58 protein-coding genes (1 of these 58 only partly in view) are annotated in these 56,079 nt (G+C 71.8%); 21 read left to right on the plus strand and 37 right to left on the minus strand.

Annotated features, from left to right (window positions below):
* Both ABZS77_RS27750 and ABZS77_RS27755 read right to left on the minus strand, forming a co-directional pair.
* Positions 1 to 497: endo-1,4-beta-xylanase (locus tag ABZS77_RS27750; protein ID WP_354828761.1), on the minus strand; the 497-nt coding region annotated here is incomplete at its 3' end.
* 303 nt (positions 498 to 800) lie between these two features.
* Entirely contained in the window at positions 801 to 2,585 is a 1,785-nt protein-coding gene (locus ABZS77_RS27755) for a family 43 glycosylhydrolase (RefSeq protein ID WP_354828913.1), read from the minus strand.
* Positions 2,586 to 3,194: 609 nt separating this feature from the next.
* Between ABZS77_RS27755 and ABZS77_RS27760 the strand changes: the two genes are divergently transcribed.
* Positions 3,195 to 3,956: a hypothetical protein gene (locus ABZS77_RS27760; protein ID WP_354828764.1), complete on the plus strand. Its 762-nt coding sequence runs from the start codon at positions 3,195 to 3,197 to the stop codon at positions 3,954 to 3,956.
* A complete protein-coding gene (locus ABZS77_RS27765; protein WP_354828916.1) occupies positions 3,953 to 4,027 on the plus strand; it encodes a hypothetical protein in 75 nt (24 codons plus the stop codon). The genes ABZS77_RS27760 and ABZS77_RS27765 overlap by 4 nt, the downstream gene beginning before the upstream one ends.
* A 69-nt stretch (positions 4,028 to 4,096) precedes the next feature.
* On the opposite strand, the gene pdxY is transcribed toward ABZS77_RS27765, so the two are convergent.
* Positions 4,097 to 4,948: a pyridoxal kinase PdxY gene (gene pdxY, locus ABZS77_RS27770; protein ID WP_354828766.1), complete on the minus strand. Its 852-nt coding sequence runs from the start codon at positions 4,946 to 4,948 to the stop codon at positions 4,097 to 4,099.
* A 307-nt stretch (positions 4,949 to 5,255) separates the two neighbouring features.
* Between pdxY and ABZS77_RS27775 the strand changes: the two genes are divergently transcribed.
* A complete protein-coding gene (locus ABZS77_RS27775) occupies positions 5,256 to 6,449 on the plus strand; it encodes an endo-1,4-beta-xylanase (protein ID WP_354828769.1) in 1,194 nt (397 codons plus the stop codon).
* Between the two features lie 46 nt (positions 6,450 to 6,495).
* Here the strand turns inward: ABZS77_RS27775 and ABZS77_RS27780 are convergent, their stop codons facing one another.
* Positions 6,496 to 6,825: an NIPSNAP family protein gene (locus ABZS77_RS27780; protein ID WP_354828772.1), complete on the minus strand. Its 330-nt coding sequence runs from the start codon at positions 6,823 to 6,825 to the stop codon at positions 6,496 to 6,498.
* A 102-nt stretch (positions 6,826 to 6,927) separates the two neighbouring features.
* On the opposite strand from ABZS77_RS27780, the gene ABZS77_RS27785 reads away from it, so the two are divergent.
* Entirely contained in the window at positions 6,928 to 7,785 is an 858-nt protein-coding gene (locus ABZS77_RS27785) for an endonuclease/exonuclease/phosphatase family protein (protein WP_354828774.1), read from the plus strand.
* 14 nt (positions 7,786 to 7,799) lie between these two features.
* Here the strand turns inward: ABZS77_RS27785 and ABZS77_RS27790 are convergent, their stop codons facing one another.
* From ABZS77_RS27790 to ABZS77_RS27820, 7 genes are all read right to left on the minus strand, one after another.
* Positions 7,800 to 8,399, minus strand: a complete 600-nt coding sequence (locus ABZS77_RS27790) for an LUD domain-containing protein (protein ID WP_354828777.1) — start codon at positions 8,397 to 8,399, stop codon at positions 7,800 to 7,802.
* Entirely contained in the window at positions 8,396 to 9,841 is a 1,446-nt protein-coding gene (locus ABZS77_RS27795) for a LutB/LldF family L-lactate oxidation iron-sulfur protein (RefSeq protein ID WP_354828780.1), read from the minus strand. The genes ABZS77_RS27790 and ABZS77_RS27795 overlap by 4 nt, the downstream gene beginning before the upstream one ends.
* Positions 9,838 to 10,587 (minus strand): (Fe-S)-binding protein, encoded by a 750-nt coding sequence (locus ABZS77_RS27800; RefSeq protein WP_354828782.1) that lies wholly within the window; start codon positions 10,585 to 10,587, stop codon positions 9,838 to 9,840. Before ABZS77_RS27800 ends, ABZS77_RS27795 begins: the two co-directional genes overlap by 4 nt.
* Before the next feature lie 24 nt (positions 10,588 to 10,611).
* Positions 10,612 to 11,361 carry an SDR family oxidoreductase gene (locus tag ABZS77_RS27805; protein ID WP_354828785.1) on the minus strand — a complete coding sequence of 250 codons (750 nt, stop codon included), beginning with the start codon at positions 11,359 to 11,361 and terminating at the stop codon, positions 10,612 to 10,614.
* A complete protein-coding gene (locus ABZS77_RS27810) occupies positions 11,358 to 12,209 on the minus strand; it encodes a fumarylacetoacetate hydrolase family protein (protein WP_354828788.1) in 852 nt (283 codons plus the stop codon). Before ABZS77_RS27810 ends, ABZS77_RS27805 begins: the two co-directional genes overlap by 4 nt.
* A gap of 100 nt (positions 12,210 to 12,309) precedes the next feature.
* On the minus strand, positions 12,310 to 13,194 hold the full coding sequence (locus ABZS77_RS27815) for an MHYT domain-containing protein (RefSeq protein WP_354828791.1): 885 nt from the start codon (positions 13,192 to 13,194) through the stop codon (positions 12,310 to 12,312).
* A gap of 166 nt (positions 13,195 to 13,360) precedes the next feature.
* A complete protein-coding gene (locus tag ABZS77_RS27820) occupies positions 13,361 to 16,156 on the minus strand; it encodes a DEAD/DEAH box helicase (RefSeq protein ID WP_354828794.1) in 2,796 nt (931 codons plus the stop codon).
* Between the two features lie 86 nt (positions 16,157 to 16,242).
* On the opposite strand from ABZS77_RS27820, the gene ABZS77_RS27825 reads away from it, so the two are divergent.
* The gene (locus ABZS77_RS27825) at positions 16,243 to 17,013 is read left to right on the plus strand and encodes an HAD-IA family hydrolase (RefSeq protein WP_354828797.1); all 771 of its coding nucleotides are present in this window, start codon (positions 16,243 to 16,245) and stop codon (positions 17,011 to 17,013) included.
* Positions 17,014 to 17,021: 8 nt separating this feature from the next.
* Here the strand turns inward: ABZS77_RS27825 and ABZS77_RS27830 are convergent, their stop codons facing one another.
* The 3 genes from ABZS77_RS27830 to ABZS77_RS27840 all read right to left on the minus strand — a co-directional run bounded on the left by ABZS77_RS27830 (position 17,022) and on the right by ABZS77_RS27840 (position 19,062).
* Positions 17,022 to 17,420 carry a hypothetical protein gene (locus ABZS77_RS27830; protein ID WP_354828800.1) on the minus strand — a complete coding sequence of 133 codons (399 nt, stop codon included), beginning with the start codon at positions 17,418 to 17,420 and terminating at the stop codon, positions 17,022 to 17,024.
* Complete coding sequence (locus ABZS77_RS27835; protein ID WP_354828802.1) at positions 17,417 to 17,725, minus strand: hypothetical protein; 309 nt, start codon at positions 17,723 to 17,725, stop codon at positions 17,417 to 17,419. Before ABZS77_RS27835 ends, ABZS77_RS27830 begins: the two co-directional genes overlap by 4 nt.
* Before the next feature lie 128 nt (positions 17,726 to 17,853).
* A complete protein-coding gene (locus ABZS77_RS27840; RefSeq protein WP_354828805.1) occupies positions 17,854 to 19,062 on the minus strand; it encodes an MFS transporter in 1,209 nt (402 codons plus the stop codon).
* 298 nt (positions 19,063 to 19,360) lie between these two features.
* On the opposite strand from ABZS77_RS27840, the gene ABZS77_RS27845 reads away from it, so the two are divergent.
* A complete protein-coding gene (locus tag ABZS77_RS27845) occupies positions 19,361 to 20,278 on the plus strand; it encodes an EamA family transporter (RefSeq protein WP_354828919.1) in 918 nt (305 codons plus the stop codon).
* Here the strand turns inward: ABZS77_RS27845 and ABZS77_RS27850 are convergent.
* From ABZS77_RS27850 to ABZS77_RS27875, 6 genes are all read right to left on the minus strand, one after another.
* Positions 20,241 to 21,164: a diacylglycerol kinase gene (locus ABZS77_RS27850; RefSeq protein WP_354828922.1), complete on the minus strand. Its 924-nt coding sequence runs from the start codon at positions 21,162 to 21,164 to the stop codon at positions 20,241 to 20,243. The two genes, ABZS77_RS27845 and ABZS77_RS27850, sit on opposite strands and share 38 nt — an antisense overlap.
* A gap of 137 nt (positions 21,165 to 21,301) precedes the next feature.
* Positions 21,302 to 22,252, minus strand: coding sequence for a twin-arginine translocase subunit TatC (gene tatC, locus ABZS77_RS27855; protein ID WP_354828808.1), 951 nt, complete (start codon positions 22,250 to 22,252; stop codon positions 21,302 to 21,304).
* 18 nt (positions 22,253 to 22,270) lie between these two features.
* Positions 22,271 to 22,582: a Sec-independent protein translocase subunit TatA gene (gene tatA, locus ABZS77_RS27860; RefSeq protein WP_139584298.1), complete on the minus strand. Its 312-nt coding sequence runs from the start codon at positions 22,580 to 22,582 to the stop codon at positions 22,271 to 22,273.
* A 157-nt stretch (positions 22,583 to 22,739) separates the two neighbouring features.
* Positions 22,740 to 22,985 (minus strand): hypothetical protein, encoded by a 246-nt coding sequence (locus ABZS77_RS27865; RefSeq protein ID WP_354828810.1) that lies wholly within the window; start codon positions 22,983 to 22,985, stop codon positions 22,740 to 22,742.
* Between the two features lie 10 nt (positions 22,986 to 22,995).
* The gene (locus tag ABZS77_RS27870; RefSeq protein ID WP_354828812.1) at positions 22,996 to 24,051 is read right to left on the minus strand and encodes a YafY family protein; all 1,056 of its coding nucleotides are present in this window, start codon (positions 24,049 to 24,051) and stop codon (positions 22,996 to 22,998) included.
* Positions 24,048 to 25,046, minus strand: coding sequence for a WYL domain-containing protein (locus ABZS77_RS27875; protein ID WP_354828815.1), 999 nt, complete (start codon positions 25,044 to 25,046; stop codon positions 24,048 to 24,050). The genes ABZS77_RS27870 and ABZS77_RS27875 overlap by 4 nt, the downstream gene beginning before the upstream one ends.
* A 130-nt stretch (positions 25,047 to 25,176) precedes the next feature.
* On the opposite strand from ABZS77_RS27875, the gene ABZS77_RS27880 reads away from it, so the two are divergent.
* The gene (locus ABZS77_RS27880; protein WP_354828818.1) at positions 25,177 to 26,184 is read left to right on the plus strand and encodes a cation diffusion facilitator family transporter; all 1,008 of its coding nucleotides are present in this window, start codon (positions 25,177 to 25,179) and stop codon (positions 26,182 to 26,184) included.
* 62 nt (positions 26,185 to 26,246) lie between these two features.
* The gene (locus tag ABZS77_RS27885) at positions 26,247 to 27,332 is read left to right on the plus strand and encodes a DUF3866 family protein (RefSeq protein WP_354828821.1); all 1,086 of its coding nucleotides are present in this window, start codon (positions 26,247 to 26,249) and stop codon (positions 27,330 to 27,332) included.
* A gap of 22 nt (positions 27,333 to 27,354) precedes the next feature.
* Here ABZS77_RS27885 and ABZS77_RS27890 read toward each other — a convergent pair whose 3' ends face one another.
* From ABZS77_RS27890 to rfbA, 4 genes are all read right to left on the minus strand, one after another.
* Positions 27,355 to 27,549, minus strand: a complete 195-nt coding sequence (locus ABZS77_RS27890; RefSeq protein WP_354828824.1) for a hypothetical protein — start codon at positions 27,547 to 27,549, stop codon at positions 27,355 to 27,357.
* A gap of 68 nt (positions 27,550 to 27,617) precedes the next feature.
* The gene (gene pafA, locus ABZS77_RS27895; RefSeq protein ID WP_354828827.1) at positions 27,618 to 28,976 is read right to left on the minus strand and encodes a Pup--protein ligase; all 1,359 of its coding nucleotides are present in this window, start codon (positions 28,974 to 28,976) and stop codon (positions 27,618 to 27,620) included.
* Positions 28,977 to 29,044: 68 nt separating this feature from the next.
* Entirely contained in the window at positions 29,045 to 29,668 is a 624-nt protein-coding gene (gene rfbC / locus ABZS77_RS27900; RefSeq protein WP_354828830.1) for a dTDP-4-dehydrorhamnose 3,5-epimerase, read from the minus strand.
* Positions 29,665 to 30,555 carry a glucose-1-phosphate thymidylyltransferase RfbA gene (gene rfbA / locus ABZS77_RS27905; protein WP_354828833.1) on the minus strand — a complete coding sequence of 297 codons (891 nt, stop codon included), beginning with the start codon at positions 30,553 to 30,555 and terminating at the stop codon, positions 29,665 to 29,667. The genes rfbC and rfbA overlap by 4 nt, the downstream gene beginning before the upstream one ends.
* A gap of 87 nt (positions 30,556 to 30,642) precedes the next feature.
* Between rfbA and rfbB the strand changes: the two genes are divergently transcribed.
* Genes rfbB through ABZS77_RS27935 form a run of 6 tightly spaced genes read left to right on the plus strand, consistent with a single transcriptional unit; the run spans position 30,643 to position 35,925 of the window.
* The gene (gene rfbB / locus ABZS77_RS27910) at positions 30,643 to 31,644 is read left to right on the plus strand and encodes a dTDP-glucose 4,6-dehydratase (RefSeq protein ID WP_354828836.1); all 1,002 of its coding nucleotides are present in this window, start codon (positions 30,643 to 30,645) and stop codon (positions 31,642 to 31,644) included.
* A complete protein-coding gene (rfbD, locus tag ABZS77_RS27915) occupies positions 31,641 to 32,528 on the plus strand; it encodes a dTDP-4-dehydrorhamnose reductase (protein ID WP_354828838.1) in 888 nt (295 codons plus the stop codon). Before rfbB ends, rfbD begins: the two co-directional genes overlap by 4 nt.
* Positions 32,525 to 32,896: a DUF2304 domain-containing protein gene (locus tag ABZS77_RS27920; protein WP_139584287.1), complete on the plus strand. Its 372-nt coding sequence runs from the start codon at positions 32,525 to 32,527 to the stop codon at positions 32,894 to 32,896. Before rfbD ends, ABZS77_RS27920 begins: the two co-directional genes overlap by 4 nt.
* Complete coding sequence (locus tag ABZS77_RS27925; protein WP_354828841.1) at positions 32,889 to 33,590, plus strand: glycosyltransferase family 2 protein; 702 nt, start codon at positions 32,889 to 32,891, stop codon at positions 33,588 to 33,590. Before ABZS77_RS27920 ends, ABZS77_RS27925 begins: the two co-directional genes overlap by 8 nt.
* Complete coding sequence (locus tag ABZS77_RS27930) at positions 33,587 to 34,900, plus strand: polysaccharide biosynthesis protein (protein WP_354828844.1); 1,314 nt, start codon at positions 33,587 to 33,589, stop codon at positions 34,898 to 34,900. The genes ABZS77_RS27925 and ABZS77_RS27930 overlap by 4 nt, the downstream gene beginning before the upstream one ends.
* On the plus strand, positions 34,897 to 35,925 hold the full coding sequence (locus ABZS77_RS27935) for a glycosyltransferase family 2 protein (RefSeq protein WP_354828846.1): 1,029 nt from the start codon (positions 34,897 to 34,899) through the stop codon (positions 35,923 to 35,925). Before ABZS77_RS27930 ends, ABZS77_RS27935 begins: the two co-directional genes overlap by 4 nt.
* Before the next feature lie 53 nt (positions 35,926 to 35,978).
* Here ABZS77_RS27935 and prcA read toward each other — a convergent pair whose 3' ends face one another.
* The 7 genes from prcA to ABZS77_RS27970 all read right to left on the minus strand — a co-directional run bounded on the left by prcA (position 35,979) and on the right by ABZS77_RS27970 (position 42,800).
* On the minus strand, positions 35,979 to 36,809 hold the full coding sequence (gene prcA, locus ABZS77_RS27940; protein WP_354828849.1) for a proteasome subunit alpha: 831 nt from the start codon (positions 36,807 to 36,809) through the stop codon (positions 35,979 to 35,981).
* 58 nt (positions 36,810 to 36,867) lie between these two features.
* Positions 36,868 to 37,707, minus strand: a complete 840-nt coding sequence (prcB, locus tag ABZS77_RS27945; protein WP_354828851.1) for a proteasome subunit beta — start codon at positions 37,705 to 37,707, stop codon at positions 36,868 to 36,870.
* Positions 37,626 to 37,889 (minus strand): endonuclease VII domain-containing protein, encoded by a 264-nt coding sequence (locus ABZS77_RS27950; RefSeq protein ID WP_354828925.1) that lies wholly within the window; start codon positions 37,887 to 37,889, stop codon positions 37,626 to 37,628. The genes prcB and ABZS77_RS27950 overlap by 82 nt, the downstream gene beginning before the upstream one ends.
* A 141-nt stretch (positions 37,890 to 38,030) precedes the next feature.
* Positions 38,031 to 38,246, minus strand: coding sequence for a ubiquitin-like protein Pup (locus tag ABZS77_RS27955; RefSeq protein ID WP_088948111.1), 216 nt, complete (start codon positions 38,244 to 38,246; stop codon positions 38,031 to 38,033).
* A gap of 90 nt (positions 38,247 to 38,336) precedes the next feature.
* The gene (locus ABZS77_RS27960) at positions 38,337 to 39,599 is read right to left on the minus strand and encodes an acyltransferase (protein ID WP_354828854.1); all 1,263 of its coding nucleotides are present in this window, start codon (positions 39,597 to 39,599) and stop codon (positions 38,337 to 38,339) included.
* 77 nt (positions 39,600 to 39,676) lie between these two features.
* Complete coding sequence (dop, locus tag ABZS77_RS27965; protein ID WP_354828857.1) at positions 39,677 to 41,194, minus strand: depupylase/deamidase Dop; 1,518 nt, start codon at positions 41,192 to 41,194, stop codon at positions 39,677 to 39,679.
* Positions 41,195 to 41,231: 37 nt separating this feature from the next.
* Positions 41,232 to 42,800 (minus strand): DUF2142 domain-containing protein, encoded by a 1,569-nt coding sequence (locus ABZS77_RS27970; protein ID WP_354828859.1) that lies wholly within the window; start codon positions 42,798 to 42,800, stop codon positions 41,232 to 41,234.
* Positions 42,801 to 43,010: 210 nt separating this feature from the next.
* On the opposite strand from ABZS77_RS27970, the gene ABZS77_RS27975 reads away from it, so the two are divergent.
* Complete coding sequence (locus tag ABZS77_RS27975; protein ID WP_354828862.1) at positions 43,011 to 43,361, plus strand: GtrA family protein; 351 nt, start codon at positions 43,011 to 43,013, stop codon at positions 43,359 to 43,361.
* 61 nt (positions 43,362 to 43,422) lie between these two features.
* On the opposite strand, the gene arc is transcribed toward ABZS77_RS27975, so the two are convergent.
* Positions 43,423 to 45,207 (minus strand): proteasome ATPase, encoded by a 1,785-nt coding sequence (gene arc / locus ABZS77_RS27980; RefSeq protein ID WP_354828865.1) that lies wholly within the window; start codon positions 45,205 to 45,207, stop codon positions 43,423 to 43,425.
* 178 nt (positions 45,208 to 45,385) lie between these two features.
* Here arc and ABZS77_RS27985 point away from each other — a divergent pair, with 178 nt between their 5' ends.
* Positions 45,386 to 45,679: a ferredoxin gene (locus tag ABZS77_RS27985; RefSeq protein WP_139584278.1), complete on the plus strand. Its 294-nt coding sequence runs from the start codon at positions 45,386 to 45,388 to the stop codon at positions 45,677 to 45,679.
* A gap of 50 nt (positions 45,680 to 45,729) precedes the next feature.
* On the opposite strand, the gene ABZS77_RS27990 is transcribed toward ABZS77_RS27985, so the two are convergent.
* The 3 genes from ABZS77_RS27990 to ABZS77_RS28000 all read right to left on the minus strand — a co-directional run bounded on the left by ABZS77_RS27990 (position 45,730) and on the right by ABZS77_RS28000 (position 48,531).
* Positions 45,730 to 46,302, minus strand: coding sequence for a hypothetical protein (locus ABZS77_RS27990; protein ID WP_354828868.1), 573 nt, complete (start codon positions 46,300 to 46,302; stop codon positions 45,730 to 45,732).
* A gap of 76 nt (positions 46,303 to 46,378) precedes the next feature.
* Positions 46,379 to 47,332, minus strand: coding sequence for a tRNA (adenine-N1)-methyltransferase (locus tag ABZS77_RS27995; protein WP_354828927.1), 954 nt, complete (start codon positions 47,330 to 47,332; stop codon positions 46,379 to 46,381).
* Between the two features lie 44 nt (positions 47,333 to 47,376).
* Positions 47,377 to 48,531, minus strand: coding sequence for a M50 family metallopeptidase (locus ABZS77_RS28000; RefSeq protein ID WP_354828871.1), 1,155 nt, complete (start codon positions 48,529 to 48,531; stop codon positions 47,377 to 47,379).
* 77 nt (positions 48,532 to 48,608) lie between these two features.
* Here ABZS77_RS28000 and ABZS77_RS28005 point away from each other — a divergent pair, with 77 nt between their 5' ends.
* The 4 genes from ABZS77_RS28005 (at position 48,609) to ABZS77_RS28020 (ending at position 54,051) form a co-directional block, all read left to right on the plus strand.
* Positions 48,609 to 49,523 (plus strand): PD-(D/E)XK nuclease family protein, encoded by a 915-nt coding sequence (locus tag ABZS77_RS28005; protein WP_354828874.1) that lies wholly within the window; start codon positions 48,609 to 48,611, stop codon positions 49,521 to 49,523.
* A 184-nt stretch (positions 49,524 to 49,707) separates the two neighbouring features.
* Positions 49,708 to 50,394 carry a response regulator transcription factor gene (locus ABZS77_RS28010; RefSeq protein WP_354828877.1) on the plus strand — a complete coding sequence of 229 codons (687 nt, stop codon included), beginning with the start codon at positions 49,708 to 49,710 and terminating at the stop codon, positions 50,392 to 50,394.
* A 334-nt stretch (positions 50,395 to 50,728) separates the two neighbouring features.
* Complete coding sequence (locus ABZS77_RS28015) at positions 50,729 to 51,496, plus strand: ABC transporter ATP-binding protein (RefSeq protein WP_354828880.1); 768 nt, start codon at positions 50,729 to 50,731, stop codon at positions 51,494 to 51,496.
* Complete coding sequence (locus tag ABZS77_RS28020) at positions 51,496 to 54,051, plus strand: FtsX-like permease family protein (protein WP_354828883.1); 2,556 nt, start codon at positions 51,496 to 51,498, stop codon at positions 54,049 to 54,051. The genes ABZS77_RS28015 and ABZS77_RS28020 overlap by 1 nt, the downstream gene beginning before the upstream one ends.
* A gap of 48 nt (positions 54,052 to 54,099) precedes the next feature.
* On the opposite strand, the gene ABZS77_RS28025 is transcribed toward ABZS77_RS28020, so the two are convergent.
* Entirely contained in the window at positions 54,100 to 54,750 is a 651-nt protein-coding gene (locus tag ABZS77_RS28025) for an HAD family phosphatase (protein WP_354828930.1), read from the minus strand.
* 121 nt (positions 54,751 to 54,871) lie between these two features.
* Positions 54,872 to 55,609, minus strand: coding sequence for a neutral zinc metallopeptidase (locus ABZS77_RS28030; protein WP_354828886.1), 738 nt, complete (start codon positions 55,607 to 55,609; stop codon positions 54,872 to 54,874).
* Between the two features lie 193 nt (positions 55,610 to 55,802).
* On the opposite strand from ABZS77_RS28030, the gene ABZS77_RS28035 reads away from it, so the two are divergent.
* A protein-coding gene (locus ABZS77_RS28035) for a hypothetical protein (protein ID WP_354828889.1) crosses the window boundary here: on the plus strand, positions 55,803 to 56,079 show its 5' portion. Its footprint extends 89 nt past the window's final position; the window shows 277 of its 366 coding nt (coding positions 1-277); the start codon lies at positions 55,803 to 55,805; the stop codon falls past the right edge of the window.

A 56,079-nucleotide genomic window follows, 5' to 3' on the forward strand; every position in this document is an offset into this window, starting at 1 on the left:
CCACCATCAGCGAACGCCTCGTTCACCACATCCCAGGCATAGATCTGACCCCGAAAATGCGTCGCCACCTGCGTCACATGATTGATCGCCGCACTGCGCAACGCCGCACCCGACAACCCCTGCGCCCACCCCGGCTGCTGCTGATGCCACAACAGCGCATGACCCCGCACACTCATCCCGTTCGCACGGGCATGACTCACCAGACGATCACCACCGGAATAACTGAACCGCCCCTGCTGCGGCTCGGTGGCATCCCACTTCATCTCGTTCTCGGCCACGACACTGTTGAACTCGCGGTTCAGGATCCCGACGTACGTGCCGTCGGAGAGCTTGCCCGTCGCGACGGCGGCGCCGAAGTAGCGCCCCTTCTCGGCCGCCGACGCCCCGAGGGTCGTTCCGGCGCTGGCCGAGGTGGACAGCGTCATCGCCATCCCGGCGGCGAGCGCGCCCGTGACAGCGACGGTCACCGCCGCTCGCAGGGCTCTTCTGTGGTTCATGCGAAGTCCTTCTCTGTGGTGGTGGTTCCAGCGATGGAGGCGCGGCACCCAGAAGCGGTGCGGTGGTCGCGGACGCGGCGAGAGCACGGCGGCCGTCGACGGCGCCACTGATCGGGGTCCTGACACGACGTCCGGCATGCCCTGGGCGGACGTCGTGTGCCGAGGGACGGTCGGCAGGCTCGCCCGGTGAGCTCCACGGTGCGGCCGCCCTCAACCATCGACTGTGAGCGATAACATGCCGTTCGTCAAGTCGGGCGGTCCACGGTGCCGGGGCCACACGGACGTGACCCCGGCACCGACGCGTCACTGGAAGGAGACGTCGTCGACGAGGAGACTGTCGGTCCCCTCGGCCGTCTCGACGTAGAAGCTGGCGCCGGTGAGCGTTCCGCTCCACGACACGGTCGCCGTGCCGGTGAGCTGGGTCCAGCCGTTGGCGTTCACCCCGGTCGCCGGGGTGAGTTGCAGGTAGTTCGTCGTGCCGTTGGCGGTCAACGAGAGGGTCGCCTTCGCCGCCGGCGTACCGCTCTGCGACCGTACCCAGACGCTCGTGGTGTAGCTCTTGCCGTTGGTGAGCTTCGAGGTCACGTCCTGGCTGGGTCCGTTCCAGGACGCGGTACGGCCGGTGACCGACAGCGACCCGGTGCCGCCGTGCACGACTGCCGTGTTCGACGAGATCGCCGCCGCGCCGATGGCGCCCCAACCCGTCGTGCCGCTCTCCAGGTTGCCGTTGGTGAGCAGGTTGTTGTCGACGCCGCCGCCGGTGCCGGCGAACTGCCACCAGTTGACGTTGAAGAGGTTGCCGCTGCCGCCGGCGAAGCGCAGGAACACGTCCCGCGTACCGGTCGCCCCGCTGACCGCGCAGGTGGTGTTGGTCCAGGTCTGCCAGCCTCCGGTGACCGGGGCGGTGCAGGTGCCCACCAGCGGGCCGTTGCTGTTGTCGAGTCGTACCTCGATCCGGCCACCGCTGCCCGCCGAGGCGACCCGGGCGGTGAACGACGTCGCGCCGGCGCCGAACGCGACACCCTTGACCTTGATGTAGTCGCCGTTCTCGATCCAGCCGACGTTCATCCCGCCCTCGCTCGACACCTCGGTCTCGATGCCGGAGCCCCAGGCGATCGTCTCGGCCTCCTGCCGGACGTACGGGTTCAGCGTGCCGACCTGTGGCGCGCCCGTGCTGGTCATGGTGATCGTCGGGAAGGTGCCGTTGGAGTTGTAGGCGAACTTCTCCACGGCGACCGAGCGGGTGTAGCCGCCACCGCCGGGCAGGGCGCCGTTGTGGTAGAAGAAGTACGAGCCGCCGTTGAAGTCGACGACTCCGGCGTGGTTGGTGAAACTACCGCCCTGCCTGGGCATGATCGTGCCCCGGTAGGTCCACGGTCCGGTGGGTCCGGGGGCCGTGGAGTAGGCGATGAACTCCGAGCAGCACTCCGCCGCGAACACGTTGTAGTAGGTGCCGTTTCGCTTGTAGACCCACGGCCCCTCCTCGTACAGGGTGGGCCTGCTCGCGTTGCCGTTGCGGGTGCCGAATCCGGCCGTGGTGAGCGGGATCTTGGTCGCCGACCCGGAGTAGGAGATCATGTCGGCGTTCAGCTTCACGTACCACAGGTTCGGGTTGCCCCAGTACAGGTAGGCCTGCCCGTCGTCGTCGATGAAGACGGTCGGGTCGATCTCGCCGTTGCCCACCAGGGGCCGGCCGATCGCGTCGCGGAACGGGCCGGTGGGGCTGTCCGCCACCGCCACGCCGATGGCCATCGAGTTGGTCGCCCGGCTGGTCACCGGCACGTACCAGTAGAACTTGCCGTTGCGGGCGATGACCTGGCCGGCCCACGCGTTCGCGCTCGCCCAGCTGAAGGTGCCGACGTTCAGCGGCGAGCCGTGGTCGGTCCAGTTGACCATGTCGGCGGACGACCAGACCCGCCACTCCTTCATCGTGAAGTACGTGGAGCCGTCCTCGTCGTGGCCGGTGTAGAGGTACACCCGGCCGTTGTGCACCAGCGGGGCCGGGTCGGCGGTGTAGATGTGTTGGACGATGGGGTTGTCCGCCCTGGCCGTGCCCGGGACCAGTGCGACGACGCAGATCAGGCTCATCAGCCAGGCGAGGCGACGCCTGGCGCCGTGGTTGCTGCGGGCTGTGCTTCGGATTGCCACCTTCACGGTTACTCCCTGAGAGGGTCGCGGCGGCCTGCCGCGACGCCGGCTGCCGATCGACCGGATCCGTGATCGGCGCGATTGCAATGATCTGTTAGCGCTAACACCTGCCCACTGACACCTCCGGAGCTCGTTTGTCACGTGCTTGACCTGGGATTTCACCGATGCGCGACGTCACCATCGTCATCCCGTCGCCGCATTGTCGTATCAACGCTGACATCCATGATTTACGATGCACCGTACTGAGCGGCCGGTCGGCCGTCAACGGAGTGCGGGCGCTCCCCGCGTCGACCCTGCGTCACGGGCTCGGAGACGCGGCTCGACGGACTCCGGACCCGGACGACGGCCGCGCACCGGACGGCACGGGACCCCGGACGCCCGACGACTTCCGCACCTGACGCGCATTGCGCAGGGGTTGCGACTGCCCGTACCGGCGCGTATGTTAACGATCACATTGATAGGTCTGTATCGATGCCCGGTCCGTCGCGGACCGGACGACGGTCACCCCCCGACGCCCGACCCACCCCGCTCCTCCGGAAGGTCGCCCCCGTGCCGCTGACCCGACGCGCGTTCGCCCTGGGCGCACTGTCCACCGCTGCCGCCGCCACCGGCGCGCTCACACTGCCGCGCGCCGCCCTGGCGGCGCCGAACACCGCGTACCTGATGGCCTACTTCACCGAGACGCCCCAGTTCCTGGGCGCCGACTACGGCCTGCACCTCGCCGTCAGCAGGGACGGTCTGAACTGGACACCACTGAACCAGAACAACCCGGTCGCCACACCGACCGCCGGCCAACTGGGCCTGCGGGACCCCTTCGTGCTCCGCAAGCAGGACGGCACCTTCGTCGTGCTCGCCACCGACCTCAAGGGCACCAACTTCGGCCTCAACAGCCAGTACCTGCACGTGTGGGACTCGACGACGGACCTGACCGGCTTCACCGGCTACCGCCGCATCCGGATGCACACGTTGAACACCCACACCTGGGCGCCCACCGCCTTCTGGGACGCCGCCCGCGGGCAGTACGCCATCGTCTACTCGGCGAACAACGGCCAGGACGTCCTCCTGGTCAACTACACGAGCGACTTCCGGACGGTCAGCGCGCCACAGGTGTTCTTCAGCCCCGGCTTCGGGATCCTCGACGGCGATGTCGTCGTCGACGGTGCCACCACGTACCTCTACTACAAGAACCTGGCCAACGGGAACCTCTACGGCGCGCGGTCCGGCACCGGCGCCCCGAACAGCTTCACCACGTACACCAGCGGGCTGTTGCAGGGCAGCGGCATCGAGGCGGGGTGTCGTTCGAGTCGGTGAACAAGCCCGGCTCCTACCTGCGCCACTACAACTACGAGGTCCGGCTGGACGCCGGATCACCTCCTAGGTGACGCCGGGCGTACCCCGGTCGCCCGCACCGTCGGTGAGGACGACGCGAGGCTGCCCGCCGGCCGGCGCCCTCAGCGCAGTCGGCGTGCGGTGAACCGGGCCGGGGGCGCGGCGATCGTGTCCTGTGCGGCGACGAGCTGGATCTCCCGGGTCCCGGCCGCGAGGGTGGCCTCCAGGATCGCGAAGACCGAGTTGATGGTGCGCTCCAGTGCCGTGGCGGGCGAACCCGTCGTACACAGGTGCGCGAGGTACAGCGCCGCGGTGACGTCGCCGCCGCCGTTCGGGTTGATCGGCAGCAGGGGCGTGGTCACCGACCAGGCGCCCTCCTCCGAGACGGCGACCACCTCCAGTGACCCGGCGGGCACGTCGGCGTGCAGCACGCTGGTCACCAGCACGTGCCGTGGCCCGGTGGCGCGGACCACGTCGACGGCGTCCAGCACCTCGGTCAGGGTGGTGGTCGCACGACCGGCGAGGAAGTCCAGCTCGAAGTGGTTGGGGGTGATGATGTCGGCGCGGGGGACCACGACGTCGCGCATGTACTCGGGAATGCCGGGTCGGACGAACATGCCCCGGCCGACGTCGCCGAGCACCGGGTCGCAGCAGTACACGGCGTCCGGGTTGGCCGCCTTGACGGTGTCCACCGCGTCGAGGATCACCGCGCCCATCGCCGGGTCGCCCTGGTAGCCCGACAGCACCGCGTCGGCGCTGCCCAGGACCCCCCGGTCCCCGATGCCGGCGATCACCTCGGCCACCTGGGCCGGGTCCAGCAGGGGCCCCCGCCAGGCGCCGTAGCCGGTGTGGTTGGAGAAGTGGACGGTCAGGACCGGCCAGACCTCGTGCCCGAGCCGTTGCAGGGGGAACGCGGCGGCCGAGTTGCCGACGTGGCCGTAGGCGACCGACGACTGGATGGACAGGATCTTCACCGGACCATCATCGCCGGTCCTGCCGGCGGCCGGTGGCTGGGCCCGCCGATTCTGTCGACCGCCCCACACCACGGCCGGTGGCACCGAAATTTTCGGTCCCGAACGGACCGAAGGTCCCCCAGCTCACCGGATGGATTTCCGAAAGTTTTCACGGTTGACGGCGGACATCGATCGGCTTAACGTTTCGGGCACGTTTCAGGTCCTCCTCTCCGCACCCGCGGCACCGGCCGCACCCTCCCGCACACCCGCACCGGACCCGCACTCTCGCTCTCATGATCGAAAGTTGTCGATCAATGAAGGGAAGGCAATGAAGCCAAGACAGCTGATCACTGTCGGGGTGGTCGCCGTCGCGACCGTCGCGGCACTGAACACCGTCCCGGCCACCGCGAGCCGGCCGTACGACCCGACGGCGCAGAGCCTGGGCGCCCTCGGCCTGCGCCACGGCCTGCACGTCGGCACCGCCGTGAACGCGGCGGCCCTCACCGACGCCAGCGACCCGCAGTACCGCCGGCTGGCCGCCACCGAGTTCACCTCCGTCACGGCGGAGAACGCGATGAAGTGGGAGAGCCTGGAGCCCACCCGCGGCACCTACGACTGGGCCGCCGCCGACCAGCTCGTCGAGTTCGCCAAGCGCAACCGGCAGAGCGTGCGCGGCCACGTGCTGGTCTGGCACAACCAGTTGCCCGCCTGGCTGACCAGCGGAGTCGCCGACGGATCCATCAGCAAGCAGGAGCTGCGCGAACTGCTGCGCAAGCACATCACCACAGTCGTCAACCGCTACAAGGGCAAGATCTGGCAGTGGGACGTCGTCAACGAGGCGGTCAGCGACCCCTGGGACACCCCGAACACGCTGCACTACAAGGGCTTCTGGGCGCAGAACCTCGGCCCGGACTACATCGCCGACGCGTTCCGCTGGGCGCGCGCCGCCGACCCGAAGGCGCTGCTGTTCTACAACGACTACAACATCGAGGCGTTCGGCTCCGGCAACCCCGCCGACGACAAGACGCAGTTCGTGTACGACATGGCCAAGGGCCTGCTCCGGCAGGGCGTCCCGATCGACGGCGTGGGCTCACAGGGCCACCTCGGCACCCAGTACGGCAACTTCGACACCCTCCAGGTGACCGCCGCGCTGAAGAGGTTCGCCGGGCTGGGTCTCGCCACCGCGTTCACCGAGGTCGACGTCCGCAGCCAGATGACCGCGGGCGTCCAGGCCGGCGACCCGGCCGAGATCAACCCCCGCCTACAGGCGTCGGCCGCCAACTTCAGCGTGCTGATGAAGGCGTGTCTCGCCGTCCGGAGCTGCCTGTCGTACACCGTCTGGGGTTTCAGCGACAAGTACTCGTGGGTGCCGGACTGGTTCAACGACCCGCCGGAGGGTCTGGCCACCATCTACGACGAGAACTACCAGCCCAAGCGGGCGTACCAGGAGCTGAAGTCCGACCTGATCGTCGCCGGGCCGCCGTACGTGCTGCCGCGCAGCACGCCCCGACCGCGCCGCTGAGCTGACACGGGCCGTGCGGGGTCCACCCTCACCCGCACGGCCCGCCTCAGCGCGGTACGGCCGCCTGGTCGTTGGGCAGGAGCGGACGCATGAACGTCCTCTCGTAGCGCAGCACACAGCCCGACTCGTCGCGGATGCGGTCCGCCGCCACGAAGTCCGGGTCGCTGCCGAAGTGCGCCCGGTACCGCTCGTACGCCGCCAGGCTCTCAAAGCTGAACAGCGCCTCGGCCCGGTCGCTGGCGCCCTCGGCGGGCAGGAAGTAGCCGTGGTGCAGGCCACCGTGCCGGGCCACGAGGTCCATCCAGGCGCGGGCGAAGCGCTCGAACGCCTCGATCCGCGTCGGGTCGATCGTGTAGTGCACGACGCACGTGATCATCCATCCACGATAGGGCCCGCGCCGGCTCCTGCCGGCGACCGACCGGCAGTACGATCACTGGCACCTCGGCGAAGACTGTCGCCTCCTGCCCCCGGAGCCCGCATGTCCGCGCAGGCGCCCGCCGACGTCCCCCGCGCTCCCGGCGGGCTGCGCCGCGCCCTCGCCGTCGGCTGCCTGATCGCCGTCGCCGGGATGCCCTCCGGATCCTCGGTGGCCGACTCCCCCGCACCCACGACCCTGCGGCTGCTGCAGATGAACCTGTGCAACAGTGGCCGCGCCAGTTGCTACACCGGTCGGTCGATGGCCAGAGCCGCCGAGGTGATCGGCGCCGAACGGCCCGACCTGGTCACCCTCAACGAGATCTGCCAGGACGACGTGGCAACCCTGGAGCGCGCGTTCGCGTCCGTGCACGAAGGTGCGAGTGTCGTGTCCGCCTTCCGGGCGGCCGGCGACCGCCCCAGTGGCGCCGACACCCGGTGCCGCAACGGCCGGTCGTACGGCATCGGGGTGCTCGCCCGCCTGACGACGCCGGGCACCCGCCACACGGTGCACAGCGGAATCCACCCGATCCAGGACCGCACCGACCCCGAGGAGCGCAGCTGGCTGTGTGTCCACGTCGACGGCGCGTTCTCGGTGTGCACCACCCACCTGGCGGCCACCAGCTCCGCCGTGGCACTCGCCCAGTGCGGTCACCTGCTCGACGAGGTCCTGCCGGGCATCCGCCGGCGCACCGGGTACGCACCCACCGTGCTCAGCGGCGACCTCAACCTGCGGCGCGGTGGCGACCCCGACGTGCGGTCCTGCGCACCGCCGGGCCACGCCAGCATCGACGACGGCGCGGTGCAACACGTCCTGGTCAGCACCGGCGTCACAGTCTGCTGCACCGGGTCGGTGGGCATGGGCGGCGCGACCGACCACCCCGGGCTGCTGGCCACCCTCACCGTCGACGCCGGGCGCTGAGGCTCGGCAGCCGGTCAGGGCAGCAGGATGACGTGCAGCTGGCGCGGGCCGTGCACACCCTCCACCCGGATGAGTTCGATGTCGCTGGTCGCCGACGGCCCACTGATCCAGGTCAGCGGGCGCCGCGGCGCCAACCGGGCGAGGGCCTCCGGCACGGTGGCCACCACCTGCGCGGCCCGCAGGACGCACACGTGCCGGTCCGGCAGCAGGCTGAGCACCCGGCGGCCCTGGTCGGGCGAGCCGTCCAGGACGACCGTGCCGGTCTCGGCGACGGCGACGGCCGCCGCGGTGACGACGGCGTCGGCGGCGCCGATCCGCGCGTGGTCGAGGTCGTCGTCGGGCAGCGCGGTCACCGTCGGCGGCAGCCAGGCCGGGGGCAGACCCGGGGGTACGACCACCGTGCCGCCGGCGGGCAGGATGTCGGCGATGGTGTCGGCCACTGCCGCCTCGGCGACCCGGTGCACGTGCGCCCGGTAGTCGACCAGCCGGTCCACCAACTGGTCGAGGTCGAGCGTGCCGGTGTGCCGGTAGTCGCGCGGCACCTCCACCGGAGTGTGGGCGCCGGAGGCCAGCGCGGCCCGCAGCCGGCCGAGGACGAGGTCCCGGTCGCTCACCGCTCGGCCCACCACTGGCGGAACGTGCGCGCCGGCGGCTCCGGCAGGTCGCGGCTGCCGGTCCAGCCGTTCAACGGTGGCGGCAGGCCACGACCACGCCGGCCGGCGAGCCGGCTCAGGCGGGAGGCGCGCTGCGCGGCCTCGTACAGCCGGGGATGGTCCATCGTGTACGCGGCGGCGGCCATCGCGATCGACTCGGCGGTGGGCCGGCGTCGCGCGTCGACGGCCTCGGCGCGCAGGTGCACCAGCACCTCCGGAATGTTGATCTTCACCGGGCAGGCGTCGTAGCACGCGCCGCACAGCGTCGACGCGTACGGCAGGGAGGCGTTGTCGTCGATGCCGGTGAGCTGCGGCGACAGCACCGCCCCGATCGGCCCGGGATACACCGAGCCGTAGGCGTGCCCGCCGGCCCGTTCGTAAACCGGGCACACGTTGAGGCAGGCCGAGCAGCGGATACACCGCAACGTCTGCCGACCCACCTCGTCGGCGAGCACCGCGCTGCGGCCGTTGTCCAGCAGGACCAGGTGGAACGCCTGCGGCCCGTCTCCGGGAGTGACACCCGTCCACATCGACGTGTACGGGTTCATCCGCTCCCCGGTCGACGCCCTGGGCAGCAGTTGGAGGAACAGCTCCAGGTCCCGCCAGGTCGGCACGACCTTCTCCACGCCCATGACGGTGATCAGGGTGCGCGGCAGGGTCAGACACATCCGGCCGTTGCCCTCGGACTCGACCACGGCCAGTGTGCCGGTCTCGGCGACGGCGAAGTTCGCCCCGGACACCGCCACCGGCGTACTCAGGAACGTCTCGCGCAGGTAGCGGCGCGCGGCGGCGGCCAGGGCCGCCGGGTCGGCGGTGAGCGCGGGGTCGACGCCCGGCATCTCACGCAGGAAGATCTCCCGGATCTCCGCCCGGTTGCGGTGAATCGCGGGAACCAGGATGTGGCTCGGCCGGTCGTCGCCGAGCTGCACGATGAGTTCTGCGAGATCGGTCTCGACGGGGGTGATCCCGGCCGCGTCCAGTGCCTCGTTGAGGCCGATCTCCTGGGTGGCCATCGACTTGACCTTGATGACCCGGTCCGCGCCGGCCGCCCTCACGAGGTCGGTGACGATGCGGTTGGCCTGCACCGCGTCCGCGGCCCAGTGCACCACGCCGCCGGCCTCGGTGACCCTCGCCTCGAGCTGCTCCAGCAGCTCCGGCAGCCGGTTGAGGGTGTCGGCCTTGATCGCCGCGCCGGCCGCGCGCAACCGCTCCCAGTCCGGCGACTCGGCGATGACCGCGGCGGACTTCGCCCGGATCGTGGTCGTCGCGTGCCGCAGGTTGCGCCGCAGCTGCGGGTCGGCCAGGCTGCGCCGCGCGGCCGCCGGGAACGACTCGTCGCCGCGCAGGTGTCCCACACCGGGCGGCGCGGTCGCCGGCATGCCGAGGAACGTCGGGCCGGTCATCCTCGCACCGCCGGGTCGTGCTCGGTGGACGCCAGGATCTCGGCGAGGTGCACGGTGCGGACGCCGGTGCGCAGCCGCGACAGCCCGCCGCCGATGTGCAGCAGGCAGGAGGCGTCGCTGGCGGTGCACACGTCGGCTCCGGTGGCGAGCACGTGGCGCATCTTGTCCGCCAGCATCGCCGTGGAGGTCTCCGCGTTCTTCACGGCGAACGTGCCGCCGAACCCGCAGCACTGCTCCTGCGCCGGCAGCTCGACCAGGTCGAGGCCCCGCACCGCGCGCAGGAGTGTCCGCGGCCGGTCGCCCACCCGCAGCATCCGCAACGAGTGGCAGGTCGGATGGTAGGTGACCCGGTGCGGGAAGTACGCGCCCACGTCCGTCACCCCGAGCACGTCGACGAGCAGCTCGGACAGCTCGTACGTGCGGGCCGCCACCGACTCCGCCCGGCTCGTCAACGCCGTGTCGCCCGCCCGTCGGGCCACCATCGCGTGCTGGTGCCGCACCGAACCCACACAGGAGCCGGACGGCGCGACGACCACGTCGTACGGGTCGAAGATCCGCACGTGCCGGCGTACCAGCGGCACCGCGTCGGACGGGTAGCCGGTGTTGATGTGCATCTGCCCGCAACAGGTCTGGTCCGGCGGGAAGACCACCTCGTGGCCCAGCCGCTCCAGCAGGCGGACCGTCGCCGTCGCGGCCTGCGGGAACATGGTGTCGGCCAGGCAGGTCACGAACAGCGCGATCCGCATCTCACACCCCCGCCGGCCCGCTCGTCACGGCCGGACCCGCAGGTGGGTGACGCCGCCGTCGACATCCAGCACCGTACCCGTGGTGGAGCCCGTCCGGGGCGACGCGAGGTAGACGATCGCGTTCGCCACCTCCTGCGGTGTCACGAGGCGTCCAATGGGTTGGCGGGCCTGTAGCGCGGCCCGCTCGGCGGTCGGGTCGTCGGCCTGTGCCAGCAGGCGCCCGACCCACGGGGTGTCCGCCGTGCCGGGGCACACACAGTTGACCCGGATCCCCTCGCGGACGTGGTCGGTGGCCATGGCGAGGGTCAGCGACAGCACGGCGCCCTTGCTGGCCGAGTAGAGCGCCCGGCCGGGCAGGCCGTTGAGCGCGGCGATGGACGAGACGTTGACGACCGACGCGTGCTCCGAGCGGCGCAGCCACGGCAGGGCCTCGCCGACGACCCTCGCCATGCCGACCACGTTGACGTCGAGCACACGGCGCCACTCGTCGTCGGTGTTGTCGGCGACGGTGCCGGTCGCCCCGATCCCGGCGTTGTTCACCACCACGTCGATGCCGTCGAGGGTGTCCGCGGCGGCGGCGACGGCCGCCGCCACCGACGCGCGGTCCGACACGTCGGTGGCGAAGCCGGCGAGCCCCTCGGGCAGCCCACCCGGGTCGAGGTCCAGGACGCCCACCCGGGCGCCCCGGGCCCGCAACTCCTCGGCGGTGGCGCGTCCGATGCCCGACGACCCGCCCGTGACGATCGCGGCCAGCCCGGCGAACTCCCCGCTCATGCCGCCACCAGCGTCTGCCGCGCCCGCCCCAGACCGGAGATCTCCAGCTCCACCACGTCGCCCGCGCGCAGGTACGGATGGTCCGCCAGGCCGAGCGCCACCCCGGCCGGCGTCCCCGTGTTGATCACGTCGCCGGGGTACAGGACCATGAACTGGCTGAGGTACCAGAGGACGTGCGCGACCGGGAAGATCATGTCCTTGGTCGTGCCGTCCTGGCGGAGAACCCCGTTGACCCACAACCGCAGCGACAGCGCCTGCGGGTCGCCGACCTCGTCGGCCGGTACGAGGCACGGCCCCAGCGGGTTGAACGTCTCGCAGCTCTTGCCCTTGTCCCACTGGCCTCCGCGTTCGAGCTGGAAACCGCGCTCGGACACGTCGTGCGACAGCGCGTACCCGGCGACGTGCCGCAGGGCCTGCTCCGGGGAGTCGGCGTAGCGGATGGTCGTGCCGACGACGACGGCCAGCTCGACCTCCCAGTCGGTCTGCGTGGACCCGCGCGGGACGTGGACGTCGTCGAACGGCCCGACAAGCGTCATCGGGTCCTTCATGAACACCACCGGCTCGGCGGGGAGCGGGGCGCCCGTCTCCGCCGCGTGGTCGCGGTAGTTGAGCCCGATACAGACGATCTTGTTGGGTCGTGCGACCGGCGCGCCCACCCGCAGCGCGTCCGCGTCGGGCAGTTCGGCCAGCTCGCCGCGCTCGAGCGCCTCCCGGGTACGCGCGACCCCGTCGGCCGACCAGAACGCCCCGTCCAGGTCGGCGGTGAGGGACCGCAGGTCGAAGCTCGTACCGTCGTGCCGCACGGCCGGGATCTCCCGACCGGCCGGGCCGAGACGCAGGAAGTTCAACTCTGTCTCCTCTGTGGTCACCGGTGCCGAGCCGCTGTCGAACGGCCCTCACATTCAACACCGACACCACAGGCGAGCGGCAGAGCCGACCCACGGTCGTCTAGCGGGGCGGGTTGTCCCGCCGGGACGGGAACGGCGTGCCGGGCTGCCCGAGCGTGGAGCGGGCCCGCAGCCCGACCGGATCCGGCGCGGCGGTGGGCGTCGTCGGCGTCGGCTCGGGCGACCGCCGCGCGTCCAGGTACGCGGCCGCCGCCCGGTCGTCGTCGGTGGGCGCGGCGAGCAGCGCGTAGAGCAGACCGACCACCCCGAAGACCACCGCGAGGACGATCGGCACCAGCAGGGCGCCCACGCCGGCGCCGGTCACCGCGCCACGCGCCTCGTGCCGGTGCACCGAGAGCGCGCTCATGCCGGTGAAGTGCATGCCGTTCACCGCGACGCCCATCACCAGCGCCGAGGCGAAGATCGCCAGTCCGCGGCGGACGGTCATCGCGAGCCACAGCGCGACCGTCGACGCCACGACCGCGATGACCACCGACAGGACGACACGCGTCGTGTCGTACCCGAGGTCACCGTTGAGGCGCATCGCCGCCATGCCGGTGTAGTGCATCGCGGCGACGCCGGCGCCGGTGAAGACGCCGCCGGCGATCAGCCGCGCCGGGTTCAGCCGGCCGGTGCCGACGATGGCCAGGCCGATGCCGACCGCCACCACGGCGATGGCGGTGCTGGCGGCGGTGAGGGGCACGTCGTACCGGATGCGGGTGCCCTCGACGGCGAAGCCCAGCATGGCCATGAAGTGCATGGCCCAGATGGCGGTGCCGCCGAGCGCCCAGGCGGCGAGCAGCCCCCACCAGGCGCGTTGCCCGGCGCTGCGGGCGGTGCGGATCCGACCGGCGCAGACCAGCCCGAGGACCGAGCCGAGCACGGACAGCGCGTAGCTCAGCGCGGGCGTGATCCAGCCGTACTCAAAGTGATTGATCTCCGCCACGACGGACCTCTCCCCATTCGTCACCGGCGCGCGGACACGACGCCCGGGCCATGATCGGGGCTACCTCCACCAGGCGCAACAGTGTCCTCCGGACGATCCGGGGGGTGCTGTCGCGGTGACAGTCCGCTGCGTCGATTCACCGTCGGCCGGTGACCGAAAGTGATCGTCAGGCGGAGGTGTGGTACGACAGAACGCCCCGGTTGATGGCCGCTATCGACTGCCGGGCGGTCGCGCGCAGCTCCGGCGACGCGCCGCCGGAGTCGGCAAGTTGACCGAGCAGGTCGACGACCTGCCGCGCCCACCTGACGAAGTCACCGGCCGGCATCTCACCGTCGATCTCGTGCCCGCTGCCGAGCACCTTGGCCAGGGCCTCGCCGCGCGCCCACCGGAAGACCGGCCAGGCGAAGCCGAGATCCGGCTCGCGGGTGGCGGTGAGGCCGCGCGCCGCCTCGTCGGCCTCGATCTCGCCCCACAGCTTCAGCGTCTCGTCGACCGCGTCCGCCACCGGGCCACGGGGCAGCGACGCCCGCTCGTCGACGTCCCGGCGGGCCTCGAAGACCACCACGGACACGGCGGCGGCGAGCTCCGCCGGGGACAGGCCGTCCCACACGCCCCGGCGCAGGCACTCGGCGACCAGCAGGTCCGCCTCGGTCCAGATCCGGCCGAGCATCCGGCCGGCGTCGGTCACCGCGCCGTCGCGGGCGAGGTAGCCGCGCTCGGTCAGCAACGCGACGATCCGGTCGAACGTCCGGGCGAGTGACCCGGTACGCCCGGAGACCCGCTCGCGCAGCTCCTCGGTGTCGCGCTCCAGGCGCCGGCGCCGCTCCGCCCAGCGGGCGTGCTCCTCGCGCTCCGGGCAGGCGTGACAGGGGTGCCGGCGCAGCTCGGTGCGCAGTTGGGCGAGCTGGTGGTCGTCGCCCGGCGTCTGCCGGGACCGGCCACCGCGTCGACCGCCGTGCCGGTCCAGGCCGGTGCCACTGACCTCGGCGGCCAGGTCCCGTCGGGCGCCCGGCGACCGGTGGTTGAAGTGCTTGGGCACCCGGATGCGGGCCAGCACCTCGGCCGGGGTGGTGAAGTCACCCGGGCTGACCCGCCCCGCCCAGCGGTCCTGGGTGAGCACCAGCGGCCGGGGTTCGCCGAACCCGCCGGTCGCCGGGTCCAGGACGACGGCCAGCCCGGCGCGACGGCCCGAGGGCACCCGGATCACGTCACCGACCCGCAGCCGCTCCAATGACGCCACCGCGGCGGCCTTGCGCTGGGTCTGCCCCTGCCGGGCGATCGCCTTCTCCCGGTCGGCGATGGCCACCCGCAGCGCGAAGTACTCGTCGAAGTCGCCGTGGTGGCAGGCGGCCTCCGCGCCGTACGCCTCGATGGTCTCGGTGTTGCGCTGCACCTGCCGGGCCAGGCCGACCACCGACCGGTCCGCCTGGAACTGCGCGAACGACGACTCCAGCAGCGCCCGGGCCGGCTCCGCGCCGACCGTGCCGACCAGGTTCACCGCCATGTTGTACGAGGGCCGGAAGCTGGAGCGCAGCGGATAGGTGCGGGTGGAGGCGAGCCCCGCGACGTGCCGGGGGTCGGTCTCCGGGGACCACACCACCACGGCGTGCCCCTCCACGTCGATGCCCCGCCGGCCGGCGCGCCCGGTGAGCTGCGTGTACTCCCCCGGGGTCAGGTCGACGTGCGCCTCGCCGTTGTACTTGACCAGCCGTTCCAGGACCACACAGCGGGCCGGCATGTTGATGCCCAGGGCGAGGGTCTCGGTGGCGAACACCGCCTTGACCAGGCCCCGGACGAACAGCTCCTCGACGATCTCCTTGAACACCGGCAGCATGCCGGCGTGGTGGGCCGCCAGGCCGCGCTCCAGACCGTCGAGCCACTCCCAGTAGCCCAGCACCGACAGGTCCTCGCCGGGGATGGCGGTGACCCGGGACTCGACGACCCGGCGGATCTCGGCCCGCTCGTCGGGCGACGTGAGCCGCAGCCCGGCCGCGAGGCACTGCTGCACGGCGGCGGCGCAGCCGGCCCGGCTGAAGATGAACAGGATCGCCGGCAGCAGACCCTCGCGGTCCAGCCGGTCGACGATGTCCGGGCGCATCGGGCCACGCCAGCGGGGGCCGCGACGACCGGCGCCCGGCCCCGCGCTGCGCCCCTCCCCCAGCTCCAGGCGACGCACCGTGTCGCGGGTGTAGCGCAGCAGCTCCGGGTGCACGTCGTGCTTGCGGGCCGCGTCGGCGTCGTGGAACAGGTCGAACATCCGCTTGCCGACCAGCATGTGCTGCCACAACGGCACCGGCCGGTGCTCGCTGACCACAACGGCCGTCTCGCCGCGCACGGTGACCAGCCAGTCGGCGAACTCCTCGGCGTTCGACACCGTCGCCGACAGCGACACCAGCGTCACCGAGGCGGGCAGGTGGATGATCACCTCTTCCCACACGCCGCCACGGAACCGGTCGGCGAGGTAGTGCACCTCGTCCATCACCACGTAGGCGAGGCCCTGCAGGGTGCTGGAGCCCGCGTAGAGCATGTTGCGCAGCACCTCGGTGGTCATCACCACCACGGGAGCGTCGCCGTTGATGGCGTTGTCGCCGGTGAGCAGGCCGACCTGCTCGGCGCCGTACCTGGCGACCAGGTCGTGGTACTTCTGGTTGGACAGCGCCTTGATGGGCGTGGTGTAGAAGCACTTGCGCCGGGGCGTCGCCGCCGCGTCGGCCGCCGCCGGGTCGTCGGGCCGCCCGCGCAGGGCCAGGTGTACGGCGAACTCGCCCACCACTGTCTTGCCGGCACCGGTCGGGGCGCAGACCAGCACGCCACTGCCCCGCTCCAGCGACTGACACGCCTCGCGCTGGAAGTCGTCCAGATCGAACCCCAGGTCGAGGGCGAACTCTTCCAGAGCGGGGAACTGTGCGGACTGCGCGGCCCGGCGGCGCGCCGCTGCGTACCGCTCGGCGGGGCTCGACATGCCACCAAGATTAGTGCGTGCCGGGACAGCACACCCCACAAGGCCGTGCGGCGGGGCCGTCGGCGGGGGTCGGTAGGGTGCACGGCGTGCCGGATCATGCCGAACCGCCCCAGACCCGTCCGCCGGGCAGCGCCGAGGCCGCCGCCGCCCCGCGGGCGTCCCGACGGCCCGTCAAGGCGGTGCTCTTCGACTTCCACGGCACCCTCGCCCAGGTGGAGGAGCCCCGCCGGTGGGTGCTGGAGGCCGCGGCCGCGTGCGGGGTCACCCTGGACCGGGTCCGCGCCACCTCGCTTGCCGACCGGCTGCTGACCGCCGGGCGGGCCGGTGGGCCGCTGCCGGCGCGGGTGCCGCCCCGGCTCGCCGAGTTGTGGGCCGACCGCGACCTCTACCAACACGCCCACCGGGGCGCGTACACGGGTCTCGCCGAGACCGTCGAGACGGGCATCGAGGGCTTCGCCGACGCGCTCTACGAGCGCCTGCTCACCGCCGACGGCTGGCTGCCGTACCCGGACACCGCCCCCACGCTCAGCGCGCTGCGTGACGCCGGGGTGCGGGTGGGGGTGGTCAGCAACATCGGCTTCGACCTGCGGCCGCACTTCGACACCTGGGGGTTGACCGACCTCGTCGACGCGTTCGTGCTGTCCTACGAGGTCGGGCGCTGCAAACCCGACCCGGCGATCTTCTGGCGGGCCTGCGGGATGCTCGGTGTCGAGCCCGAGCAGACCCTGATGGTCGGCGACACCCCGGCGGACGCGGGCGCGGTGTCCGCCGGCTGCGCGGTGCTGGTGCTGCCGGCCGCCGAGCCGGGCCGGGAGAACGGACTGGGCGCCGTCCTGGACCTGGCCCTGCCGGCCTGATCCGGCACTCAGTTCGGGATACGGATCACCGGCAGCTCACCGTCGCCGTACCGGTCCTCCCCGGTCAGGATCGAGGCGTCGTGGTCGAGGACGGCCAGCACGGTGGTCGCCAGGTCGGCACGACCCGTCACCGTCCGCCAGAAGCTGAGTTCATGCCAGGAACGTCCCTCGGTGGAGATCATCTCGCAGGCGTCCAGGGTCAGCAGCCGGTGCAGCGTCGCCCGGTCCTTCGGGTCGCCGACCATCGCCATGACCTCCGCCGCGGTCACGGCCGTCACGCCGAACCTGTTGCGGTCCTGGATGACCTCGTGCAGCGGCTCCCCGACGTGCACCGACCCGGCCAGGTACGCCAGCAGCGCCGACCGGTCCAGCACGAGGCGCACCGGCCGGTCGTCCTCGTGGGTCACGCGGCCGGCTGGTCGAGGGCGCCCGCGGCGGCGTCCGGCGCGTGCTGGCGGGCGCGGTCCCGAAGGGCGCTGCGGCGCTCCGGCGACCACTCGGCCTCGACGGCGGCACGACGGGCGCGCGCCCTGGCCACGCCCTGCTCGGTGATGGCGATGCCCTGGTGGGCCAGCTCCGCGTCGAGGGCGTCCAGACGCATCCGGTCACGGACGGCCTGGGTGATGTAGGCGCTGGCGTTGGCCTCGCGCTCCAGGCGCTCCGCCACGTCGGGGGGCACGGAGATCGACAACTTCCGCATCGCGCTGGTCATACCAGGGACGGTACGCCGGTAGCACCGCCGTGGCGAACAGGCCGGCCGTGTCGACGCCCCGACATCCCGGCAGGGGCCCGGCACCCGGCCCCGAACGGGGGCGGACTCCCCGTTCGGGGCCGGGTTCGTCAGGCGGCTGCGGCGTCGCGCAGTGGACGCCAGGCGAGGCCCGTGATCACCGCCATCGCGACGGCGGCGATCCAGAAGGGTGTGGTGATCGCCCAGGTACTGGCGAGCAGCCCGCCGAGGAGCGACCCCAGCGCGGCCCCGCCGAGATCCAGCAACGCGTAGACGCTGCCCACCCTGCCCCGCAGTCGTGGTGGCACGACCCGTTGCCGGACCGAGGTGACGGTGACTCCCCAGACCATGGCGTGGACGCTGAACACCACGAGCACGAGGCTCGCCGCCCAGGGTGTCGTCGTGACCGCGAGGGACACGTGCGTGACAACCTCGATGACCAGCCCGGCACGCAACACGGTGGCGCTGCCGAGCGCGCGGGTGAGTATGGCGGCGACAGTGGTGCCGAGCAGGCCCCCGACCGCGAACGCGGTCAGCAGGACGCCGTAGCCGACGGCGGAGAGGCCGAGGCGTTCCCGGCAGTAGAGGACGAACACGGCGAACGCCGCACCGAACGCGACGTTGCTCAGGCCCATGCTCACGGCGAGGGTCCGCAGCAGGCGGTGCCGCCACAGCCACCGCACACCGGCGGCGACCTCGTCGCGCAGCGAGGACCGCCGGCGAGGTTCGTCGACGACCGGGACCTTCCGGATGCCCGCGACCAGCGCCGCGGAGATCGCGAAGGTGAGCGCGTCCACGCCGAACGGCACGGCGGCCGAGACGACGAACAACCACGCGCCAAGCGGTTTCGCCACGAACTGGTTGCCGATGGTGAAGCTCGCGTACAGCCGGGCGTTGGCGCTCGGCAGCCGGTCCGGTGCGACCACCGCGGGGAGCAGGGCACCCATCGCCGTGTCCGCGAGGGTCTCACCCACTCCCAGTACGAAGAGCACCGCGTAGATGACGGGCACGGTGACGGTTCCCGTCGCGACGGTGGCCGCCAACCCCGCCAGGGCCGCGGCCCGCGCCAGGTTGACGACCACGACCAGGCGACGCCGATCGAGTCGGTCGACATAGGCGCCGCTGATCAGGGCCAGGAGCAGCCAGGGCAGTTGCTGCGCGAAGACGGCTCCGGCCACCAGGGCCGGGTCGTCACTGACGGATGCGACAAGCAGCGGACCGGCGGCCATGGTGACCCCGTCGCCGATGGTGGACACCGCCGCGGCGGTCCAGAGTCTGGTGAAGTCCGCGCCGAGACGCGCGGATACAAGGGCACGCACAAGAGCTCCTCGAGCCAGGGAGGGAAACGGTCGTCGTGGGACCGCTCCGCGGCGAGGAGCACCAGACCACCGGACGGAATCTCCGGCGGCACCCGATCAGTACCGGGCGTGCTCCGGCGGCGAAGCGGAGACCGTGACCAGGCCGAGGCGCACGTCGACTCCCAACTGTCGATCAACAGGGCTGCGCGCAGGATAGCCGACCCATCGAAGCTCTGACGTCCCTCGATTTCCGCCGCCGGCTCTCCGATCGCGGAGGTGGACACCGCCGGTGGGCGGACCGCACCGACCGCCTAGCGTCATCACCGTGACCGACACCCTGCGGCCCGCGCCGAACCCGGCCGACGCGCCACCGGAGCGTCGCGGTGGCATCGCCGCAGTGGGCCTGGTGCTGGGCGGGGCCCTGTCGGTGCAGTTCGGCTCCGCCGTGGCCGCGCTGATCTTCCCCCGTACCGGGGTGGCCGGGGCGGTGACCCTGCGCCTGACCATCTCGGCCGTCCTGCTGCTCGTCGTGTGCCGGCCGCGCCTGCGCGGGTACGACCGGTCGGCCTGGGTCGCGGCGGGCGCGTTCGGGCTGGCGCTGGCCGGCATGAACTCGCTGTTCTACCAGGCCATCGAACGGATCCCCCTCGGCCCGGCGGTGACCCTCGAGGTGCTCGGTCCGCTGGCGCTGTCGGTCTTCACCGCACGTCGGCTGGCGAGCTGGTGCTGGGCCGGACTGGCGCTGGCCGGGGTCGCGCTGCTCGGGCAGGGCGGCTTCGACCGGCTCAACCCGGCGGGTGTGGCGTTCTCGTTCGGCGCGGGCGCCATGTGGGCGGCGTACATCGTGCTCAGCGCGCGGGTCGGCGGCCGGTTCCCGGGCGCGGACGGGCTCGCCCTGGCGCTGACCGTCGCCGCGCTGGTCACCCTCCCCCTGGGCATCGTCGACGGCGGCGCCGTGCTGCTCGACCCGACGATCCTGGCGCTCGGCACCGCCCTGGCGGTCCTCGCCTCCGGCCTGCCGTACACGCTGGAACTGCTGGCGCTGCGGCGCATGCCCACCGCCACCTTCGCGGTGCTGATGAGCCTCGGCCCGGCCATCGCCACCCTCGCCGGCTGGCTGGTGCTGCGGCAGGCGCTGACCCTGCTGGAGTGCGCCGCCATCGTGCTGGTAATCGCCGCCAGCATCGGCGCCGTACGGGTCAGAGCAGCAGCCGCAGCGCCCCCGGCACGGCAGTGATCGTCACCGGCAGCCCGAGGGACCGTTCCCCGTCGGCGTACGTGACGATGCCCTCGGCGGCCAGCTCCACGGTGCGCGCCCGGTAGCTCGACACCAGCGGGTGGTCCACGTGGGTGCCCTGGTAGATGCGCGGCTTCACCCGGACCAGGGTCAGCCGGTCGACCCGCCCCGCCACCACCACGTCCAGCAGCCCGTCGGTCGGGTCGGCGTCGGGACAGATCCGCATCCCGCCGCCGTACGTGGGGCAGTTGCCCACCGCCACCAGAACCGCGTCCACCTCGTGGGGCACCCCGTCGAGGCGCAACGTGTACCGGCGGGGCCGCAGCCGGGCCAGCTCCACCACGATCGCCAGGTCGTACCGGCGGGGGCCACGCGGCCAGCGCATCCGGTTGGCCCGCTCGTTGACGATCGCGTCGAAGCCGGCCGCGAGGACCGCCCCGTACCAACGGTGGACGCCGTCGGTGTCCGTCATCCGGGCAAGGTCGACCGGCCTGCTGCGCCCGGCACGCAGCGCGTCGGCGATCACCGCCACCGCCGCGAGCGGATCCGCCGGAAAACCGGTGTCCAGGGCGAAGTCGTTGCCGGTGCCCGCCGGCACCGGGCCGAACGGCACGTCGGTGCCGGCGACGGCCTGCACCGCCCGGTGCACCGTGCCGTCGCCGCCGACCGCCACCAGCGCACCGGCTCCCTCGGCGACCGCGGCACGGCACGCCGTCTCCGCCTCGACAGGGCTGGACGCGGACAGCAGCCGGATCGGCCGGCCGGCGGCGGCCAACCCGTCCAGCAGCCGGGGCAGCAGCCCGCGGTGCCGTCCCCGCCCCGCCGTCGGGTTGGTGAGCACGGCGACCGGGCCGGGCAGGTGATCGTCTGCGGTCACGCGCAGCACCGTACCGGTCGGGCGCCCGCCGTTCACCGGGGGCAGGCACCGTCGCGGACAGCCCCGCCGGACACGCCCACGGGGACACGGCGACGCCGCCCCCGGCAGGCGGGGACGGCGTCGGCGGACCGGGCGGCGCGGGGCCGTCAGGTCATGTCGTCGTAACGGCGTTCGATCGGCGCCGGCCTGGCGATCGGCTCGGGCGCACCGATCGGCGCGCTGGCGTCGACCCGCTGCCCGGCCACCACCGGATCCGCGTCGAACTCCAACGGCGACACCTCGTCGTCGTCGATGCCTGCGTAGATCTCCTTGCCTCGCCCTCGCCGCCGGTCGTTGAGGAAGGCGATGCCCACCGCCCCGAAGTAGAGCGCCGAGAGGCAGATCGCCAGGGCCGTCATCCCGAACGGGTCCGGGGTGGGGGTGACCACGGCGGAGAACGCGAAGAACACGAAGATCGCCACTCGCCACCAGCTGAGCAGCCGCTTCGCGCTGGCGATGCCCACGAAGTTGAGCATCAACACGATCAACGGGAACTCGAACGCCACCCCGAACAGCAGGATCAGATTGGTGACGAAGGAGATGTACTTGGTGATCTCCAGAGTCGTGCTGATCTCGCTGTCCGAGATGCTGAGCAGGAACTCCAGGCCCTTGGCCGTGACGAAGTACGCCAGCACCGCGCCGGCCGCGAACAGCGGCGCGGCGAGCGCGGTGAAGAAGTACGCGTACCGCCGCTCGTGCCGGTGCAGACCCGGCGCGATGAACGCCCAGAGCTGGTAGAGCCAGACCGGCGCGGCCACGATCAACCCGACCCAGAGCGCGACCTTGAGGTTGAGCAGGAACAGGTCGGCCGGACCGAGCTGCACGAACTCGCACTTGCCGTTGACGATCCTGGCCTGCGGCAGGTCGCAGTACGGCTGCTGGAGCAGGTGCAGCACCGGCTTGGCGAGCCAGACGCCCAGGGCGAAGCCGATCAGGATCGCCACGGACGCGCGGAACAGACGGTTGCGCAGCTCGCGGACATGCTCGATGAGCGTCATCGAGCCGTCGGCGGCCCGTTCGAAACTGCTCGGGCCGCGTTTACGCAGGGCGAAGGCCACGGGACTCGGGCCCTTCGGTCAGTTGTCGCGGACGCGGTGCACCGGGTCGACGACCGGCTGCTGTGGCGGGGCCTGGTACGGGGCCTGCTGCGGCTGCCCGGCGTACGGCGCCTGCTGCCCGGCGTGCGGCGGCAGCGGCTGGTAGCCGGCCTGCGCGTCGGCCTTCTCGGCGAGGTCGCGGTCGTCGTCCTGCAGGCTCTTGGTCTCGGCCTTGATGATCCGCAGCGAACGGCCGAGCGAGCGGGCCGCGTCGGGAAGCCGCTTCGCACCGAAGAGCAGGATCAGCACAACCACGAGAACGGCGATGTGCCACGGCTTGAGGGCACCCATGAGAAGCTCCAGTCGCTCTGTGTCCGGGGGTGGTACGCAGCCCATCGTACGTCCGAATCGGCCCGATGCCACCCGCCGGGTGGTGGTGGTCCGGCCCGGCCGGTGAAGTCTTGACCAACGCGCGATGATCCGTCAACCACGCTGGCCGACCGCGCCGTCAGCCGCGTCTGGCCTTGATCACCGCGAGGCGCTGCTGCGCGGTGTCGAGTTGCCGCTGGACCCCCTCGGCGCGCGCCTGCAACGCCTCGGCGGACTCCCGCAGTGTCTCGGCCTCCTCGGCCCGCCGCTGCAACGCCACGGCGGCGCGGCGCAGTCGGGGCAACCGGGACAGCACCGGGCGCACAGCCAGCGCCAGCGCCACGAGCGGGAGCAGCACCACCGCGAGCACGATCCAGATCAGCACGGCGGTCAGCCTACTGGGTGCCGGCGGCCACCGCCCGGTCGCCCGACGGCGCGGTCACCGGGTCGACCTCGGCCGGCGCGGGCACGACGGTGGGCGCGGGCACGGCGTACGCGTCCAGGGCGGCGGCAGCCGTGGCGCGGACCTGCTCGGCCAGCTCGGGCGGGGAGACCACGGTGACCTCCGGGCCGAGACCGAGCACGAACCGGCGCGCCCACCCCAGGTCGGTCACCCGCAGCGAGACGAGCCACTGGTCGCCGTCGCCGGCCTCGACCCGCTCGCACGGGTAGTACTCGGTGATCCACCGTTCACCCCGACCGATCCGCAGGGTGATCAGCGGCAGGTCCGGTGAGGGACGGAACACGCCCTCGGTGAGGTCGTGCGGCACGGCCTGCGGCGGAACCGTGGCCGGCTCGTCCAACTCGGTGATCGCGTCGATCCGGTCCGCCCGGAACAACCGGACCGCCTCCGCGCGCCGGCACCACGCCTCGACGTACGCCCGACCGCCGACCATCAGCACCCGCAGCGGGTCGATGACACGCTCGGTGGTCTCGTCCCGGGCCGCCGTGTAGTAGGTGATCCGCAGGGCCCTGCCCCCCTCGACGGCGGCGCGCAGCGCCTCCACCCGCCGGGTGTCCCCGGGCAGCCGCACCGCCACCGGCGCGCCCACCAGGTCGCCCGCGTCCTCGATCTTCGCCAGAGCGCGTTCGACGGCGTCCCGGTTGGCCACCCCGGGGGTCTCGGCCAGCATCCGCAGCGCCACCACGAGCGCGAGAGCCTCGTCCGGGGTGAGCCGCAGCGGCCTGTCGATGCCGGCGTCGTAGGTGATCGTCACACGGTCACCGTCGAACGCCATGTCGATCAGGTCACCGGGGCCGTAGCCGGGCAGACCGCACACCCAGAGCAGCTCCAGATCCTCCCGGAGCTGCCGCTCGGTGACACCCAGGTCACCGGCCGCCTCGGCGATCTCGATGCCGGGCCGGGCCAGCAGGTAGGGCACCAGGTTGAGCAGACGGGCGAGCCGGTCGGCGGACGCGCGGGACCCACCCCGGGTCGCCGGGCGGGTCACCGGGCACCCCCGGTGACGGCCAACTCGTCGTGCCGCACGGCGATCTCCTTGAGTCGCTGGATGACCGCCTCGCGGACCTCCGGCGGGTCGAGCACCCGCACGTCCGGCCCGTACCCGACCAGGTGACCGGCGAGGGAGTCCGGGTCGGCGTACGGCAGGACCAGCCGGTCGCCGTCCGGCCCGGCGGTCACCTCGACCGCCCAGCGGCGCAGCCCGGCGGCCCGGCCCGGAGCGGCCAGCACGGTGGCCCGGCCGGTGCGTTCCACAGGCCCCGACCAGCGGGCCACGTGGCTGATCAGATCCTCGTTCGGCGGCGGTTGGTAGGCGCCGGGCTCGCCGGTCACCCGCACCGCGCCGACCACCCGGGACAGCCGGAAGCAGCGGGTCGCCGCCCGGTCCAGGTCGTGGCCCACCACGTACCACCGGCCCCGCCAGCAGACCACGCCCCACGGCTGGAGCCGGCGGCGGCTGGGCGCGTCCCGGTCGGGCACCCGGTAGTCGAAGCCCACCTCGCGGCGGTCCCGCGCGGCGGCGGTCAGCGGCGCGAACGCCGGGTCGACGGTCACCATCGGCTCCAGGCCGAGGGTGGCCTGCGGGTCCACGTCCACGCCGGCGGCGCGCAGCTTGGCCAGACCGGACGACGCGGCGGCGGCCAGCCCCGCGTGCTGCCAGAGTCGGGCGGCGATGCCCACGGCGGCGGCCTCGTCCGGTTCCAGGGGGATGTCGGGCAGCGCGTACTCACGGTGGGCGATGCGGTAGCCGGGCTCGGCGTCGAAGGCGCTGGCCGTCCCGGTCTCCAACGGCACGCCCAACTCGCGCAGCTCGGCCTTGTCCCGTTCGAACTTGCGTTGGAACGCCTCGTGGTCGCGCGCGTCGTCCGGATCATGCTCGTAACCGGGCACGGTCGCGGCGATCTGCGCGGCGGTCAGGAACCGTCGCGTGGACAGCAGGCAGATCACCAGGTTGACCAGGCGTTCGGTGCGGGTCCGCGACACGCGGTAGACGCTAGCAGCCGACGCGCCCGTGACGTGCACCCACGCGGGCGTGCCGCACATCTGTTCGGATCGGTGGTGTCGCGCGGCACTAGCCCGGCACGCCGCCACCACCGGTCATAGGGTGATCCTCATGTCGCAGGCGGAGGCCAGACCGGAGAGCGAGAGCGTCGGCACCGTCGTCGTCGCGGGCGCCGCGAACCTCGCCATCGCGGTGGCCAAACTGATCGCCGGGCTGATCTCCGGGTCGGCCGCGATGCTCTCCGAGGCGGCGCACTCGGTCGCCGACACCACCACCGAGGTGCTGCTCTTCCAGGCGCTGCGGCGCGGCGCGCGGCCGGCGGACCAGCGGCACCCCTTCGGGTACGGCAAGGAGAGCTACGTCTGGGCGTTCTTCGCCGCCATGTTCACCTTCGTCGCCGGCGCCGGTTTCGCCGTCACCCACGGCGTCACCACGATCCTGGTGCACGAGCACAGCGGCAACTACCTGATCTCGTACGTCGTGCTCGGGGTGTCGTTCGTCATCGAGTCGATCTCGCTGAGCCGGGCCGTACGCCAGGTCCGCCGCGAGTCCCGACGCTGGGAGACGACGCCGTGGCGGTTCCTGCGGCTGACCGCCGACACCACAGTCAAGGCGGTCTTCCTGGAGGACAGCGCCGCCCTGATCGGCCTGCTGCTGGCCGGCCTCGGCGTCGGCCTGTCGCACGCCACCGGCGACGAGCTGTGGGACGGCGTCGCGTCGATCCTGATCGGCCTGCTGCTGCTGGCCGTCGCCGGCATCCTGGCCAGCAACAACCTGTCGCTGCTGGTCGGCCGGGCGGTCCCGGACCGGCTGCGTCGGGAGATCGAGCGGGAGCTGGCCGGGCTGCCCGAGGTGGAACGCATCGACACCCTGCTGACCATGCAGCTCGGCCCGGACGACATCCTGGTCGCCGCGAAGGTCGACTTCCGGGACGAGGCCACCGGCGCGCAGATCGAGGCGACCGCCGACGAGGCCGAACGCCGGCTCACCGACCGGTACCCGGAGATCCGCTTCGTCTTCCTCGACCCCACCCGCTCGCTGCCCGGCGCGACCGGCCGCGCCCGACAGACCCAGGCCAGACCGAGCCCGGACGCCGGCGGCGACCCCGAACCGGCCTGAACCCGGCCCACCACCCGCACCCGGACGCGGCCCGCCCGGCACGCGCGGCTAGCGTGCCCGTCATGGTGCGATGGCGTACGGGGACGGTGGCGACGCTGCGACGGCAGTGGACCGGGGCGGTGGAACTGGACGTCGACCTGCCCGACGGCACGCGCATGCGGGCGCTGGCGTACCCGGAGCTGGTCGGCACCCCCGAGCCCGGCGACCGGGTGCTGCTCAACGCCGGCGCGCTGCTGATGGGGCTCGGCACCGGCGGGTACGCCCTGGTGGTGGCCCTGCCGGACCGGCTGCCGCCGGACCCGCCGGACGTCGCCGACACCCGCGACGCCGGGCACCTCGTCAAGGCCCGCTACACGCCGCTGCAACCGATCCTGCTCGGCGTCGACGAGGAGGCGTCCCCGCACCGCGACGTCATGGCCGACGCCGACGACCTGGACGGACTGCCAGTGGTCACGGCCGACCTGCACTCGGCCCTGCCGGCGATCCTGGCCGGCATTCGGGCCGACGCCCCGCACGCCCGGGTGGCGTACCTGCTGACCGACGGTGGGGCGCTGCCGGCCTGGTTCTCCCGCTCCCTCGCCGGGCTGCGCGCCGATCTGGCCGGCACGATCACCGTCGGGCAGGCGTTCGGTGGCGACCTGGAGGCCACCACGCTGCACGGCGGCCTGCTCGCCGCCCGGCACGTGCTCGACGCCGACGTGGCGATCGTGGCCCAGGGCCCCGGCAACCTGGGCACCGGCACCCGGTGGGGCTTCTCCGGGGTCGCCGTCGGCGAGGCGGTCAACGCGATCGCCACGCTCGGCGGCCGACCGGTCGGGTCACTGCGGATCTCCGCCGCCGACCCCCGCCCCCGGCACCGGGGCGTGTCACACCACAGCCTCACCGCGTACGGCCGGGTCGCGCTGGCCCCGGCGGAACTGGTGCTCCCCGACGCCCTGGACCCGGACCTCGCCGCCGAGGTGGACGCCGCGCTGGCGCCCCTGGCGGCCCGGCACCGGATCGTCCGGGTGCCGACCGACGGTCTCGACGCGGCGCTGCGGGCCAGCGTCGTGCCGCTGTCCACGATGGGCCGCGGCTTGGACGCCGACCACGCCTACTTCCTGACCGCCGCCGCGGCCGGCCGCCACGCCGTCACCCGGCTCCCCTGACCGGCCCGCCGGCCAGCCGCGTTCAGGCGAGGAAGATCAGGGCCAGCCAGCCGCCGACGATGAGGATCAGCGCCAGGGCCAGCACCCAGGTCGGCACGGTGTAGTCGCCGCGGCGGTTCCGGTCGATCTCGGCGCGGATCTTCTCCCGCCGACGTTCGACCCAGTTCTGCCGCTCGGTGCCGCCCCCGGGGCGGTCGGAAGGTCCAGAAGTCGTCATGGCGCGCCCAGACTACCGGGCCGGCCGGCCCCGGCGACGGACACCACCGCCACGGCCGGCCCGACCCGTCACATGCTGGCGATCAGCCGCTCCACGCGCTCGTCGTACGCCCGGAACGGGTCCTTGCAGAGCACGGTGCGCTGCGCCTGGTCGTTGAGCTTGAGGTGCACCCAGTCGACGGTGAAGTCCCGCCGCTTCTCCTGCGCGTGCCTGATGAACTCGCCGCGCAGCCGGGCCCGGGTGGTCTGCGGCGGGGTCTCCTTCGCCTCGAAGATCTCCGGGTCGGTGGCGACCCGGTCCACGTCGCCGCGGCGCTCCAGCAGCCCGTAGAGGCCACGACCACGACGGACGTCGTGGTACGCCAGGTCCATCTGCGCCACCCGGGGGTGCGACAGCGGCAGGTCGTGCTTGCGCTGGTACCGCTCGATCAGCCGCAGCTTGGTGACCCAGTCGATCTCCCGCGAGACCGGTTCCAGGTCGCCGGTCTCCACCGCGTTGAGCACCCGGCCCCACAACTCGACGACGCGCTTGGCGGCCTGGTCGCCGCCCCGGCGCTCGACGAATTCGGTGGCCTTGGCCAGGTACTCCTGCTGGATGTCGAGGGCGCTGACCTCCTTGCCGGAGGCGAGGCGGACCTTGCGCCGGCCGGTGATGTCGTGCGACACCTCCCGGATCGCCCGGATCGGGTTCTCCAGGGACAGGTCACGCATCACCACCCCGGCCTCGATCATGCGCAGCACGATGTCGGCGGTGCCGACCTTGAGCAGCGTGGTGACCTCGTTCATGTTGGAGTCGCCGACGATCACGTGCAGCCGTCGGTACCGCTCGGCGTCGGCGTGCGGCTCGTCACGGGTGTTGATGATCGGGCGGCTGCGGGTGGTCGCCGAGGAGACGCCCTCCCAGATGTGCTCGGCCCGCTGCGACAGGCAGTAGACCGCGCCGCGCGGGGTCTGCAGGACCTTGCCGGCCCCGCAGATCAGCTGCCGGGTGACCAGGAACGGGATGAGCACGTCGGCGAGCCGCCCGAACTCGCCGTGCCGGGAGACCAGGTAGTTCTCGTGGCAGCCGTACGAGTTGCCGGCCGAGTCGGTGTTGTTCTTGAACAGGTAGATCTCACCCGCGATGCCCTCGTCGTGCAGCCGCTTCTCCGCGTCGACGAGCAGACCCTCCAGGATCCGTTCGCCGGCCCGGTCGTGGGCGACCAGGTCGGTCACCGAGTCGCACTCCGGTGTCGCGTACTCCGGATGCGACCCGACGTCCAGGTAGAGCCGGGCCCCATTGCGCAGGAACACGTTGCTCGACCGGCCCCAGGAGACCACGCGACGGAACAGATACCGCGCGACCTCGTCCGGGGACAGCCGCCGCTGCCCGCGATAGGTGCAGGTGACGCCGTACTCGGTCTCGAGGCCGAAGATTCGCCGCTCCATGGTGAGACATTAGCCGCCCGGAGGCCCGGTTCGTCACTGTCGCACCACAGGTCGTGCTCAAGCGGCGGTCACATACCGGTTGAGTGCGACATTCCGTCCGGTCCTATGCTGGCCACGAACCGCCGACACTCGTCGTACCGCGGCAGCAGCCCTTGTTCGCGGGCCTGCGCGAGGGTCGGCGCCGCGTCGTCACGCGCGGACAGCAGCGGGACGTCGGCGGGCCACTCGATGCCCAGCTCCCCGTCCAGCGGGTGCACCGCGTGCTCACCCGTGGGGTTGTACGTCGCCGAGCAGAGATAGCTCAGCGTCGCGTCGTCGGTCAGCGCGCAGAAACCGTGCCCCAGACCCTCACTGAGGTAGACCGCCCGACGGTCGGTGTCGTCGAGCCGGACGCCCTCCCACCGGCCGAACGTCGGCGAGCCCACCCGCAGGTCCACGATCACGTCGAGCACCGCGCCCCGCACGCACGTGACGTACTTGGCCTGCCCCGGGGGTACGTCGGCGAAGTGGACGCCCCGCACCACACCACGCGCGGAGACCGACAGGTTGGCCTGCGCGAGGCGCAGCGGGTGCCCCACCGCCTCGGCGAGCCGGTCGAAGCGGTACCACTCCATGAACATGCCGCGCGGGTCGCCGTGCTGCTGGGGGGTGATCTCCCAGGCGCCCTCGACGCTCAACTCCCGGATCTTCACCAGGACCCACCGGGGTTGCCGTCGCGCTCGGCCAGCAGACCGAGCAGGTAGTCCCCGTAGCCGCTCTTGGTCAGCGGGGCGGCCAGCGCGCGCAGCTGCTCGTCGTCGATCAGGCCGGCCCGCCAGGCCACCTCCTCGACACAGCCGATCTTGAGACCCTGGCGCTCCTCGACCACCCGGACGAACTCGGCGGCCTGCATCATCGAGGTGAACGTGCCGGTGTCCAGCCAGGCGGTCCCCCGGTCCAGCACGGTCACCGACAGCTCCCCGGTCTCCCGGTACGCCTCGTTGACCGCCGTGATCTCCAGCTCGCCGCGAGCACTCGGGGTGAGCTTGCCGGCGATGTCGACCACCCGGTTGTCGTAGAAGTACAGCCCCGGCACCGCGTAACGGGACTTCGGCCGGGCCGGCTTCTCCTCGATCGAGAGCACCCGACCGTCGGCGTCGAAGTCGACAACGCCGTACTCCTGGGGGTTGGCGACCTGGTAGGCGAAGACCCGGCCGCCGACGGGCTCACCGTGGTCGGCGAGCTGCCGGCCCAGGCCCACACCGTGGAAGATGTTGTCGCCCAGGATCAGCGCCACCGACTCGTCGCCGATGAAGTCCGCGCCGAGGATGAACGCCTGCGCAATGCCCTCCGGGCGCTCCTGACTGACGTACTCCAGCCGCAGCCCGAACTGGCTGCCGTCGCCGAGCAGCCGCCGGAACTGGTCCTGGTCCTCCGGGGTCGTGATCACCAGGATCTCCGACACCCCGGACATCACCAGGGTGGAGAGCGGGTAGTAGATCATCGGCTTGTCGAAGACCGGCATCAGCTGCTTCGACACCGCCCGGGTGATCGGCCACAGCCGCGATCCGGTACCGCCGGCAAGTAGGATTCCACGCACCGGCGAAGCCTACCGGCATGTATACGGAACGTGCGCGGGGGTCGCATCCCACGCCCCGTGCCGAACGTCGCGTACACTTTCGGACCCGTGAGGATCCTCGTCACCGGCGGAGCCGGATTCATCGGGTCGGAGTACGTTCGACTGCTGCTGGGCAAGCCCCTGGGCGGCGCTGACGGCGTGCCCGCGCTCGAACCGGCGGTCGTGACCGTGCTCGACAAGTTGACCTACTCGGGCAACCGGGCCAACCTCGACCCCGTCCGCGACGACCCCCGTCTGCGGTTCGTGCAGGGCGACATCTGCGACCCGGTCGTGGTCGACGAGGTCGTCGCCGACCACGACGTGATCGTGCACTTCGCCGCCGAGTCCCACGTCGACCGTTCGATCGCCGGCGCCGCGCCCTTCGTCACCACGAACGTGCTGGGCACCCAGACGCTGCTCGACGCCGCGCTGCGGCACGGCACCAGCCGCTTCGTGCACGTCTCCACCGACGAGGTGTACGGCTCCATCGACGAGGGCTCCTGGACCGAGACCTGGCCCCTCGCGCCGAACTCGCCGTACTCGGCGTCCAAGGCCGGCTCCGACCTGCTCGCCCTGGCCTACCACCGCACCCACGGCATGGACGTCGTCGTCACCCGCTGCTCCAACAACTACGGTCCGTACCAGTTCCCCGAGAAGGTCATCCCGCTGTTCGTGACCAACCTGCTCGACGGTGGGACCGTGCCGCTCTACGGCGACGGCGGCAACATCCGTGACTGGCTGCACGTGCACGACCACTGCCGTGGCATCGCCCTGGTCCAGAACAAGGGCCGCGCCGGCGAGGTCTACAACATCGGTGGCGGCACCGAGCTGACCAACAAGGAGCTCACCGGCCGGCTCCTGGAGGCCTGCGGCGCCGACTGGGACCGCGTCGTGCCCGTCGCCGACCGCAAGGGCCACGACCGCCGGTACTCCCTCGACATCACCAAGATCAGTGAAGAGCTGGGCTACCAGCCCAGCGTCACCCTCGAGGACGGCCTCGCCGACACCGTGCGCTGGTACCAGGAGAACCGGGCCTGGTGGGAGCCGTTGAAGTCGGCCCCCACCGCATGACCCGTCTACTCGTCACCGGTGCCGGCGGGATGCTCGGCCGGGACCTGGTCACCGTCCTGGGGACCCGGCCCGACCTGAAGGTCACCGCCGCCGCCCGTGCCGACCTGGACGTCACCGACCCCGTCGCGGCCCTCGCCGCGGTCGCCGGACACGACGTCGTGATCAACGCCGCCGCGTGGACGAACGTCGACGGCGCCGAGACCGACGAGGCGGCGGCCACCGCCGTCAACGGCCACGGCGTGGCGAACCTCGCGGCGGCGTGCGCCACCAGCGGCGCCCGGTTGATCCAGGTCTCCACCGACTACGTCCTCGCCGGCGACGCGGACTTCCCCTACCCGGAGGACGCGCCCACCGCGCCGGTCAACGCGTACGGGCGCGGCAAGCTGGTCGGCGAACAGGCCGTCGCCCGCCTGCTGCCGGACACCGGGTACGTGGTCCGCACCGCCTGGCTGTACGGCGCGCACGGGCCGAACTTCGTGGCCACCATGCTGCGGCTGGCCGGCCAGCGCGAACACCTCGACGTGGTCGACGACCAGCGCGGGCAGCCCACCTGGTCGTACCGCCTGGCCGAGCGGCTGGTCGCGCTCGCCGACGCCGCCCTGGACGGTCGGGCGGCGCCCGGCGTCTACCACGGCACCTGCGCCGGCCAGACCACGTGGTACGGGTTGGCCCGCGCCGCGTTCGCACTGGTAGGTCTCGACCCGGACCGGATCCGACCCACCACCAGCGACCGGTATCCTCGTCCCGCCCCCCGTCCGGCGTACAGTGTGCTAGGGCACAGCCGCTGGGCGGTCGCGGGTCTGCCGCCGCTTCCGGATTGGCACTCCACCCTGGTTGACGCGTTCCACTCCCCCGCTCCACCCGCCCCGTGGAAGGTCGCATGAAGCTCACCCTCGTCACCGGCCTGACCGGCCTGCTGCTGCTCGGCACCATCGTCGAGCTGCTGCGCCGCCGTCAGCTGCGGGAGAAGTACGGCATGCTCTGGCTCGCCGTGCTGATCATCGTGATTCCGCTGTCCCTGTTCCCCCGGCTGCTCGACAACGTCGCCGAACTCCTCGGTGTCGCGTCCGGTGTCAGCCTGGTGCTCTTCCTCGGCATCGTCTTCCTGCTGCTGGTGTGCGTACACCTCAGCTGGGAGGTCAGCGCGCTGGAGGAAGAGACCCGCACCCTGGCCGAAGACTTCGCCCTGCTCCGCGCGCAGATCGACGCGGACCGGGCGGCCCGAGACGAACTGGTGTCCACCGATGGTTAACGGCAAGCGCACCTTGATCATCATCCCGGCCCTCAACGAGTCGGGCTCGATCGCCGACGTCGTCGGCGAGGTCCGCGGTGAGCTGCCCGGTGTCGACGTGCTCGTCGTCGACGACGGTTCCACCGACCGCACCGCCGCGGTCGCCGCCGCCGCCGGTGCCCGGGTCGCGAAACTGCCGTACAACCTCGGTGTCGGTGGGGCCATGCGCCTCGGCTACCGGTACGCCCGCGACAACGACTACGACGTCGCCATCCAGATCGACGCCGACGGCCAGCACGACCCCCGGTACGTGCCAAAGCTCGTCGACCTGCTCGACGACAACGACCTGGTCATCGGCGCGCGCTTCGCCGGCGAGGGTGACTACAACGTCCGCGGCCCCCGCCGCTGGGCGATGGTCATGCTCTCCGGCGTGCTGTCCCGGGTGGCCCGCACCAAGCTCACCGACACCACCTCCGGCTTCCGGGCCGCCAACCGGCGCGTCATCGAGATGTTCGCCGGGTGGTACCCGGCCGAGTACCTCGGCGACACCGTGGAGACCCTGGTGCACACCGCCCGGCGTGGTTACCGCATCCGGCAGGTGCCGGTGGCCATGCGCAAGCGGATGGCCGGGACGCCCAGCCACTCCCCCGCCAAGGCGATGATCTACCTCGGTCGCGCGTTCGCGGTGCTCACGCTGGCGCTCATCCGCCGGTGATCCGACGGCTACTGAGCCTGGTCCCGCCCGGCACCGTCGCTGTCGGTGCCGGGCTGGCCCTTCTCGGGCTCGCCTCGTACGTGCATCTGGCCGTGGCCGGGCACAGCCTCACCGAGGCGGACTACAACTCGCTCTCGGTGCTCTGGACGATCGTGTTCACCCTGGGCATCGGCATGTTCATGCCCGTCGAGCAGGAGGTCGCCCGGATCATCGCCGCCCGGCGCAGCCAGGGGCTGCCGGCCGGTCCGGTCCTGGCGCGGGGTGGCCTGCTCGCGGCCGCCATCCTGCTCGGGCTGGTCACGCTGATCCTCGTCGCCCGCCAGCCGATCGCCGACCGGCTGTTCGGCGGCGACGGCACGATGGTCACCGTGCTCATCGGGGCGCTGGCCGCGTTGGCGGTCGCGCACACCACCCGGGGCGTGCTCGCCGGGCTCCAGCTCTTCCCCTGGTACGGCACGCAACTCGCCCTCGACGGCGGGCTTCGGATCGGCCTGGTCGTCCTGCTCGGCCTCACCGGCGTCACCTCGCCCGTGTGGTTCGGGGCCGTGCTCGTCATCGCGCCCCTGCTCGGGGTGGCGCTGACCACCCCGCCGGTCCTGCGGGCGGCCGGCGCCGGCACCGCCGTGGCCTGGACGACACTGGTACGTGGCCTGGGTCTGCTCGTGGTCTCCAGCCTCCTCGCGCAGGTCGTGGTCAACATCGGCGTGATCAACGTGAAGTTGCTCGACCCGAGCGACACCGCCACCGCCGGAGCTCTGCTGTCCGCCCTCGTCCTGGTCCGGATCCCGCTGTTCGTCTTCGCCTCGCTCCAGGCGTCGCTGCTGCCCGGCCTGGCCACCGCCGCCACCACCGGCGACCACGCCGCCTTCCGGGGCCTGCTCCGGCGGGCCCTGGGCGTCGTCACCGCGCTCGGCGTCGCCGGGGCGGTCCTCGCCGTTCTGCTCGGGCCCTGGCTGGTACGCACCCTCTTCGACGCCCCGGACGTCCTCGGCCACGGCGACTTCGCCTGGCTCGCCGTCGCGACGCTCGCCTACCTGTGGGCGATGGTGTTCGGTCAGGTGCTCCTGGCGCTCAACCGGCACCGGGCGCAGGCCGTCGCCTGGTGCGTCGGCGTCGCGGTACTCGTCGCCGTCACGCTCATCCCGCTCCCGGTCGCCCTGCGCGTCGAGATCGGGTACGCCAGTGGCTCGGTGATGGTGGCGGCCGTGATGGCCTTCCTGCTGCGCAACGCCGTCCGTCCCGGCCCCACCACTCCCCTCGCCCCCTCGCGCGACACCGTCGCTGTCGGCCCCACCGGAGGCACTCGATGATCCGACCACGGGTGAGCGCGGTCATGCTCGCCTACGGCCCGGAGCCGTACCTCGTCGACGCCGCTCGGGCGGTGCTGGCCAGCACCGACGTCGAGGTTGACCTGATCGTGGTCGACAACGGCTGCACGGGGGACGGCATCGACATCGTCAAGGGACTGCCCGGGGTGCGGGTGGTGCGGCCGGAGGAGAACACCGGTTACTCCGGTGGCTGCCGGGTGGGCGCGGCGGAGGCGACCGGGGACTGGCTCGTGTTCGTCAACTCCGACGCGGTGGTGGCGCCCGACGCCGTGGCGAAGACGACGGCCGTGGCCGCCGAGCCGGGTGTCGGCGCGGCCATGGCGTCGATCCGGTTGGCCGACCAGCCCGAGTTGATCAACACGAGTGGCAACCCGCTGCACTTCACCGGCCTCTCCTGGGCCGGCGGAAACGGCGAGCCGGTGAGCGCCCACGCCCAGCGGAAGGTCGTTCCCTCGCTCAGCGGGTGCTGCTTCGTGATCAGCCGTCAGCTCTGGCGGGACCTCGACGGCTTCGCCGCCGAGTACTTCGCCTACCACGAGGACACCGAACTCAGCCTGCGGCTCTGGCAGCGGGGCCTGCGCCTCGAGTACGTGCCGGACGCCGTCGTGCTGCACCACTACGAGTTCTCCCGCAACGCCCTGAAGCTCTACCTCGTCGAGCGGAACCGCCTCGTCACCCTGCTCACCGCGTACGAGGCACGGACCCTCGCCGTCCTGTCACCCGCGTTGCTGCTCACCGAGGTCGCCATGCTCACCGCCGCGCTCGTCGGCGGCTGGTCCCGGCAGAAGGTGCGGGGGTGGGGCTGGCTGTGGCGCAACCGTGGCTGGGTACGTGCCCGCAGGCGGCAGCTGCAGACCGAGCGTCGGGTGCCGGACGGGGTCATCGCGAAGCTGATGACGGGACGTGTCACGCCCTCCGGTGTGCCGACCACGGCCGGGCTGGGCATCTTCAACGCGGTCGCCGGCGGCTACTGGGCCCTGACCAGGCCGCTGCTGCGCCGGCAGTAGAACACGCGGTGCCGGGCTCGACGACGAGCCCGGCACCGGGTGGTAGCGGATTCCTAGCGTTCGCCGCCCTCGGCGGGCCTGTCCTCCAGGTCCGCCGAACCCGCCGACGTGGTCGGCTTGTGCGCCTCCGTGGTCGGTACAGCGGGCTCGGCGGCGCCGCCGGCCGGATCGCCGCCGGCCTCCACCTCACCGTCCAACAGCGCCGTCAGCGCGGCCCCGGTGATCCGCCGGAAGGTCCGCCCGACCCGCTGGCGGTCCAGGACGGCCACCTCGAGCTGATTGGCGGCGATCGTCCGGGCGGCGCCACCCTCGCCACCGACGCTGCTCAGGGCCTGCACCGCCACCTTGGCCGCCTCGGCCAGGGACATGTCCGCACGGTGCTGTGACTTCAGCACACCGGTGATCGCCTCGGCCTGACCGCCCATGGCCATGCGGCCCGGCTCGTCGTTGACCGAGCCGTCATAGGTCAGCCGGTACAGCTCGTCGGCGTCGGCGGTCGGGCCCACCTCCGCCACGCAGATCTCCACCTCGAACGGCTTCGACTGCTCGGTGAAGATCGCGCCGAGCGTTTGCGCGAACGCGTTGGCCAGGGCGCGACCGGTGACGTCACGCCTGTCGTAACTGAGGCCGTTCAGGTCGGCCATCCGTACGCCGGCCCGACGCAGGTTCTCGAACTCGTTGTACCGGCCAACTGCGGCGAACCCGATCCGGTCGTAGATCTCGCTGACCTTGTGCAGGGCGCTGGAGAGGTTCTCCGCGACGAAGAGAACCCCACCGGCATAGCTGAGGACCACCGCGCTGCGACCCCGGGCGATGCCCTTGCGGGCCAGCTCGGAACGGTCCCGCATGATCTGTTCGGGAGAGGCGTAGAACTGCATTGCCACGGCGGCGATTCTCCTTACGGCGCTGTGCTGACGACTGCTGACTGGTGGGGCGCGGGTCTCAACCGCCCGGATTCTCCATCCGGCCGGCGACCACACCCTCGGCGATCGCGGCCGTCTCGGTGTCGGTCAGCCGGCGGGTGCCCTCGGCGGTCGCGGTCATCACCACCGGGTAGATCCGGCGGGTCAGATCCGGCCCACCGGTGGCGGTGTCGTCGTCGGCCGCGTCGTACAGCGCCTCGACCGCCAGCCGGGTCGCGTCCTGCACGGACAGACCAGCCCGGAAACGCTTCTTCAGCGCGGACTTGGCGAAGAGCGAGCCGGAGCCGATCGCGTCGTACCCGGTCTCCTCGTAGGGGCCACCGGTCACGTCGAAGCTGAAGATCCGGCCCGCCGTCGCCGCGTCGCCCGCGGCCAGGTCGAAACCGGCGAACAGCGGCACCACGGCCAGCCCCTGCATGGCCGCGCCGAGGTTGCCGCGGATCATCGACGCCAACCGGTTGGCCTTGCCGTCGAGCGAGAGCATCGCGCCCTCGATCTTCTCGTAGTGCTCCAACTCCACCTGGAACAGTCGCATCAGCTCGATGCCGATGCCCGCCGTGCCCGCGATGCCGACCAGCGAGTACGCGTCGGCCGGGTGCACCTTCTCGATGTCCCGTTGGGCGATCAGGTTGCCCATGGTGGCCCGCCGGTCGCCGGCCATCACCACGCCACCGGCGGCCGAGATGGCCACGATGGTGGTCGCGTGCGGCGCCAGGTCGGCGGCCATGCCCGGCGGCAACGGTCGCCGGCCGGGCAGCATCTCGGGGGCCACCCGGCTCAGAAACGTGGTGAAGGACGACGTCCCCGCGTTGGTGAACACATCTGGTAGACGCCCGGATGGATCAAAGCCCGCTGCCACGTGGTTCCTCTCAGGTACGTGATCGCCCTGGCCAGCCTCATGGGACTGTCACGGAACCGGCCAGGACCACCGTTGCAGTTGAAGCAGAGTATCCCGCGCACCCATCCGGTGCGATGATCGTGGTCCAGATGTTGCGGGTCCACGCCACCACATATCGCGCAGACCCCGCACCACTCGGCCATGAGCTCGGCGGACTCCTTCTCAGCCACGCCGTACCGCCTCCGCAGTCCTTCGCCCACAGGCGTGGAGGACCTCCGCTACGGGGCCACGCCCCGCGTGCGGCGGCCCACCCCCGACCGGGGGCGGAGAATCGGGCATAAGCCCTATTCTCCGCCCTTCTGGACATAGCCTCTCACGAATTCCTCTGCGTTCTCTTCGAGGACGGAGTCGATCTCGTCAAGCAGGTCGTCGACGTCCTCGGTGATCTCGGCGTGCCGCTCGGCCACCTCGGGGTTGGCCTCGGTGGTGACGTCCTCGATCTCCTCGCCCTGACGGGACTTGCCGGACTGCGACTGGCCGCCGCTGTCATGAGTGGCCATGGCTGTCTCCTCCACGATCGTCTGGCATGAAATCTACCCCGCTCAGGCGACAGAAAGCCCTCACGTCAGGAGTGTTCGCGTCTGTTGCGTTCAGCCTCGGGGAGCCGACGCGTCCGCCGTGACCGGCACCGGGCCGGGCTCAGGCGTGCGCTCCGGCTCGCGCGACGGTCGCACCGACGCGTCCTCGGGCGGCGCCTGACGACGGATGCGCGGAGTCCAGTCCTTGAACCGCAGGGCCTGCTTCTCCACCAGATGCCAGGACAGGAAGGCCAGGACCACGGTGCAGATCATGACCACCGCGAAGTACCCGACGAAGCCCCAGGCCGCCGCCCCCAACCAGGCCAGCATCTGTTGCACGACGAAGGAGTAGATGTAGATGCCGTACGAGTAGTCGTTCTTCTGGCCCACCACGTGCAGCAGCCGCGGCAGCCGGACGGCGAGGTACAGGATGGCGTACTCGTACGCGAGCAGCGCCGGCCCGAACAGGTGACCCTCGAGCGTCTGCCAGCCGGTCACCACGATGGCGAGCACGCCGAGGACGTCACTGATGGGCAGCTTGTCGCTGTACAGGTCCGCCACGGCGCCCACGAGGAACATGAAGCCGAAACGCAGGAACCAGATCTTGCTGAGCGCCCCGAGCAGCGGCAGCGGGCCGAGCGAGCCGCTGGTGAAGTAGGTCGACCCGCCGAAGCGCAACGCCTCGTACTGGTTCCAGAGCAGCAGACCGAAGACGAGGACGGCGGCGGCGAGCACCAGCCAGCGGGCACGGCGCAGCACCGCCACCACGGCCAGCGAAGCCACGATCAGATAGCAGAAGATCTCGTAGCTGAGCGTCCAGAGTGAGCCGTCCAGGACGCTGCGGCGAACCAGCTCGCCGTACGGCGTGTCCCGGAAGACGTCCATGATCCCCTGCTGGCGGTAGCCACCCCACCAGTTCGCCTGGAGGAAGTTGACCACGCCGGCCGGGTGCCGCCACAGGCCGTCCAGGTTGCCGCGCTCGGCGTACCAGACGATGGGGGCCACCACGAAGCCGATGAACAGCAGACACACCCAGAGACCCGGCCAGATCCGCAGGGCGCGGTGCCACAGGTAGCGGGGCAGACTGGCACGCCTGGCGCTGCGGGTGATGAGGAAGCCGGAGATGCCGAAGAAGCCGGCGACTCCCAGACCTGCCACGTCGACCACCTCGGTCAGTGGCCGGGCGTACCCGATCACCGCGGTGTGCGCGAGGACGACCGCTACGGCGAAGCAGAGCCGCAGGAAGCCGAAACTGTTGGCGCGCCCGGCGTACGCGTTCGACAGCGGAACAGCCGTCACCGCACGCCGGCCAACCTGCCGGGCAGAGAGGAGCATCGCATCACCGTGTGGGTCGAGGATTCGGGGGACGGCCTAGCATGCCACAGGGTGATGCCCGCCGGAGGTACCGGATGTCAGCCGCCGGTCAACGTCTCCAACAGGTCCTTGGCGCTGGCGCAGCGGTCGAACAACGCCCCGACGTGTGCGCGCGTGCCCCGCTCCGGTTCCATCATCGGCACCCGGACCAGCGACTCCCGGCCCACGTCGAAAATCACCGAGTCCCAGCTCGCGGCGACCACCTCGGAGGCGTATTGGGCCAGGCAGCGACCCCGGAAGTACGCCCGGGTGTCCTCCGGCGGCTCGGTCATCGCACGGCGCGTCTCGTCGTCGGTGAGCAGCGTCTTCATCGCGCCCCGGGTGACCAGCCGGTGGTAGAGGCCCTTCTCCGGGCGGACGTCGGAGTACTGCAGGTCGACCAGTTGGAGCTTGTGCGACCCCCAGCCGAGCTTCTCCCGCTCCCGGTAGCCCTCCAGCAGCCGCAGCTTGGCCACCCAGTCCAACTCGTCGACGCAGAGCATCGGGTCGCGGCCGAGCCGGTCGAGCACGCTCTCCCACCGGTCGAGCACGTCGACGGTCTGCTCGTCGGCGTCGGTGCCGTACCGGTCGTCGACAAAGGACCGGGCCCGCTCCAGGTATGCCCACTGCAGGTCCAGGGCGGTGAGCCGGCGGCCGTCGCGCAGCCGCATCCGGTGCGTCAGGGACGGGTCGTGGCTGACCGCCCGCAGCTCACTGACCGGGTCGGCGATGCCCAGGTCGCCACCGAGGGCCTTCTCCTCGATCATGGTGAGGATCAGCGCGGTGGTGCCCACCTTGAGGTAGGTGGAGATCTCGGAGAGGTTGGCGTCGCCGATGATGACGTGCAGCCGGCGGTACTTGTCGGCGTCGGCGTGCGGCTCGTCGCGGGTGTTGATGATCGGCCGCTTGAGGGTCGTCTCCAGGCCCACCTCGACCTCGAAGAAGTCGGCGCGCTGGGAGATCTGGAAGCCGCTCTGCCCGCCGTCCTGACCGATGCCGACACGGCCGGCGCCACAGACGATCTGCCGGGTCACGAAGAACGGCGTCAGGTACGCCACGATGTCGGCGAACGGGGTCTGCCGGCGCATCAGATAGTTCTCGTGGGCGCCGTAGCTGGCGCCCTTGTTGTCGGTGTTGTTCTTGTACAGGTGGATCGGATGGGTGCCCGGAATGGTGGCGGCGCGGCGGGACGCCTCGGCCATCACCCGCTCACCGGCTTTGTCCCAGCGCACGATGTCGCGGGGGGTGGTCACCTCGGGGGTGGAGTATTCGGGGTGGGCGTGGTCGACGTAGAGGCGTGCGCCGTTGGTGAGTATCACGTTGGCCAGGCCGAGGTCCTCGTCGGCTAGCGCCTCCGCCGGGTCGTAGGCCGCCCCGGAGTAGGTGAAGCCGCGGGCGTCGCGCAGCGGCGACTCCTCCTCGTAGTCCCAGCGTGCCCGCCCGCCCCGGTTGAGTTCGGGGCGCGCCCCGTAGGCGTTGACCACCTGCGAGGAGGTGACCATCGGGTTGGCTCCGGCCTGACCGGGCACCGAGATGCCGTACTCGACCTCGGTGCCCATGATCCGTCTTACGCTCATCGACCTACCCGCTTCGCTCGCCCGACCCGGTCCCCCGTCAGGTCGAGCGTAGTCCGCCCTGGGCGCCCGCACTCTGTAGGTGAGAGCCGGCGGGCCGGAACAGTTCGGTGGATTCGGCGGCCGGACGCTCGCCGTGCGTCGTCACCGCGTCGGCGTCGGAGGTGCGGGTGGTCCAGACGAGCCACCCGAACAGCACCAGTCCGACGGTGGCGCTCAGCAGCGGCAGCGCCGACCCGACCACCGGGTGCCAGTCGCCGCCGAGCGGGTTGAGGCTGCTCAGACCGAGGTTGGCGGGCAGGCCGTTCTGCCAGCGGACCATCGTGTACGCGAGGCAGAACAGCTGGATGGGCAGCAGGAGCAGCACGGCGAGCCGGGTGAACGAGCGGGCTCGGGCGATCTCGAACCCGCGCTGTTCGGCGACCCACGCGGCGTAGAGCAGGACGCCGACCAGCATGGGCAGCATGTAGCGGCCCTGCGTGACGAAGCCGCTCTCGTTGACCAGGGCGATCTGCATGACGGAGGGGACGACCACGCCGCCGCCGAGCAGCACGAGCAGGCGCCACCGGTCGAGCGTGCCGCCCCAGACGACGCCGATCAGCAGCAGCGCCCCGGCGACGAGCTGCCAGATGACGTACGGCGGGGCGGGCATGCGGGTGTCCAGCCAGGAGGTGACCCCGATGATCTGGTCGAGGTAACCCCGCCACCGGTCGGCCTCGATCAGCGCCGCCTGCCCGTAGGTGAGCGACTTGGCCGAGTAGTTGCCCAGGTCGGAGGTCTGCTGGCGGACGGTCCAGGCGAGCACGGCCAGGGTGGCCACGACGATGCCGCCCGCCCAGAGCTGTGCGGCCCGGTCGCGCAGCAGGCCGAGGAGGTTGCTGCGGCGCAGCGGGAAGGCGAACGCGACGAAGGCGGTGGCCAGCCAGAGCGGGCCGGTCTGGCGCAGCACCGCCAGCAGCAACGCGCTGATCCCGACCAGCAGGATCAGGCCCCGGCGGGGGCCGGGTGGGCCGATCATCAGCGGGATCACCGCGCTGAAGAAGGCGATGCCTGCGGCGATCTCCAGCCCGTTGGGGTTGACCGCGCTGGCCATGTGCACGGCCATCGGCGTGGTGACCACGACCAGGGCGCCCATCATGAGACCACGGCGGGAGCGGTTGCGGATCACCACGAACGCGCAGGCGAGCAGCGCGGCGCAGCACAGCGCGCTGATCATGCGGGCGAGCAGGACGCCCGACCAGCCCGGCCACAGCACCGTCGGCGCGCCCACCAGGGCGTAGTAGGCGGGGAAGTACCGACCCGCTCCGGTGCCGGCCCGGGTCGGTGTCCGGTCACTGCCCGGCGGCTGGGCGCACGCCGCGGAGACTTCCTTCTTGAACTGCCAGCACTGCTCCCGCACGAGACCGCCGGGAACGGTCTGGAAGGCGCCGGTGCCCTTCTTCGCGGCGGCCGGCGGCGGCGCGATCTGCCCGGCGGCGACACCGGCCGCCCGGACGATGTGTTCGCGCTCGTCAGGTGTGCCGTCGTACGGGGCGGCCATCGACCAGGCGAAGATGAGCAGGAAGAAGGCGACGAAGGCCAGGGCCCAGTGTCGTCGGGCGGCGCTCATGGTCACTGCCGGGCTGTCGCCGGTGGCCGCTGGCGTCACTCTTCCGGGATCAGGCACGTCAACCTCGCGGCTCGCGCGGGCAGGCCCCGCTGGGTGGATGGACAGACGATAGACTCCCTCGTCGTCCTCACCGCTCCGGGTCCCCCCTTGGAGAACTCTTTGCTGTCACCTGTTGCCGATTCCGTCCGCCACCTGTCCCGACACAGTGCCGTGCGGTTCCTGGTCGTCGGGGGTCTGAGCGTCGCCGTGGACACCGGTTCACTGTTCATCTACCACGGCGTTCTGCGGATCGTGCTGCCAGTCGCGGCCGCCCTGTCGTTCCTGACCTCGTTCTGGGTCAACTTCGGGCTGAATCGGGCCTGGTCGTTCGGCTCGTCCGCCCAGATGGTCCCCCAGGTCGGGCGCTACTTCGCCCTGGTCCTGGCGAACCTGACCGCCAACGTGGTGCTGGTCTCCGGGCTGACCTGGGCGGGCACCCCCTACCTGCTGGCCAAGCTGATCGTGACGGCGTCGCTGTCGGCGGCGAACTACGTGGTGTCCAAGCGCTGGATCTTCGCCTGACGACCTGCTGAACACAGCGGCGAAGGTGCCCACCGGACGGTGGACACCCTCGCCGCTGGTGTCAGAGGTACTGGCCGGTGTTGCTGGCGGTCTCGATGGACCGGCCGGCCTCGGTGCCCTTGCCGCCGGAGACGAGCGTACGGATGTACACGATCCGTTCGCCCTTCTTGCCGGAGATCCGGGCCCAGTCGTCGGGGTTCGTGGTGTTGGGCAGGTCCTCGTTCTCGCGGAACTCGTCGACGCAGGCGTCGAGCAGGTGCTGTAGGCGCAGCCCCTTGCGACCGGAGGTGAGGAACTCCTTGATGGCCATCTTCTTGCTCCGGTCGACGATGTTCTGGATCATCGCGCCGGAGTTGAAGTCCTTGAAGTAGAGGACTTCCTTGTCGCCGTTGGCATAGGTGACCTCGAGGAAGCGGTTCTCCTCGGTCTCCGAGTACATCCGCAGCACCACCGCGTCGATCATGGCGGCGACGGTGGCCTGGGGGTCGGTTCCGTGTTCGGCCAGGTCGTCCGGGTGCAGGGGCAGCCCGGAGAGGATGTACTTGGAGAAGATGTCCTTGGCCGCCTCGGCGTCCGGTCGCTCGATCTTGATCTTCACGTCGAGTCGGCCGGGTCGCAGGATCGCCGGGTCGATCATGTCTTCCCGGTTGGAGGCGCCGATGACGATGACGTTCTCCAGCCCCTCCACGCCGTCGATCTCGCTGAGCAGCTGGGGGACGATGGTGTTCTCCACGTCGGAGGAGACACCGGAACCGCGGGTCCGGAAGATCGAGTCCATCTCGTCGAAGAACACGATCACCGGGGTGCCCTCGCCAGCCTTCTCCCGGGCCCGCTGGAAGATCAACCGGATGTGCCGCTCGGTCTCGCCGACGTACTTGTTGAGCAGCTCGGGGCCCTTGATGTTGAGGAAGAAGCTGGTGTGCTTCTCCTTGCCCTGCCGTTCGGCGATCTTCTTGGCCAGGGAGTTGGCCACCGCCTTGGCGATCAGCGTCTTACCGCAACCGGGCGGACCGTAGAGCAGGATGCCCTTGGGCGGACGGAGCTGGTGCTCACGGAACAGGTCCGCGTGCAGGAACGGCAACTCCACCGCGTCGCGGATCTGCTCGATCTGCGACTGGAGGCCACCGATGTCGCCGTAGTCGACGTCGGGCACCTCCTCCAGGACCAGCTCCTCGACCTCGCTCTTCGGGATCCGCTCGTACGCGTACGCCGAGCGGGGCTCGATCATGAGCGAGTCGCCGGCGCGGATCGTCGAGCCGATGAGCGTCTCGGCGAGGTGCACGATGCGCTCCTCGTCCGAGTGGGAGACCACGAGCGCCCGGTCACCCGGACCGCCACCCGGCCCCTCCAGGATCTCCTTGAGCATCACCACCTCGCCGACCCGCTCGTAGCCGAACGCGTCGACGATGTTGAGCGCGTCGTTGAGCAGGACCTCCTGGCCGCGGCGCAACTCCGCCACGTCCAGTGAGGGCGAGACGGCCACCCGCAGCTTCCGGCCGCCCGTGAAGACGTCCACGCTGCCGTCGTCGTGCTTGGCCAGGAACACGCCGTAGCCACTCGGCGGTTGCGCGAGGCGGTCGATCTCCTCCTTGAGCGTCACGATCTGCGTGCGAGCCTCCTTGAGGGTGCTCACCAGCCGGTCGTTGTTTTCGGTCAGCCGCGCCAACTGTGCCTGGGTGGCCGCCAGCCGCTCTTCGAGCTGCCGGACGTGTCGGGGGCTTTCGGTCAACTTACGCCGCACCAGGGCGAGTTCCTCTTGAAGAAACGCGACCTGCGTGGAGAGATCGTGGGCTTCCTTCTCCCACCGTGCGGCGCGCGAGTCCGCGTCGTCGCTGCGTGCTGCCACGTCCCACCTCCCCGGGGGGCTTGAACGTTCTGCCCTAACACTAGCCGCTATGAGGCCGATTCGGTCCCATGCAACACCCTCGTCACCGAACCTTGATCGCCAAGGGTGGCCTGACGGGCCGGTACCGGCGTTCGGGTACCGTCGGAGGCTGGTACGGGAGAACATGGGGGGTGCACCGGTGGCCGAGGTCGCGACCGACCAGTTGCAGGTCTGGGTGGACCAGGATCTCTGCACGGGCGATGGGCTCTGCGTGCAGTACGCGCCAGAGGTGTTCGAGTTCGACATCGACGGGCTGGCGTACGTCAAGGGCGTCGACGGTGAGTTGCGGATGGCGCCGGGCAGCCGCGTCGACGTACCCGAACACCTGCGCCTTGAAGTGATCGACTCCGCGAAGGAGTGCCCGGGCGACTGCATCCACGTGGTGCGTGGCGACGGCGTCGAGGTCGCCGGCCCGGACGCCGAGGAGGACTGAGCCCTCACCGGCCGGGCCGCGCGGCCCGGCCGGGTTCCAGGGGGTACGCCTCAGAGCATCGGCCGGCCGACCACCGAGGCGACCAGCCGGGCGAACTCCTCCAGCCGGGCGATCTGCCCGGCGCCGCCGTCGTCCAGGGTCTTGCCGAAGCGCAGCGCGTCGTGCCGCGGCGTGCCGGCCATATCCTCACTCGGGGGCGCCTCGTCCAGCGAGGTGAGCAGCAGGTACACGTCGATGCTGTCGACCCGGATCTCGCCGCTGTCGGCGCGGTTGAGCCGACGCCGGCAGCCGACCTCGGTGACGGTGGAGACCGGCACCACCCGCAGCGACGAGGTCATCGATCCCGGCGGACCCTCCCCCGGCGGCACGTCCTCGCCGTGCCAGAGGATCAGCCGGCTGCCGTCGCAGACGACGACCTCCTGCCACACGCCGTTGACCTCGTTGACGAACCGCTCCAGGGTGAAGCCGAGCACCGACGCGCCCCGCAGCACCCCACCGAGCGCCTCCAGGGCGACGTCCGGGTCCCGCAGGTAGGCCCGCGCCGCCGACTCCAGGTCCTGGTAGGGCGACCAGTCGGGAAAGACCGCGGGCAGGTCACCGCCGCCGTAGCCCGGTCGGCTCATGCCGCCGCCTCCCCCCGCCCGGCGAGGCCGGCGCCCAGCTCGATCCGCCCGGCGAGGCCGGCGCCCAGCTCGATGGTCACGGCCTGTCCATCTCCCCCGTCGCGTCGGGCTGCGCGCCTGCGGCCTGCGCGGCGGCGGCCTGCCGGGCCGCCTCGGCCTCGCGCAGGTCCTGCCGACGCTGCGCGTACGCCTCGGTGCCCTTGCTGGGCTTGCGCCGCCGGGGCGGTGCGGTGACGCCGGGGGCGAGCTTGCGCGCGGAGACCAGGAACGCGGTGTGCGCGATCATCCGGTGGTCCGGGCGGACGGCGAGGCCCTCGGCGTGCCAGTCGCGCACCAGCGACTCCCAGGCGCGCGGCTCGGTCCAGCCGCCGCGCTCCCGCAGCGCCTCGACCAGCTCGGAGAGCTGCGGCGTGGTGGCCACGTAGCCGATGAACACCCCGCCGGGCACCAGCGCCCGCTCGACCATGTCGAGGGTCTCCCAGGGGGTCAGCATGTCCAGGATGATCCGGTCGAAGCCGGTCTCCCGGCACTGCGCGACGTCACCGACGTGCAGGTGCCAGGACGGGTGCGGCCCGTTGAAGAACGCCTCCACGTTGCGCCTGGCGATCTGCGCGAAGTCGTCGCGTAGCTCGAACGAGTGCAGCTCCCCCTCGGTGCCGACGGCCCGCAGCAGCGAGCAGCTCAGTGCGCCGGAGCCGGCGCCGGCCTCGAGGACCTTCGCGCCGGGGAAGATGTCGCCCATCGCGACGATCTGCGCCGAGTCCTTCGGGTAGATCACCTGCGCGCCGCGCGGCATGGAGAGCACGTAGTCCGACAGCAACGGCCGCAACGCCAGGAACGCGGTGCCGCCGCCGGAGGTGGTCACCACGCTGCCGTCGGGCAGCCCGATCAGGGCGTCGTGCGCCAGGATGCCCCGGTGGGTGTGGAACTCCTTGCCGGGCTCCAGCGTCACCGTGTGCATCCGGCCCTTCGGGTCGGTGAGCTGCACCCGGTCGCCGGGTCGGAAGGGCCCACGGTGCACGGGTGTCAGCGCCGGGCTGGCGGCGTCGGCCGGGACGGTGGGGGACGTTGCGGTCACGATGTCATCTTCCGGTTGGGTTCGAGGAGCTGTGCCAGGTCCCCGATGTGCAGAATGCCGACGACATCTTCGCCTGACGTCACCACGTACTGCGCGCCCGGGTGGGTCTGTACGGCGTCCATCACGCGCTCCCCGTCGAGCCCGGCCGGCAGGGTGGGCAGCGCGCCCAGCGACCGGGCCACGGCGTCGACCGCCAGCCAGGGCCGACGCTCGACGGGTACCGCCTCGGCCGCGGCCGGGTCGACGAGCGCCACCGGCCGACCGGCGGAATCGGTGACCAGCAGCGCGGCCAGGGGCTGCCCGGCCTCGGCGCGGCGACGCTGCGCCTCGGCCAGCGGGGTGCCGGTGGGCACCGGCCAGACCGGTCGGGCCAGCCGGGACAGGTCGATCAGCGGGAACCGGCGGCTGACCCGGGCGGCGCGGATGGCCTGCCCGGCGCCGCGCCACAGGGTGAGGGCGACAAGCAGCATCAGCGGCAGCGCCAAGGGCGCGAGGTAGTCGGCGAGGGTGAGCAGCAGGACCAGGACGGCGGTGCCGACGGCGACCGCCCGACCGGCCCAGCCGGCGACCTCGGTGCCGCGGTGCTGGTCGCGGGTCAGCCCCCAGACCAGGGCGCGCAGCGCCCGGCCGCCGTCCAGCGGCAACCCGGGCAGGATGTTGAACACCGCGACGATCACGTTGCTCACGGCGAGCTGGAGGGCGAGCTGGTGGGCCACGGTCCGCTCGGGCAGCGCGATGGTCGCGGCGACCGCGATGACGCCGAGCACCGCCGAGACGGCCGGGCCGGCCAGCGACACCAGCAGGTCGACCCGGGGTGACGGGGCGTCGCGGTCCATCTCGGTGTAGCCGCCGAGCAGTTCCAGGGTGATGCCGCGCACACCGATGCCGTAGCGTCGGGCGGTGAGCGCGTGGCCCAGCTCGTGCAGCAGCACCGAGCCGAGCAGCGACACCACGAAACCGAAGCCGATCAGGTAGCCGGCGAGCTGCGACAGGTCGAGCTGGCGGCGGGCGAACTCGGCGTACAGCACGGCGACGAGCGCGGCGAGCAGGACCATCGAGCCATTGAGGTGCAGCGGCACTCCGAACACCCGGCCCACGTTCAGGCCGGGGCGCCGGTCGGGTCGGCGCGGCGGCCGGGATGTCTGCTCCATCGCCACGATGCTACGGACCGCTGGTGTGCGGGGCGGGCGGCGGTGGGTGTCACACCGGTGCCCTAACCTTTGCCGACATGACGGCGGAACCGGTCACCACCACCCAGTCCCCCCTACCGGCGCAGACCCCGCCGACGGTGCGGGCGTCGCTGTCCCCGTCGCGGGCGGCCGACTTCAAGACCTGTCCCCTGCTCTACCGGTTCCGCAGCATCGACCGGCTGCCCGAGCGCACCACCATGGAGCAGGCCCGGGGCACGCTGGTCCACGCGGTGTTGGAGCGCCTGTTCGACCTGCCGGCCTCCGGTCGTACGCCGGCGGCGGCCGGTGACCTGGTGGCCCCCCAGTGGGATCGGCTGGTCACCGAGCAGCCGGAGCTGGCGGCGATCTTCGACGACGCGGAGCCGGCCGGCCCGGTGGAGTTCCTGCGCTCGGCGGCCGGGCTGCTGGAGGGCTACTTCGCGGTGGAGGACCCGACGCGTCTGGAGCCGGCCGAGCGCGAGAGCCTGATCTCGGCGGTGGTCGACGAGGAGCTGCTGATCCGGGGTTACCTGGACCGGCTCGACGTGGCGCCGGACGGCGCGCTGCGGGTGGTTGACTACAAGACCGGTGGCGCTCCACGGGAGGCGTTCGAGGCCCGGGCGCTGTTCCAGTTGAAGTTCTACGCGCTGGTGCTGTGGCGCACCCGGGGCGTGGTGCCCCGGGTGCTGCGGCTGCTCTACCTGCGCGACGCCGAGGTGTTGGACTACACGCCGGACGCCGACGAGCTGGTCCGCTTCGAACGCACCGTCGTGGCGCTGTGGCGGGCGATCGAGCAGGCCACCGTCCGGCAGGATTTCCGGCCCCGGCCGAGTCGGCTCTGCGACTGGTGCAGCCACCAGGCGCTGTGCCCGAGCTTCGGCGGCACCCCGCCGCCGTTCCCGGTGGCGGTGGCGGGCGCCGACCCGCTGCGCGACGCCCGGTCCGCGCCGGTGACGCCCGGCGCCGACGAGTGAGCCGCCCGCCGTCGGGTGCCCGCTGAACCGTCCCGGTCGCCCCGCCGGCACACCCGACCGGATCGGCGCCGCGCCGATCGGGACACGGCTCGCTCCGCGTCTCTACGGTGGTCCACGACGCACCGGCCGGTGTACGCGAGGATGACCGGTGCGGCGGGGACGTCGACGGGGGACGGGAGACGAGATGACCGAACGGGTGGCCTCGGCGCGGCCGGTACGGATCCTGCTCGCCGACGACCAACCCCTGCTGCGGACCGGCTTTCGGATGGTGCTCGGCACCGAGGGTGACCTGGACGTGGTGGCGGAGGCCGGCGACGGCGTGGAGGCGGTGGAGCTGTCCCGCCGGCTGCTGCCCGACGTCGTGCTGATGGACATCCGGATGCCCCGGATGGACGGGGTGGCCGCGACCCGGGCGATCGTCGACGCCCGGCTGCCGGTGCGGGTGCTGGTGCTGACCACCTTCGACCTGGACGAGTACGTGGTGGGCGCGTTGCGGGCCGGGGCCAGCGGGTTCCTGGCCAAGGACGTGCCGGCCGAGGAGCTGATCGCGGCGATCCGGACGGTCGCCGGCGGGGACGCGGTGGTGGCGCCCCGGATCCTGCGGCGGCTGCTGGACCGCTTCGCCGAGCTGCTGCCCGACCCGGCGCGGACGCCGTCGGCGGCGCTCGACGCGCTCACCGACCGGGAACGCGAGGTGCTGGTGCAGGTGGCGCGCGGGTTGTCGAACGCCGAGATCGCCGCCGTGTTGTCGGTCAGCGAGACCACCATCAAGACCCACGTCGGTCATCTGTTGACCAAGCTGCGGCTGCGCGACCGGGTGCAGGCCGTGGTGCTGGCGTACGAGTCGGGGCTGGTCCGCCCCCGGGCGTAGCCGCGACGGTCCGGATACCCCGGTCGGCGTACCCGAAGATCCCTCCCTGGGGGGACGGCCGGCGTTGCTGCCGTCACCTACCGTGACCGGAGACGACCTGGCGCGGTTGACCCTCCTGTGACGTGAGGGGGAAGGGTCGGCGGAGCTGCTCGGCGGCTCGTCGGGTCAGGGGCAACCCTGATCCGACATGGGGGTGCACCCGCAGCGGGAAATCCGCGCGGTGTCCCCCCAGGGACGGACGGGATGGGCGTGGGCAGCACCGATGATTGAACAGTCACGCCGGACCAATCGGGGGGCGGCGTGCGTTTTCGGACAGACGGAAGAGGTAGATGACGTGACCGCGACGGTAGGCCAGCAGGCGCAGGCCGCGGCCCGGGCGAACGACGTGTGGAAGGTGTACGGCAGCGGCGAGGCTCAGGTCGTCGCGCTGCGGGGGGTCAGCGCCGAGTTCGAACGTGGCCGCTTCACCGCGATCATGGGCCCGTCGGGTTCCGGCAAGTCGACGTTGATGCACTGCCTGGCCGGTCTGGACTCGGTGACCCGGGGGACGGTGTCGATCGGCGAGACGACGGTCACCGGGCTCGGCGACGCCGGGTTGACGAAGCTGCGCCGCGACAAGGTGGGGTTCATCTTCCAGCAGTTCAACCTGCTGCCCACGCTCACCGCCAAGGAGAACATCCTGCTGCCGTTGTCGATCGCCGGGCGTAAGCCGGACCCGGCCTGGTACGACACGGTGATCAGCACGGTGGGTCTGAAGGACCGGCTGGACCACCGGCCGGCGCAGCTCTCCGGTGGGCAGCAGCAGCGGGTGGCGTGCGCGCGGGCGCTGGTCTCCCGCCCCGAGGTGATCTTCGCCGACGAGCCGACCGGCAACCTGGACTCGCGCTCCGGCGCCGAGGTGCTCGGTTTCCTGCGCGACTCGGTCCGCGAGCACGGTCAGACCATCGTCATGGTCACCCACGACCCGACCGCCGCCGCGTACGCCGACCGGGTGGTCTTCCTCGCCGACGGGGAGATCGTGTCGGAGCTGGTCGAGCCGACCGCCGAGACGGTGCTGGACACCATGAAGAAGCTGGACGCTCCCGCCGAGGTGGGCAACTGATGTTCCGGGCGACACTGAAGAGTCTGCTGGCCCGCAAGGTCCGGCTGATCCTGTCCGGGTTGGCCGTGGTGCTCGGGGTCATGTTCGTCTCGGGGGCCTTCGTGCTCACCGACACGCTTGGTCGTTCCTTCGACTCGGTCTTCGCCGACGGGTTCTCCGAGATCGACGTGAACGTCGCGGCGAAGCCGAAGGTCCAGGTCAACGAGATGGAGGGCGAGCAGACCGCCGCCCCGTTGCCGGCCGCAGTGGTGGACCGGGTCAAGCAGGTGCCGGGGGTGGCGTCGGCGACGGGCGTCGTCAACGCCGACGGCGCCCGGGTCATCGGCAGCAACGGCAAGGTGGTCACCTCGTTCGGTCCGCCGCAGCTGGGTGAGAACTGGACCGGCGAGAGCGACCTGCTGCAGCTTCGTGAGGGGCGCGCGCCGCAGGCCGAGGACGAGATCGTCATCAACAGGTCCCTGGCCAACACCGCGAAGGTGCAGGTCGGCCAGAAGGTCGGCGTGCTGACCGCGTTCGAGTCGAAGAAGCGGGACTTCACGCTCGTCGGCATCCTCGGTTACAGCGGTGACCGGGACTCGATCGGCGGGGTCAACGAGGTCTTCTTCACCACGCCTGTGGCGCAGCGGTTGATGCTGGGCGAGCCGGACACGTTCAGCAGCATCACGGTGCGCGCCGCCGGCGGGGTCTCGGACGAGAAGCTGCGCGACGACGTGGCCCGCACTCTGGGCGCGGACTTCGAGGTGAAGACCGGGGAGCAGGTGGCCGCGGACGCCGCAGCCGGCCTGAAGGAGGGCCTGTCCTTCTTCAACAAGATCCTGCTCGGTTTCGCCGCGGTGGCGCTGCTGGTGGGTACCTTCCTGATCCTCAACACCTTCTCGATCATCGTGGCCCAGCGCACCCGCGAGTTGGCGCTGATGCGTGCCATCGGGGCCAGCGGCCGGCAGATCATCGGTTCGGTGGTGCTGGAGGCCATCGCGGTCGGCCTGATCGCCTCGGTGCTCGGCCTGGCCGCCGGCATCGGGGTGGGCGCGCTGCTGGCGTTCCTGTTCGGCAAGCTGGCCGGCGGGCTCACCCTCGCCGGGATCGGGGTGCCGGCGGCGGCGGTGATCGGCTCGTTCGCCGTCGGTCTGGTGATCACGGTGGTGGCGGCGCTGCTGCCGGCGCTGCGCGCGTCCCGGATCCCGCCGATCGCGGCGATGCAGGACGTGGCCACCCCGGACCGTCCGTTGACGAAGATCACGATCGCCGGGTCGGTGGTCACCGGCATCGGCGCGGTGCTGCTGTTCCTCGGGCTCAGCGGCAACGCGGGCGGTCAGACGCTGTCCACCATCCTCGGCGGGGTGCTGTTCGCCTTCATCGGGGTGGCGCTGCTGACCCCGCTGATCAGCCGGCCGGTGGTGAGCCTGCTCGGCGCGATCTTCTCCTGGTCGGTGCCGGGCAAGCTGGGCCGACTCAACTCGGGGCGCAACCCGCGCCGCACCGCGATCACCGCCGCCGCGCTGATGGTCGGCATCGCGCTGGTCACCGGCGTCACGGTGATCCTCGACTCGGCCAAGGGCAGCATCAGCGCCCTCGCCCAGGACACCATCAAGGCCGAGCTGGTGATCGCCGGCCAGCAGGGCGGGCCGCGTCCGCCGAGCTTCGACCCGGGCGTACTGGACCAGGCCAAGGCCCTGCCCGGCGTGCGGATCGTCGACGGCGAGTACGGCGACATGGCAAGGATCGACGGCGAGAGCACCTGGGTCGCGGCGAGCAGTGACGTGTCGTCACTGCGGCAGATCTTCGGTGCGAAGGCCACCGCCGGTGACATCGACCGGCTCGGGCCGACCCAGATGCTGGCCAGTTCGGACACGGCCTCGTCCCGCGGCTGGTCGGTGGGCTCGACGGTGAAGGTGCAGCTGACCCGGGGCGAGGAGCGCACCTACACGATCAGCGGCATCTACGAGTCGTCGCAGCTGACCAATCCGGTCACGTTGCCGGTGACGGCGGCGAAGGACTTCGCCATCCCGCAGCCCATCCAGGGCTTCATCCAACTGGCCCCCGGTACCCGGGTGGCCGATGTGCAGCCGCAGGTGGAGACGCTGCTCGCGGACAGCCCCGAGGTGTCGGTGGCCGACCGGGACGCGTTCATCAAGCAGCAGACGAGTTCGCTCGACGGGCTGCTCACGATGATCCAGATCCTGTTGGCGCTGGCCATCGTGATCGCCGTGCTCGGCATCATCAACACCCTGGCGCTGTCGGTGCTGGAGCGGACCCGCGAGCTGGGGCTGCTGCGGGCGATCGGCCTGCGCCGTGGCCAGACCATGGGCATGATCACCGTGGAGGCGGTGGTGATCTCGGTGTTCGGCGCGCTGCTCGGCGTGGCGGTCGGCACCGGCCTCGGCGCCGCGGTGGTCGAGGCGCTCAAGGACGAGGGCATCACCGACCTGATCCTGCCGTGGGGGCAGATGGGTGTCTTCCTCGGCCTCGCCGCCGTCATCGGCGTGGTGGCCGCGGTGCTCCCGGCCGTTCGGGCGGCCCGGATCAACGTCCTGGGCGCCATCGCCCACGACTGACGCCGACGCGAGAAACGGGGCCCCCGCCGTGCGGGGGCCCCGTTTCTCTCAGGCCACGGCCCGGTCGGCCAGCAGGGCCGCGAGCGCCTCCAGGTCCACCTCGGTCAGGCTCCGCACCTGGTGTACGCCGTCCGCGCGGGCAAGTGCCACCTCCGCCGGTACGGCCAGCACCGCCGCGCCGGAGGCGAGCGCGCTGGCCACCCCGGTCGCCGAGTCCTCGATCGCCACGCAGCGCTCGATCGGCACGCCCAGCCGGTGCGCGGCGGTCAGGTAGGGCTCCGGGTGCGGTTTGGCGGCGACCACCTCGTCGCCGGCGACCACCGCGTCGAAGTTGTCCCGGCCGAGGGTGTCCAGGGCGATCTCGACAAGCGCCCGGGGGCTGGAGGTCACCAGCGCGGTGGGGATCCCCGCCGCGCGGACCGCCTCCAGCAGCGCGAACGCGCCGGGACGCCAGGGCAGCCCGGTGCGGAACAGCTCCAGGATCCGCTTGTTGATCCACGCGGCGCTGATCTCCGGGTCCCGCTCGGGCTGTCCCAGGTCGTCGTGCAGGATGCGCATCGACTCGGCCATGGCGGTGCCGACGATCGACCGGCGGGCGTCCTCGGAGAGCTCGCCGCCGTACTCCTCGGCGAGTTCCTGCAACGCGACGTCCCACAGCTTCTCGCTGTCGACCAGCGTGCCGTCCATGTCGAAGAGCACGGCGGCGGGGTGATGGCTGCTCAGCGGATCCTCCAGGGTCGTGGCCGACATCGGCGATCCTGCCAGCAGCATCCGGCGCCGGTGTCGCCAACGGGTGTCAGGGTGATCCGGGCAACGCCGCTCAGCCCAGGTCGCACTCCTTGAGCGAGCGCTCGTAGCCACGGAAGAACATGTCGGTGCGCTGCTCGGCGGTGCCGTGCGCGCCCTCGGCGAACCACGGCTGGTCCGGGTCGTCGCCGACCGCCGCCAGCCCTTCCCGGAACTCGTCCAGGTCGCCCTCGGCGAGGGTCAGTGCGCCCGAGCGCACCGAGTCGCCGAGGTACGCCCCAGCCATGCAGTCGGCCTGCAACTCCTGCTGGATGGTGAAGCTGTAGTTGATGCCGAGGCGCACCTGGATGCCGTGGGCGTACTCGTGGCCGAGCAGGTAGAACACGAACGCGTCACCGACCTGGCGGAACGCCGCCACCGACCAGGCCACGTCGTACGCGATGAAGTCGCCCCGGGAGCAGTAGACGGCGTTGTTGCGCGGCAGCGCCTGCCCGCCGCAGGACACCTCGCCGGACCGCTGGTACGGGATGATCCGGCGCACGGGTTCGAAGCGTTGGCCCGATTCCTTGAACCGGGCCGCCCAGTACCGTTCGGCGATGGCCTGCGCGTCGGCGACGTCCTGCTTGAACTCGGCCACGCTCGTGGTGCTGTCGGCCCGCGTGGCGCCCGGTGCGGCGGCCGGCGGCTCCGCCCCCGGCCGTTCACCCTCCGGCTCGGCCAGCCCGCCGCCCGCGCAGGCGAGCGAGACCAGCGCGGCGATCAGCAGACCCGCCAGCGGACCCCGGGCGTCGCGTCCTGACCGTGCGGTCACTGTGCCCTCCCCAGACATCGGTGCTCGCGCTGCGCAGTACCCCGACGGTACGACCGCCACGCCCGTCACCGGATTCACGTACGGCGGGGCGGCGGGGTTCACCCGCGAGCCGGTCCCGGTGGGTTCCTGGCTGTGGCGTCCGGCCGCCACAATGGCCCCGGGGCGGGTGTGGCCGCCCCGGTGAGGAGGGGTCGTGGCGCACGATCTGGGCAGCCGCCTGCGACGTCAGCCGGCGCCGGCGCACGTCGTGTGGCGGTCGCTGCGCGACCCGTACGCGCCGGGCAGCAGGCCCTGGCTGGAGTTGCGCGACGACGAGGTGCCACCGCGGGTGGTGGCGGGCTACGCGCCCGTGCTGCTGGTGTGGTCGTCGCTGTGGCCGCACCGGCCGCTGGACCGCGTCCGCTTCGATCTGGGCGTCGGGCCCCCCGGGCAGGACTGCGCCCTGCGCTGGACGCTCACCACCGACGGCG

Origin of the sequence: Micromonospora sp. NPDC005298, from assembly GCF_040607375.1 — a bacterium.
In the GTDB taxonomy this organism is placed as follows: Bacteria; Actinomycetota; Actinomycetes; order Mycobacteriales; family Micromonosporaceae; genus Micromonospora.

Coding starts and splice junctions, on each gene's coding strand:
- ABZS77_RS27755 (WP_354828913.1), bottom strand. CDS start 2,585: ATGAGCCTGATCTGCGTCGTCGCACTGGTCCCGGGCACGGCCAGGGCG.
- ABZS77_RS27775 (WP_354828769.1), top strand. CDS start 5,256: ATGAAGCCAAGACAGCTGATCACTGTCGGGGTGGTCGCCGTCGCGACC.
- ABZS77_RS27780 (WP_354828772.1), bottom strand. CDS start 6,825: ATGATCACGTGCGTCGTGCACTACACGATCGACCCGACGCGGATCGAG.
- ABZS77_RS27785 (WP_354828774.1), top strand. CDS start 6,928: ATGTCCGCGCAGGCGCCCGCCGACGTCCCCCGCGCTCCCGGCGGGCTG.
- ABZS77_RS27795 (WP_354828780.1), bottom strand. CDS start 9,841: ATGACCGGCCCGACGTTCCTCGGCATGCCGGCGACCGCGCCGCCCGGT.
- ABZS77_RS27800 (WP_354828782.1), bottom strand. CDS start 10,587: ATGCGGATCGCGCTGTTCGTGACCTGCCTGGCCGACACCATGTTCCCG.
- ABZS77_RS27805 (WP_354828785.1), bottom strand. CDS start 11,361: ATGAGCGGGGAGTTCGCCGGGCTGGCCGCGATCGTCACGGGCGGGTCG.
- ABZS77_RS27820 (WP_354828794.1), bottom strand. CDS start 16,156: ATGTCGAGCCCCGCCGAGCGGTACGCAGCGGCGCGCCGCCGGGCCGCG.
- ABZS77_RS27835 (WP_354828802.1), bottom strand. CDS start 17,725: ATGACCAGCGCGATGCGGAAGTTGTCGATCTCCGTGCCCCCCGACGTG.
- tatA (WP_139584298.1), bottom strand. CDS start 22,582: ATGGGTGCCCTCAAGCCGTGGCACATCGCCGTTCTCGTGGTTGTGCTG.
- ABZS77_RS27880 (WP_354828818.1), top strand. CDS start 25,177: ATGTCGCAGGCGGAGGCCAGACCGGAGAGCGAGAGCGTCGGCACCGTC.
- ABZS77_RS27885 (WP_354828821.1), top strand. CDS start 26,247: ATGGTGCGATGGCGTACGGGGACGGTGGCGACGCTGCGACGGCAGTGG.
- ABZS77_RS27890 (WP_354828824.1), bottom strand. CDS start 27,549: ATGACGACTTCTGGACCTTCCGACCGCCCCGGGGGCGGCACCGAGCGG.
- pafA (WP_354828827.1), bottom strand. CDS start 28,976: ATGGAGCGGCGAATCTTCGGCCTCGAGACCGAGTACGGCGTCACCTGC.
- rfbD (WP_354828838.1), top strand. CDS start 31,641: ATGACCCGTCTACTCGTCACCGGTGCCGGCGGGATGCTCGGCCGGGAC.
- ABZS77_RS27920 (WP_139584287.1), top strand. CDS start 32,525: ATGAAGCTCACCCTCGTCACCGGCCTGACCGGCCTGCTGCTGCTCGGC.
- ABZS77_RS27925 (WP_354828841.1), top strand. CDS start 32,889: ATGGTTAACGGCAAGCGCACCTTGATCATCATCCCGGCCCTCAACGAG.
- ABZS77_RS27935 (WP_354828846.1), top strand. CDS start 34,897: ATGATCCGACCACGGGTGAGCGCGGTCATGCTCGCCTACGGCCCGGAG.
- ABZS77_RS27950 (WP_354828925.1), bottom strand. CDS start 37,889: ATGGCCGAGTGGTGCGGGGTCTGCGCGATATGTGGTGGCGTGGACCCG.
- ABZS77_RS27955 (WP_088948111.1), bottom strand. CDS start 38,246: ATGGCCACTCATGACAGCGGCGGCCAGTCGCAGTCCGGCAAGTCCCGT.
- ABZS77_RS27960 (WP_354828854.1), bottom strand. CDS start 39,599: ATGCTCCTCTCTGCCCGGCAGGTTGGCCGGCGTGCGGTGACGGCTGTT.
- dop (WP_354828857.1), bottom strand. CDS start 41,194: ATGAGCGTAAGACGGATCATGGGCACCGAGGTCGAGTACGGCATCTCG.
- ABZS77_RS27970 (WP_354828859.1), bottom strand. CDS start 42,800: ATGAGCGCCGCCCGACGACACTGGGCCCTGGCCTTCGTCGCCTTCTTC.
- ABZS77_RS27990 (WP_354828868.1), bottom strand. CDS start 46,302: ATGAGCCGACCGGGCTACGGCGGCGGTGACCTGCCCGCGGTCTTTCCC.
- ABZS77_RS28000 (WP_354828871.1), bottom strand. CDS start 48,531: ATGGAGCAGACATCCCGGCCGCCGCGCCGACCCGACCGGCGCCCCGGC.
- ABZS77_RS28005 (WP_354828874.1), top strand. CDS start 48,609: ATGACGGCGGAACCGGTCACCACCACCCAGTCCCCCCTACCGGCGCAG.
- ABZS77_RS28010 (WP_354828877.1), top strand. CDS start 49,708: ATGACCGAACGGGTGGCCTCGGCGCGGCCGGTACGGATCCTGCTCGCC.
- ABZS77_RS28020 (WP_354828883.1), top strand. CDS start 51,496: ATGTTCCGGGCGACACTGAAGAGTCTGCTGGCCCGCAAGGTCCGGCTG.